Origin of the sequence: Brevundimonas diminuta (genome assembly GCF_039673845.1) — a bacterium.
Classification (GTDB): Bacteria; Pseudomonadota; Alphaproteobacteria; order Caulobacterales; family Caulobacteraceae; genus Brevundimonas; species Brevundimonas diminuta_E.
Map to the genome: position 1 here is coordinate 1 of NZ_JBDJMK010000006.1, position 56,549 is coordinate 56,549.

Genomic DNA, 56,549 nt, shown 5'->3' on the forward strand with positions numbered 1-56,549 from the left:
CAGGAACGGCATGTCGATCGGGCGTTCCGGTTGCGGGATGTAGGCGTCGACCGCCGCCATCAGCTCCAGGATGCGCTCTTCGCCGATGTGGGCGTCGCGGTCTTCGACGGCGGCCAGCGCCGAGCCCTTGACGACCGGGATGTCGTCGCCCGGGAACTGGTACGAGCTGAGCAGCTCGCGCACTTCCATTTCGACCAGCTCCAGCAGTTCCTCGTCGTCGACCATGTCGACCTTGTTCAGGAACACCACCAGGGCCGGAACGCCGACCTGACGCGACAGCAGGATGTGCTCGCGGGTCTGCGGCATCGGGCCGTCAGCGGCCGAGCACACCAGGATCGCGCCGTCCATCTGAGCCGCGCCCGTGATCATGTTCTTCACGTAGTCGGCGTGGCCCGGGCAGTCGACGTGCGCGTAGTGACGGTTCGCCGTCTCATACTCGACGTGCGACGTGTTGATGGTGATGCCGCGCGCTTTTTCTTCCGGCGCGTTGTCGATGTCGGCGTAGTTCATCGCCTTGTTGCCGCCGGCCTTCGCCAGCGTCATCGAGATCGCCGCCGTCAGCGTCGTCTTGCCGTGGTCAACGTGGCCGATCGTGCCGATGTTCACGTGCGGCTTGGTGCGTTCGAACTTTTCCTTGGCCATTCTCTAGCTCCTGGTGTCCCCAAACTGGGGTCCAAATGGGTTTGGGGATAGGTGGGGCGATTTGTGATCAAACCGCCCCGTTTTCAAGTGGGTCCGTCTGGAAAGACGGACTTAGGCGTACTTCTTGATCACTTCGTCGGCGACGTGTTGCGGCACCGATTCATAGTGGTCGTACTGCATGGTGAACTGGGCGCGGCCCTGCGACATGCCGCGCAGCGTGTTCACATAGCCGAACATGTTGGCCAGCGGCACGAAGGCGTTCACGACGACGGCGTTGCCGCGCATGTCCTGCCCCTGGATCATGCCGCGACGGCCGTTCAGGTCGCCGATGATCGAACCCAGATACTCTTCCGGGGTGACCACCTCGACGCCCATGATCGGCTCGAGCAGCTTCGGTCCGCCCTTTTCCTTCAGTTCGCGGAAAGCAGCCCGCGAAGCGATTTCGAAGGCCAGGACCGAGGAGTCCACGTCGTGGAAGGCGCCGTCGATCAGGGTCGCCTTGACGTCGATCACCGGGAAGCCGGCCAGCAGGCCGTTTTCCTTGGCCGACTTCAGGCCCTTTTCAACGCCCGGGATGTATTCCTTGGGCACCGCGCCGCCGACGATGGCCGACTCGAAGACGAAGTCCGTGCCGGGCTCGCCCGGCTCGAACACCAGCTTGACGCGGGCGAACTGGCCCGTACCGCCGGTCTGCTTCTTGTGGGTGTAGTCGATCTCGACCTTGCGGCTGATCGATTCACGATAGGCGACCTGCGGTGCGCCGATGGTGGCTTCGACCTTATAGGTACGCTTCAGGATGTCGATCTTGATGTCCAGGTGCAGCTCGCCCATGCCCTTCAGGATCGTCTGGCCCGACTCGTGGTCGGTCGAGACGGTGAAGGACGGATCTTCACCAGCCAGCTTGGCCAGGGCGACGCCCAGCTTCTCCTGGTCGGCCTTGGTCTTGGGCTCGACGGCGATCTCGATGACCGGCGCCGGGAATTCCATCTTCTCGAGGATGACCGGCGACTTCAGCGGGTCGCACAGGGTGTCGCCCGTGCGGGTCTCTTTCAGGCCGGCCAGGGCGACGATGTCGCCGGCGAAGGCTTCCTTGATGTCCTCGCGGTTGTTCGAGTGCATCAGCAGCATGCGGCCGACGCGCTCGCGCTTGTCACGCGAGGAGTTCAGCAGCGACTGGCCGGTTTCCATCTTGCCCGAGTAGACGCGGCAGAAGGTGATCGAGCCGACGAAGGGGTCGTCCATGATCTTGAACGCCAGGACCGACAGGGCTTCATCGTCCGAAGCCTGACGCGAGGTCGGCTCTTCGGTCTTGAAGTCGATGCCGGGGATGGCGGGGATGTCGACCGGCGACGGCAGGTAGTCGACGACGGCGTCCAGCAGCGGTTGCACGCCCTTGTTCTTGAAGGCCGAGCCGCACAGGATCGGATAGAAGGCGCCGGTGATGACGGCCTTGCGGATGCAGCGCTTCAGCACTTCGACCGAAGGCTCTTCGCCGCCCAGGTAGGATTCCATGGCCTCGTCGTCGATCTCGACGGCGTTGTCGACCAGGTACTGGCGGGCTTCGGTCGCGGCGTCCAGCAGGTCAGCCGGGATGTCGCGCACGTCGGCCGAGGCGCCGACCTGATCGGTTTCCCAGACCAGGGCCTTCATCTCGACCAGGTCGATCACGCCCTTCAGGTTCGCTTCCGAACCGATCGGCAGCTGGATCGGCACAGCCTTGGCGCCCAGACGGTCGCGGATCGACTCGACCGACTTTTCGAAGTCGGCGCCGATCTTGTCCATCTTGTTGACGAAGACGATGCGGGGAACGTTGTACTTGTCGGCCTGGCGCCAGACGGTTTCCGTCTGCGGCTCAACACCGGCGTTGCCGTCCAGCACCGTGACGGCGCCGTCGAGCACGCGCAGCGAACGCTCGACTTCAATGGTGAAGTCCACGTGGCCGGGGGTGTCGATGATGTTCAGGCGCTTTTCGCGCCAGAAGGCGGTCGTCGCGGCCGACGTGATGGTGATGCCGCGTTCCTGCTCCTGGTCCATCCAGTCCATGGTGGAGGCGCCATCGTGCGTCTCGCCCATTTTGTGGTTCTTGCCGGTGTAGAACAGGATCCGCTCGGTCGTCGTCGTCTTGCCCGCGTCGATGTGGGCCATGATGCCGAAGTTGCGGTAGTCTTCGATTTTATGTGTGCGGGGCATTGAAGTTGCCTTCCGGGAGCTTCGCGGACGCGGCGAGCGCCCTGGGGTGTCGGATATGACGGCGCGGGCAGTTCAACCTGAACGCCCGCGCCGGATCGTCTTGAATAGCCGCCGCCATTGGCGGTTTTAAGACGCTTACCAGCGGTAGTGGCTGAACGCGCGGTTGGCTTCGGCCATCTTGTGCGTGTCTTCGCGCTTCTTGACCGCGGTGCCGCGGTTGTTCGAGGCGTCCAGCAGCTCAGCAGCCAGCTTTTCCGTCATGGTGTTTTCGCCGCGGTTGCGCGCAGCGTTGACCAGCCAGCGGATGGCCAGGGCGCGACGACGGTCCGGACGGACCTCGACCGGCACCTGATAGGTGGCGCCGCCGACGCGACGCGAACGGACTTCGACCGACGGGGCGACGTTTTCCAGGGCGGCGTGGAAGGTCTCGACCGCAGTCTGCTCCTTCTTCTTGTCCGCCAGGATGTCGAAGGCGCCGTAAACGATGTTTTCGGCGACGGCCTTCTTACCTTCGTACATGACGTAGTTCATGAACTTGGTGACCACCAGGTCCCCGAACTTGGGATCCGGCAGAACTTCACGCTTCTGGGCGCGGTGACGACGCGACATGGGTTATTCCTTCTCGGGCCCGACTGACGCCGGGAAAATCTCTGAAACGTAGGCCGGGGCCGATTACTTCGGACGCTTGGCGCCGTAGTGCGAACGACGCTGCTTGCGGTCCTTGACGCCTTGCGTATCGAGCACGCCGCGCAGGATGTGGTAACGCACGCCGGGCAAGTCCTTCACGCGGCCGCCGCGGATCAGCACGACCGAGTGCTCCTGCAGGTTGTGGCCTTCGCCGGGGATGTAGCACACGGCTTCGACGCCGTTCTTGGCCAGACGGACCTTGGCGACCTTACGCAGAGCCGAGTTCGGCTTCTTCGGGGTCGTGGTGTACACGCGGGTGCAGACGCCGCGACGCTGGGGCGAACCCTCCAGGGCCGGGACCTTGTTGCGGACCGGCTTCGGCTTGCGGGGCTTGCGGATCAGCTGGTTGATCGTGGGCATTCGAATTCGTCTCTTTTCGATGTGGAGGCGTGTGTCTTTCGACCGGAGCGCCTCATGAGCCTTCTTTTGAACGGGACCGAAGCCCCGCCCGGGTGTTATCGAGCCGAGGTCACGACGCCCAAACAGAAAAACCGGAACGCGCGCTTCGGGCGTTCCGGCGGGACACAGCCCGTCCGTTCAATTGTCACGATCTCAGCGGACGGCGAACCGCCCACGTCTCGAAAGTGCGCGGCTTCTACGCGCGATCCGTTAACACGTCAAGGGATTCGCCTGTCGCCCCGTCAGGCCACGCCCTAATAACAGAGTTGCGCCTTCGCCCCGATATCGCCACGCTCGCCCCATCATCCTTGCCTCAGGGATGGGGAGGTCAAGGATGGCCGTCGCGGTTCTGACAAAGGCGAGCCCGCAGCGTCGCGCGCAAGGGCGCCGTCTGGCGCTGGCCGGCGGTTCGATCCTGATCCACGGCCTGCTGCTGGCGCCGCTGATGTATCTGACGGCGCGCCCCCCGGTTTACATCGCCGACACGGGCCCTGCCCCCCTCTATCTCGAGATCGAGCCGCGCCCGCTTCTGCCCGAGGAACGGCCGCGCCAGCCGACGCTCGCCGCCAGCACGCCGGCCCCTGCCCGCACGACCGGACAGGCCGCGCCGTCGACAGCGCCCGCGCCGGTGCAAAGCCTCCCGACGCCGCCCGCGCCGCGCATGGCGCGCCCGGCGCCCGATGACGCTTCCGCCGCCTCCGCCCAGACCATCGCCCCGTGGCGCGTCACGCCTGACAGCCAGGCGGCCGCCACGGCGCGCGCCCTGCGCACCTCGCCCGCCGGATGCCGGTCCTATGACAGCCTGACCCGCGCCGAACAGGCCCTGTGCGATGAACAGTTCAACGAACGCGCCGCTGCGGCGGCCGAACGCGGCCCCATTACCGGCACCGGCAACGCCGAACGCGACGGCCGCTTCGCTCGCGAAGGCGCGCGCGAATTGCAGCGCTATGAGGCCCAGCGACGTCCGCTCAGCGGCGGCGTGGGGGTGTTGGCGCCTCAGGACTGCCCCGGCTCCAACTTCGGCACAGGCTGCGCGGGCGCCCATCTGGATTCCTCGATGCAGATGGACTCCAGCCGCAACGTCCAGACCCGCCGCGACGGCCCGCCTGCTTCGGGCCGCCCTATGACGCCCGGCGCCGCCACGCCGCGCGAGCCCATGCGGCCACATTAGTTTTCCCTCTCCAGATGCGAGGGGGCTTGGGACAGGCGACCCGAAGGGCGGCGCGGAGCAGCCAAAGGGTGAGGGTTCACGGGTGAAGTCGGCCTAAGGCCGTCGCGCCACGGCTGACGCCGACTGACAGGACAAGCCCCTCTCCCTTTCGCGCCAGAACGATCGCTACGCTCTCGTGCGCTCAAGCCCTCTCCCGTCGGGAGAGGGAACAGTTGTGGGCCTCAAGCAGCGCGAAGCGCGATAGGCCCAAAAAAAGAGCGGCGCCTTTCGACGCCGCCCTCTTCAGTCTTTCAGGGTCTGAACCCGGATCAGTCGGCCGACTGTTCCAGTTCCAGCGCCAGATCCGCGGGAAGCGGCTCGACCGCGTCTTCGCGGGCCTGGGTCAGCTCAGCGTCACGCTCGTTGGCGATCTTCTGCAGGCTGCGCAGGTAGGAGCCCGTGCCCGCCGGGATCAGGCGACCCACGATCACGTTCTCCTTCAGGCCTTCCAGCGTGTCCTTCTTACCGTGGACCGAAGCCTCGGTGAGGACGCGGGTCGTCTCCTGGAACGAGGCCGCCGAGATGAAGCTGCGGGTCTGCAGCGACGCCTTGGTGATGCCCAGCAGGACCGGTTGCACGGTGGCGATACGGCCGCCGCGCTTCTCGACCTTGGCGTTCTCGATGTCGACTTCGATCCGGTCGACGTGGTCGCCCTTGATCAGCGTCGTCTCGGCCGAGTCGATGACTTCAACCTTCTGCAGCATCTGACGGACGATGACTTCGATGTGCTTGTCGTTGATCGGCACGCCCTGCAGTCGGTAGACCTCCTGCACTTCGTTCACCAGATACTCGGCCAGCGCCTCGACGCCCTGAATGCGCAGCAGGTCGTGCGGATCGGGGTTGCCGTCGATGATGTAGTCGCCCTTCTGGATCAGATCGCCGTCGTGGACGGAGATGTGCTTGCCCTTCGGGATCAGGAACTCGACCGCTTCGCCCTGGTTGCCGTCTGCATCGACTTCCGGGGTGATCTTGATGCGGCGCTTGTTCTTGTAGTCGCGACCGAATTCGACGCGGCCGTCCATCTCGGCGATGACCGCGCAGTCCTTCGGACGGCGGGCTTCGAACAGTTCGGCCACGCGCGGCAGACCGCCGGTGATGTCGCGGGTCTTGGCGCCTTCGGTCGGGATACGGGCGACGATATCGCCCGGCTTGACCTCGTCGCCGTTGGCCACCGACAGGATGGCCCCCACGGGCAGCAGGTAACGCGCGTCAGAACCGCTCGACAGCTTGGCGTAGCTGTCGCCCTGGGTGACGCCCATGGCCGGCCGCAGGTCCGCGCCGCGCGGGCTGGCGCGCCAGTCGGAGACGACGCGCTGGGCGATGCCCGTGGCCTCGTCCGTCTCTTCCTTGACCGACAGGCCGTCGACCAGATCCTCGAAGCGCACCACGCCGCCGACTTCCGTCAGAATCGGGGTGGTGTAGGGGTCCCACTCGGCCAGGCGCTGGTTCTTGGCCACCTCGCCGCCGTCCTTGACGCGCAGGCGCGCGCCGTAAGGCACCTTGTAGGATTCGCGGTCCTTGCCGTCGACGGTCACGGTGACCACCACGTTGCGGCTCATGGCCACCGGGTCGCCGTGAGCGGCGATAACGGTCGGGCCGACCACCTTGATGACGCCGGCGTTGGTCGCCTCGAAGAAGGAGGTTTCCGCCACCTGGGCCGTGCCGCCGATGTGGAAGGTCCGCATCGTCAGCTGGGTGCCCGGCTCGCCGATCGACTGGGCGGCGATGACGCCGACCGCTTCGCCGATGTTGACGTTGGTGCCGCGCGCCAGGTCACGGCCGTAGCACATGCCGCAGATGCCGGCGTCGGCTTCACACGTCAGGGCCGAACGGACCTTGATGGACTGGACGCCGACCTTGTCGATCAGCTCGACTTCCTCTTCCTGCAGATAGGTGTCCGCAGGGAACAGGACTTCGCCGCCCGGCTCCTTGATGTCCTCGGCCGCGTAACGGCCCAGCACGCGCTGGCCCAGCGAGACGAGCACGTCTCCGCCTTCGACCACGGCGCGCAGGGTGATGCCGCGCGTTGAGCCGCAGTCTTCCTCGGTGACGATGGAGTCCTGCGCCACGTCCACCAGACGACGGGTCAGGTAACCCGAGTTGGCGGTCTTCAGGGCGGTGTCGGCCAGACCCTTACGGGCGCCGTGGGTCGAGTTGAAGTATTCAAGGACGGTCAGGCCTTCCTTGAAGTTCGAGATGATCGGCGTCTCGATGATCTCGCCCGAGGGCTTGGCCATCAGGCCGCGCATGCCGCCCAACTGCTTCATCTGGGCCTGCGAGCCACGAGCGCCCGAGTTGGCCATCATGAAGACCGAGTTGATGTCCGGCTCCTGACCCTTGATCAGAACGCGCGGCTGGGCGATTTCGCCCATCATCTCATCGGCGATCTTGTCCGTGGCCTTGGCCCAGGCGTCGACGACCTTGTTGTACTTCTCGCCCTTGGTGATCAGGCCGTCAGCATATTGCTGCTCGTACTCTTCAACCTGGGTACGGGTTTCGTTGACCAGCTGTTCCTTCTTGGCCGGGATGACGATGTCGTCCTTGCCCACGGAAATGCCGGCCTTGGCGGCTTCGCGGAAGCCCATCTGCATCATCTGGTCGGCGAAGATGACCGTCGCCTTCTGACCGCAGTGACGGTAGACCTGATCGATCAGGTTGCCGATTTCCTTCTTGGTCAGGTTCTTGTCCAGAAGGTTGTAGCCGATATTCGGGTTGTGCGGCAGCAGCGCGCCCAGCTTCATCCGGCCCGGCGTGGTGTCGATTACCTTGGTCACGACTTCGCCTTCCGAGTTCATCTCGGTCCAGCGCGCCTTGATCTTGGTGTGCAGGGTCACGACACGGGCGTCCAGCGCCGCGTCGATCTCGCCCATATTGGCGAACAGCTTGCCTTCGCCCGGCTGACCTTCCTTGACCAGCGACAGGTAGTAGAGGCCGAGCACGATGTCCTGCGACGGCACGATGATCGGCTTGCCGTTGGCGGGCGACAGGATGTTGTTCGTCGACATCATCAGCACGCGCGCTTCCAGCTGGGCCTCGAGGCTCAGCGGGACGTGCACGGCCATCTGGTCGCCGTCGAAGTCAGCGTTGAACGCCGTACAGACCAGCGGGTGCAGGCGGATGGCCTTGCCCTCGATCAGCTTGGGCTCGAACGCCTGAATGCCCAGACGGTGAAGCGTCGGCGCGCGGTTCAGCAGAACCGGATGCTCGCGGATGACCTCGTCCAGGATGTCCCAGACGGCGGGCTGTTCGCGCTCGACCATGCGCTTGGACTGTTTGACGGTGCCCGACAGGCCCTTGGCGTCCAGACGCGCGTAGATGAACGGCTTGAACAGCTCCAGCGCCATCTTCTTGGGCAGGCCGCACTCGTGCAGCTTCAGCTCGGGGCCCACGGTGATGACCGAACGGCCCGAGTAGTCGACGCGCTTGCCCAGCAGGTTCTGACGGAAGCGGCCCTGCTTGCCCTTCAGCATGTCGGCCAGCGACTTCAGCGGACGCTTGTTCGCGCCGGTGATGACGCGACCGCGGCGGCCGTTGTCGAACAGGGCGTCGACGGATTCCTGCAGCATCCGCTTTTCGTTGCGGATGATGATGTCCGGCGCGCGCAGCTCGATCAGGCGCTTCAGGCGGTTGTTCCGGTTGATGACCCGGCGATACAGGTCGTTCAGGTCCGACGTCGCGAAGCGGCCGCCGTCCAGCGGCACCAGCGGACGCAGTTCCGGCGGGATGACCGGCACGATGGTCAGGATCATCCACTCGGGCTTGTTGCCCGACTCGATGAAGGCTTCCATCAGCTTCAGACGCTTGGAGGCCTTCTTGGCCTTCAGTTCCGACGGGCTGTCGGCCAGTTCGGCGCGGTGCTTCTCGGCCTCGGCGTTCAGGTCGATCGCCATCAGCAGGTTGCGGACCGCCTCGGCGCCGATCTCGGCGGTGAAGCCGTCGTCGCCGAACTCTTCCTGATAGTGATAGAATTCGTCTTCCGTCAGCAGCTGGTTCTGCTTCAGCGGGGTCAGGCCCGGCTCGGTGACGATGTAGTTTTCGAAGTAGAGGACGCGTTCAACGTCCTTCAGCGCCATGTCCAGCATCAGCGAGATGCGCGACGGCAGCGACTTCAGGAACCAGATGTGGGCGACCGGGGCGGCCAGGTCGATGTGACCCATGCGCTCGCGGCGGACACGGGCCAGGGTGACTTCAACGCCGCACTTCTCGCAGATGATGCCCTTATACTTCATGCGCTTGTACTTGCCGCACAGGCATTCATAGTCCTTGGTCGGGCCAAAGATACGGGCGCAGAACAGGCCGTCACGCTCAGGCTTGAACGTGCGGTAGTTGATGGTTTCCGGCTTCTTGATCTCGCCGAACGACCACGAACGGATCTTCTCCGGCGACGCCAGGGCGATCTTGATCTGGTCGAAGGTCGGGGTGACCGGGACCGGGTTGAAGATGTTCAGGACTTCCTGGTTCATCTTTATTCCTTCTGCGGGAATGCCCCGCGAAAATCATTCAGAGAGGAGAACAGGCGGACCGCCCTCCCCCGCCGAGGCGAGGAAGGGCGCTTGATCCGGTCAGCTGTTTTCCAGCTCCACGTTCAGACCCAGCGAGCGCATTTCCTTCACCAGCACGTTGAAGGACTCGGGGATGCCGGCCTCGAAGCTGTCGTCGCCGCGGACGATGGCCTCGTAGACCTTGGTCCGGCCGGCCACGTCGTCCGACTTCACCGTCAGCATTTCCTGCAGGGTGTAGGCGGCGCCGTAAGCTTCCAGAGCCCAGACCTCCATTTCCCCGAAGCGCTGACCGCCGAACTGCGCCTTACCGCCCAGCGGCTGCTGGGTGACGAGCGAGTACGGGCCGATCGAGCGGGCGTGGATCTTGTCGTCGACCAGGTGGTGCAGCTTCAGCATGTACACATAGCCGACCGTGACCGGACGCTTGAACTGCTCGCCCGTCTGGCCGTCGAACAGGATCGACTGACCCGAACGATCCAGATCCGCCGATTCCAGCAGGTCCTCGATGTCCGAGATACGCGCGCCGTCGAAGACCGGAGTCGCGAACGGAACGCCCTTGGACAGGTTCTGGGCCAGTTCGATCAGCTCTTCGTCGCTCTGCGGCAGCGGGGTGTCGGCACCGTAGATCTGGGTCAGACGCGACACCAGGGCGTCACGCATTCCGCCGTCCATCCACTGCTCGAGCAAGCCCTTGATCTGCTTGCCCAGGCCAGCGGCGGCCCAACCCAGGTGGGTTTCGAAGATCTGGCCGATGTTCATGCGCGACGGCACGCCCAGCGGGTTCAGAACGATATCGACGTGGGTGCCGTCGTCCAGGTGCGGCATGTCCTCGATCGGCAGGATCTTGGAGATGACGCCCTTGTTGCCGTGACGGCCGGCCATCTTGTCGCCCGGCTGAAGCTTGCGCTTCACGGCCACGAAGACCTTGACCATCTTCATGACGCCAGGCGGCATCTCGTCGCCGCGCTGCAGCTTCTCGACCTTGTCTTCGAAGCGACGATCGAGGGCCTTACGGGCGTCCTCGAACTGCTTCTTCATGGCCTCCAGCTCGCCCATCGCCTTCTCGTCGTCGAGGGCGACCTGCCACCACAGGCCCTTGGACACTTCGGCCAGCTTCTCTTCGGTGACCTCGCCGCGACCCATGCCCTTCGGGCCGGACACGGCGGTCTTGCCGAGCAGCAGCGGCTTCACGCGGCCATAGACGTTGCGCTCAAGGATCTTGAGCTCGTCGTCGCGGTCCTTGCCCAGACGCTCGATCTCGGCGCGTTCGATGGCCACGGCGCGCTCGTCCTTGTCGATGCCGTGACGGTTGAACACGCGCACGTCGACGATGGTGCCGGCGACGCCCGGCGGCAGACGCAGCGAGGTGTCGCGCACGTCCGAAGCCTTCTCGCCGAAGATGGCGCGCAGCAGCTTCTCTTCCGGGGTCATCGGGCTTTCGCCCTTCGGCGTCACCTTGCCGACCAGGATGTCGCCCGGCTGGACCTCAGCGCCGATGGCCACGATGCCCGCTTCGTCGAGGTTGCGCAGGGCTTCCTCGCCGACGTTCGGGATGTCGCGGGTGATTTCTTCCGGACCCAGCTTGGTGTCACGCGCCATCACTTCGAACTCTTCGAGGTGGATGGAGGTGAAGATGTCGTCGCGCACGATGCGCTCGGAGATCAGGATGGAGTCTTCGAAGTTGTAGCCGTTCCAGGGCATGTAGGCGACCAGGACGTTGCGGCCCAGAGCCAGTTCGCCCAGGTCCGTCGACGGACCGTCGGCGATCACGTCGCCGGTCTTCACTTCATCGCCCACGCGCACGATCGGGCGCTGGTTGATGCAGGTCGACTGGTTGGAGCGCTGGAACTTCGACAGGCGATAGATGTCGACGCCCGAACGACCGGCGTCCACGTCGCCCGTGGCGCGAACCACGATGCGGGTGCCGTCGATCTGTTCGACCACGCCGTCACGACGGGCGATCACGACAGCGCCAGAGTCCACGGCCACGACCGCTTCCATGCCGGTGCCGACCAGCGGCGCGTCCGACTGCACCAGAGGCACGGCCTGACGTTGCATGTTGGCGCCCATCAGCGCGCGGTTGGCGTCGTCGTTTTCCAGGAATGGGATCAGGGCGGCGGCGACCGAAACGACCTGTTTCGGCGACACGTCCATCATGTCGACCGTTTCCTTGGTCAGCAGCTGGGAGTCGCCGTTGATACGGCCCGGCACCAGCTCCTCGACGATCTCGCCGTCCTTCAGGTCGATGTTGGCCTGGGCGATGACATGCTTCGCCTCTTCCATGGCCGAGATGTAGACCACCTCGTCCGTCGCCTTGCCTTCAACCACGCGACGATACGGGCTTTCGATGAAGCCGTACTTGTTCACGCGGGCGTGGGTAGCCAGGGAGTTGATCAGACCGATGTTCGGGCCTTCCGGCGTTTCAATCGGGCAGATGCGGCCATAGTGCGTCGGGTGAACGTCGCGGACTTCAAAGCCCGCGCGCTCGCGCGTCAGACCGCCCGGGCCAAGCGCCGAAAGGCGACGCTTGTGGGTGATTTCCGACAGCGGGTTCGTCTGGTCCATGAACTGCGACAGCTGCGACGAGCCGAAGAACTCGCGAACCGCGGCGGCGGCCGGCTTGGCGTTGATCAGGTCGTGCGGCATGACCGTGTCGATATCGACCGAGGACATGCGCTCCTTGATGGCGCGCTCCATGCGCAGCAGGCCGACGCGGTACTGGTTTTCCAGCAACTCGCCCACCGAACGGACCCGGCGGTTGCCCAGGTTGTCGATGTCGTCGATCTCGCCGCGGCCGTCCTTCAGGCCGACCAGGATCTGCAGCACCTTCAGCACGTCGTCCTTCTGCAGGACGCGGATTTCGTCCGAAACCTCGGGGGTTTCCAGACGCATGTTCATCTTCACGCGACCCACGGCCGACAGGTCGTAGCGCTCGGCGTCGAAGAACAGGGAGTTGAACATGGCCTCGGCCGCTTCCGGCGTCGGCGGCTCGCCCGGGCGCATGACGCGATAGACGTCGAACAGCGCGTCCTCGCGGCCCGTGTTCTTGTCCACACGCAGGGTGTTGCGCATGTAGGCGCCGACCGTGACGTGGTCGATGTCCAGCACGTCGATGGTGGTGAAGCCGTTGGCCTCCAGCAGCTCGATCGCGGCGGCGTCCAGTTCGTCGCCCGCCTCGGCGTAGATTTCGCCGGTCTGGAAGTTGACGGCGTCGGAGGCCAGATACTTGGTCAGCAGGGCGTCAGCCGCCAGCGACAGCGACTTCAGGCCGCCGTCTGCCAGCTTCTTGGCGGCGCGGGCGCTGATCTTCTGGCCAGCGGGAGCAACCACTTCGCCGGTGTCGGCGTCGACCAGATCGAACTCCGGCTTCACGCCGCGCCAGCGTTCCGGCTTGTAGGGCGTGACCCAGCCTTCGCCGCGCTTCTCGTAGGGAACGGTCTCGTAGAAGGTCTTGAGGATCTCTTCCCCGTCCATGCCCAGGGCATAGAGGAAGGTCGAGGCCGGCAGCTTACGGCGGCGGTCGATGCGGACATAGACGATGTCCTTGGCGTCGAATTCAAAGTCCAGCCACGAGCCGCGATAAGGGATCACGCGGGCGGCGAACAGCAGCTTGCCCGAGGAGTGGGTCTTGCCCTTGTCGTGGTCGAAGAAGACGCCCGGCGAGCGGTGCATCTGCGAGACGATCACGCGCTCGGTGCCGTTGACGATGAAGGTGCCCTTGTCCGTCATGAGCGGGATGTCGCCCATGTAGACGTCCTGCTCCTTGATGTCCTTGACCGAACGGGCGCCCGTTTCTTCCTCGGTCTCGAACACGATCAGGCGCAGCTTGACCTTCAGCGGCGCGGCATAGGTCATGTCGCGCTGGATGCATTCCTCGACGTCGTACTTCGGGTCCTCGAACTCGTAGGAGACGTATTCCAGAACGGCGCGTTCGTTGAAGTCCTTGATCGGGAAGACCGACTTGAAGACCGCTTCAATGCCCTCGTCGTTGCGCAGGCCCGGGCGCGACTCGCGCTGCAGGAACTGCTCATAGGAAGCGCGCTGAACCTCGATCAGGTTCGGCATCTGCACGGCTTCGGGGATGCGCCCGAAGCTGTAGCGAATGCGCTTCTTGCCGGTGAACGACGTGGCGGCAGCGATCTTACCCAAGGCGAGACCGTCGGTGGACTTGGCCATTCTGTTTTCCCAATCGCGGCCCCTTGCGAGGCCCGCTCTCAATGCAGCAGCCACGGCGCGCCGATCGGCGATCCGTGACCGTAAATGTCTCTCGGCGCCCACCCTCGATCCGCGAGCGGATCAGGACGCCTGGATGTATCCGCCCCCTTGGGGAGGGGCGACGCCTTCGCACCGGTCGGAGGGCGACAAACCGGGCCTCGGCGCTTTCGCGCGGGATTCATGGAATCTGCGAACGCGCATATATACGCCCTTCTTCGGCGAAATAAAGGCCCCTCACGCAGGCAGTCGACAGTTTCGATCAGCGTGATAAGCCTAGCCTTATGAAGCACATCGCCCTGCCCGCCCTCGCCGCCCTGTCGCTGGCCGCCTGCGCCTCGACGCCCGATGTCGACTACCCCGGCCTGCGCGAACCGGTCGGCCCGGCGACGCAGGAGAACTGGGAGGTCGGTCAGGCCGCCTATCTGATGTGGAACGGGCTGCGCCCCGGCTGGACTTCGGCGCCGTCGGGCCTGCAATACCGCCGCATCGGCAAGGCCAACCCGGACGGCGCCCAGCCGGTCGCGACCGACATGGTCAAGGTCCATTATCGCGGCACCTTCATCGACGGGCGCGAGTTCGACAGCTCCTATTCGCGCAACGAACCGGCCACCTTCCCCCTGAACCGCGTCATCAAGGGCTGGACCGAGGGCGTGGCCCTGATGCGCGAAGGCGAAACCTATCAGTTCGTCATCCCCGCCGATCTGGCCTATGGCCCGCGCTGGATGGGCACGGACATCCCTGCGAATTCGGTCCTGCGCTTCACCGTCGAACTGCTGGAAGTGAATCCGCAGGGCTGACGCGCCGCTCGACATAGATTTGGGAGCTAACTCTAATCCCCGCTCATCCCGGCGTCCGCCGGGATGAGCGGGATGGAAACCTATAGCCTCTCCGCAGCATCGACACGGAATCGTCATCCGTCTTGACGCGGCCTGCGACACATTGTCGTCTGCGACGCCTTGTCGAGGTCGCCGGGGCGGCCGTCCTGTGAGATCGCCGTCATGAAGCACTTCCTTTTGGCCGTCAGCGCTGTCGCCCTTCTGCAATCGGCCGGAGGCGCCGCCCTGGCCCAGGTCGGCACGCCCGCCCTGCCCGTAGCCCTGACGCCGATCCCTGCAGCCAAGGACGTCGCCTATCCCGGCGTCATCAAACTGGACGTGGACGCCACCGACATCGACCGCCGCCTGATCCAGGTGCGCCAGACCATTCCGGTCAGCGGCCCGGGTCCGCTGATCCTGTTCTACCCGCAGTGGATTCCCGGCCATCACGGCCCGGTCGGCCCGGTCGCCAACGTCGGCGGCCTGACCTTCACCGCCAACGGCCAGCGGCTGGAATGGGTGCGCAACACCCTTCAGCCCTGGGCCTATCAGATCGAGGTGCCCGCCGGCGTCAGCCAGGTCGAGGCCGCCTTCCAGTGGCTGACGCCGATCGAGGGCAGTCAGGGCCGTGTCACCGTCACGCCCGAAATGGCCAACGTCCAGTGGGACAAGACCCTGCTCTATCCGGCGGGCTATTATTCGCGGCAGATCACCTTCCAGCCGACGCTGAAACTGCCGGTGGGCTGGAACTACGGCACGGGTCTGGACACCGTCAGCTTCGAGAACGGCGTGGCGACCTTCGCCCCCATCACGCTGGAGCATCTGGCCGACAGCCCGGTCTTTGCGGGCGCCCACTATCGCCAGTTCGACCTTGATCCGGGCGGCCGCTCGCCCGTGCGGCTGAACGTCATCGCCGACACCGCCAAGATGCTGGAGGCGAGCGACGAGCATATCCAGTTGCACCGCAATCTGGTCCAGCAGGCCGACCGCCTGTTCGGCGCGCGCCACTATGACCACTACGACTTCCTGCTCGCGGTGACGGACAAGCTGGGCGGCATCGGGCTGGAGCACCACCGCTCGTCCGAGAACAGCGCCGATGTGAAGTATTTCACCGACCGCGAGGCCACGCTGGCCGACCGCGACCTGCTGGGTCACGAATACACCCACAGCTGGAACGGCAAATGGCGCCGCCCCGCCGACCAGCTGACGCCCAATCTGAACGAGCCGCTGCAGAACTCCCTGATGTGGGTCTATGAGGGCCAGACGCAGTACTGGGGGCTGGTGCTGACCGCCCGCGCGGGCCTGATGAGCAAGCAGCAGGCGCTGGACGTACTGGCCATGACCGCCGCCAGTTTCCAGAACATCCCCGGCCGCCAGTGGCGCGCCATGCAGGACACCACCAACGACCCCATCATCAGCCAGCGCCGCCCCCAGCCGTGGAGCAGCTATCAGCGCAGCGAGGACTATTACCGCGAAGGCTCGCTGATCTGGCTGGACGCCGACACCCTGATCCGCGAACGCACGGGCGGGAAGAAGTCGCTGGATGACTTCGCCAGGGCCTTCTTCGGCGTCGAGGACGGCAACTGGGATCCGTCGCCCTTCACCTTCGACGATGTGACCACGACGCTGAACGGGGTGCAGCCCGAGAACTGGGCCGCCTTCCTGCGCGAGCGGCTGGACGCCGTGGGTCCGAACGCGCGCGGGCCGCTGGATGGCATCGAGCGCGGCGGCTATCGCCTCGTCTTCAAGGAAGAACCGTCCGGCTATATGGGCGCCCTGTATAAAGAGCTGGAGCGTAACGACTTCACCTATTCGCTCGGCTTCATGATGAACAAGTCGAACCGGATCACTTCCGTCCTGTGGGGCGGGCCGGCGTTCGAGCAGGGCCTGACCTCGGGCTGGGAAGTCGTCGCCGTCGGCGGCCGCGCGGCCTCGGCCGATGGGCTGAAAGAGGCCGTCACCGCCGCCAAGGGATCGTCTCAGCCGATCGAGTTGATCCTGAAGAACGGCGACGTCTTCAAGACGGTGCGCTTCGATTATCACGACGGCCTGCGCTATCCGCATCTGGAGCGGATCGAGGGCACGCCCGACCGGCTGGGCGACATCCTGTCCCCGCGACGGCGCTAAAGCCGCGCACCACGCCTCTCCCTCCCCTTCATGGGGAGGGTGGTCGCAGCGAAGCGAAGACCGGGTGGGGAGGGCCAGGCGATCCTGGCCTCGACAGAATCCTGACCCCCGCGCTTGAATAGCCTGGCCGCCCCCACCCGGCTTCGGCCTGACGGCCTCAGCCACCCTCCCCATGAAGGGGAGGGAGAAGGTCGCGCTGGGCCAGAAACGCCGCTACAGCTTCTGCATGACCCTGACCCAACGCCTGCCCGCCGCCGCCCTCGCCCTGTTGCTGACCTCCGCCGCGCCTGCGGCCTTCGCCAATGACTGGAACGGCCCGCAGGCGCCCGCCGCGCCGACGCCGCAGAACACGCCGCTGGCCCTGCCCCGCGCCCTGCCGCCGATCCCCGCGCCGACGGCTGCGACCTATCCCGGCGTCATCCGTCATGAAGTCGACGCCACCGACGTCGAGAAGAAGATCGTCCGCGTGCGCCAGACCATCCCGGTCACGCCCGGTCCTCTGGTCCTGCTCTATCCGAAATTCCTGCCCGGCAACCACGCCCCGACCGGCCCGATCCAGCTGATTTCCGGCGTGACGGTGCAAGGAAACGGCTCTGATGGCTCGGGGCGCATCGACTGGCTGCGCGACACCATCGACCCCTACGCCTTCCACCTCGACGTGCCGCAGGGCGTCAGCGAGATCACCGTCGACTTCCAGTGGCTGACCCAGCCGGACAACTCGACCTGGCGCGTGGTCATGACGCCCGAAATGGTCAATCTGCAGTGGGAGAAGGCCCTGCTCTATCCGGCGGGCTATCATTCGACCGGCATCACCTTCGCCACCTCGATCCGCCTGCCGCAGGGCTGGAAATACGCCGCCGCCCTGGACACAGAAAGCTTCATCGACGGACTGGCGACGTTTGCGCCGACCGACCTCTACACCCTGATCGACAGCCCCCTGTTCGGCGGCGCCCACTTCCAGCGCATCGCCATCGACCCGCGCCGAGGCGATGGCGAAGGCGCCGTCCACCTGAACATCGTCGCCGACGCGGCCAAGAATCTGGCCCCCACGCCCGAACAACTGGGCCTGTTCGAAAATCTGGTCGCCCAGACGGACCGGCTGTTCGGCGCCCGCCCCTATGACCGCTATGACTTCCTGCTGGCGGCCACATCCAAGCTGGGCGGCATCGGGCTGGAGCATCACCGCTCGTCCGAGAACTCGGTCCCGGCCGACTTCTTCACCAACTGGGGCAAGAGCATGGGCGCGCTCGGCCTTCTGCCGCATGAGTTCACCCACGCCTGGAACGGCAAGCGCCAGCGCCCGGCCGACGAACTGACCGCCAACCACAACGTCCCGACCCAGAACACCCTTCTGTGGGTCTATGAGGGCCAGACCCAATATTGGGGCGAGGTGTTGACCGCCCGGTCGGGACTGGCGTCCAAGGCCGACGCCCTGACCAATCTGGCCGGGATCGCCGCCTTCTATGAGAACCAGCCCGGTCGCGGCTGGCGCCCGCTTCAGGACGTGAACAACCACAACCTGCTCGGCTATCGCACCAGCAGTCCCTACCCCTCATGGACGCGCGGCACCGGCGACTATTACCGCGAGGCCCTGCTGATCTGGCTGGACGCCGACACCCTGATCCGCGAGGCGACGGGCGGGAAGAAGTCGCTGGACGACTTCGCCAAGGCCTTCTTCGGCGGCGACGACGGGTCATGGGCGCCGCGCGGTTATGTGTTCGAGGATGTGGTTAAGGCGCTGAACGCCGTCCATCCGCACGACTGGGCGAGCTTCCTGCGCACCCGTCTGGACGCCAGCGGACCGGACGCCAAGGCGCCGCTGGATGGTCTGACGCGCGGCGGCTATCGCCTGACCTATACCGACAGCCTGACCGCCGATGAAAAGCGCGTCCTGTCTGACTGGGCCACGGACTTCCAGTATTCGCTGGGCTTCACCCTGTCGGTGTCGAACCGGCTGACCGGCGTCCGCTGGGGCGGCCCGGCGTTCGAGGCCGACATCGGACCGGGCTGGGAACTGGTGGCCGTCAACGATGTCGCCGCCTCGGCCGAGAAGCTGCGCGACGCCGTCACCGCCGCCAAGGGAACCGACGCCCCGGTCCGCCTGCTGCTGAAAAACGGCGAGCGCTATCGCACCGTCGATTTCGACTATCACGACGGCCTGCGTTACCCGCGGCTGGAGCGGATCGCCGGAACGCCCGACCGACTGGGCGACATCTTCGCCCCGCGCCGCCGCTAGGGGGGCCGACGGCGCGCCGCGCACATGATGGCTTGGCGCAACAGGCCGGTGCGGTTTAACCTGTTCCGGACGGGCGCCGCTTCGGACCGCCCACATGAGAACTCGGCCCATGCCGGAGACCCCTGGCGCGCCCGGACGGCGCGACACGCGGTCCCTGCCTCGAAGGCCCCGCAGCAGCGGGCCTTTCGATCGGGAGGCGCCCCTCTATGGCGCCCTCGACCTGGGGACCAATAATTGCCGCCTGCTGATCGCGCGCCCGTCGCGCGACGGCTTTCGCGTGGTGGATTCCTTCAGCCGCATCGTGCGTCTGGGCGAGAGCCTGTCGCGCACCGGCCGTCTGGACGACCGGGCGATGGACCGGGCCTATGACGCCCTGGCTCTGTGCGCCGAACGTCTCGTGCGCAAGGGCGTCGACCCACAACGCCTCAGCGCCGTCGCCACCCAGGCCTGCCGCATGGCCGAGAACGGCCCCACCTTTGTCGAGCGGGTGCGGCGCGGCACCGGCCTGCGGCTGCGGATCATCGACCCGGCCGAAGAGGCCGCCCTGTCGGTCGCGGGCTGCCTCAACCTGTTCGACCCGCGCGCAGAGGCGGTGCTGGTGATCGACGTGGGCGGCGGCTCGACCGAACTGTCCTGGCTGATGAAGGGACCGCGCGGCTTCGACACCGTGGCGTGGATGTCGGCGCCGCTGGGCGTGGTCAGTCTGGCCGAACGTCACCCCGAACCGGAAGGCAGCCCGCCCGAGTGGTATGAGGCCATGGTCGCCGACTTCGGGGCCGCCATCGCCGTCGGCGGCCCCGAAGGCCCCGACTTCCTGGCCCGCGTCGGCGCCGGGCGCGGCCATATGGTCGGCACTTCAGGCGCCATCACCAGTCTGGCGGGCATCCATCTGGGGCTGAAACGCTATCAGCGCGATCTGGTCGATGGATTGTGGATGACGCGCGGCGACTGCGAGAAGGCCGCCGACCGCCTGATCGCGCTTGGCCCCGCCGGGCGGGCGGCGGAAAACTGCATCGGGCCGGACCGGGCCGATCTGGTGCTGGCGGGCGCCGCGATCCTTGAGGCGGTGCAGCGGGCATGGCCGTGCGAGCGGGTGCGCGTGGCCGACCGCGGCCTGCGCGAGGGCCTGCTGCTGCAGAAGATGCGCGAGGACCGCCAGCCGAAACCCCGCAAACGGCGCCGACGCAGGCGCGGCGGCGGCGGTGGCGAATAGACACAACCTTCTCCCTCCCCGTCCCGGGGAGGGAGAAAGTCGCGCTCAGTTCACCTCAGCTGGCAATTCGATGTCGCAGACCGAAAAATCCGCGCCCTTTTCCGCGCGCTTCCTCTCGACCAAATCGCGGAACGGGGCGCTGGAAGCGCTCAACACCCGCACAGACGGACGCTCCGCCTCGGGCAGATCACCCGCCACGCGCACGCGCGTCATGACGTCAGGATCGGCGACGATGCCATCGGGATTGGGGCTGAACTTCAGGGCGCGCACGACGTCCAGCCCCGCAACCCCCCTTCCCCAGACGGTGTATCGCTTGTCCAGCGCCGGATAGGGCTGGCGCATCAGGAAGAACTGGCTGTTGGCGCTGTCGGGCGCATCGTCACGCGCCATGCCCGCGACGCCGGGACAATACAGCCCCCACGCATGAACCTTGCCGTCCGCCGTCGTCGCCATCACGGCGTCGGGCTGGGTCTGGACCGGCAGCGACTGGATGAAGCCGATCCGCGCGCCGGCCGGCTCCGCAACGGCGGCAAAGGGCGTATGCGCGTCGCGGCGGAAGGTGAACTCGGCCTTCAGGTCCGGGTGCCAGCTCTGGCCATCACCGGTGCCCAGAGGATCGCCGGTCTGGGCCATGAAGCCGTCGATGACGCGGTGCCACTTCTGCCCGTCATAGAAGCCCGCCTTGGCCAGCAGACGGATGCGATCGACGTGTCCCGGCGCCGCCTCGGGCGTCATTTCGACGAGGATGCGGCCCTTGCTGGTGTCGATGACCAGCAGATTGTCCGGCGCCACGGCCCGCCAGTCCGCCTCTGCGAACAGGGGCGCGGCGGCGTCAGGCGCAGGCGTCTGCGCCCCGGCGGATGCAGCGAAGACGGCGCTCGCCCAAAAGGCTGCGCCGATAATCCGAAGTCCGTGCCTCATGCCCCGCCCCTCCCCGGCGTGAGCGACGCCCTCAGCCTCCCTGCACGGGCGGCTGGACGTCGCAGATGTTGAAGGTCCCGCCCTTTTCAGCGCGCGCGGCCTCGACGGCGGCGTTGAAGGGCGCCGAGCCGGGGTTGGCCACGCTGATCGTCGGGCGCTCGCCTTCAGGCATGGCCGAGGCCAGCCGCACGCGGGTCATGGCGTCGGCGTCGGGGCCGACGGCGCCGTCGTTGGCGTCATTACCCGCCTTCAGCGTCTTCAGCACTTCCAGCCCCTGAACCACGCGGCCGAAGACGGTGTAGCCGCCGTTCAGATTGTCGTTCTGGCCCATCATCAGGAAGAACTGGCTGTTGGCGCTGTCGGGCGAACCGGCGCGCGCCATGCCCGCCACGCCGGGGCAGAACAGCCCCTGGGCCGAGGTCTTGAAGTCCGCCGTCACGAACATCTGGGCGTCAGGCTGGGTCACGATGGGGATGGAGCCCATGATGCCGCGCAGGCCCGCGCCGCTGTTCTCGACCGGGGCGAAGCCGCTGTCGCGGCCGCGACGGAAGGTGAACTCGCCCTTCATGTCCGGCAGTTCGCTGCCGCCTGCGCCGGTGCCCTGGGGGTCGCCGGTCTGGGCCATGAAGTTCGGAATGACGCGGTGGAACTTCAGCCCGTCATAAAAGCCCTGATTGGTCAGGGTGCGGATGCGCTCGATGTGGTTCGGCGCCACGCGCGGCTCCAGCTCCACAAGGATGCGGCCCTTGGCCGTGTCGATCACCCACAGGTTCTCGGGCGACACCGTGCGCCAGTCTCCCGACTGGGCGACCGCTCCGCCGGCCAGCAGGGTCAGCCCCGCCGCCAGCGCCATCACAGACTTGATCTTCAAACCCGACCTCAATCCTTCTTGACCTTGGCCAACACGCTCGCGGCGACCGCGGGGCTGACGAAGCTGTCGATCCGGCCGTCCAGCCGGGCGATTTCCTTCACCAGTCGCGAGGCGATCGCCTGATGCCGCGGATCGGCCATCAGAAACACCGTCTCTATGTCGCTGTTGAGGCGCTGATTCATCGCCGTCATCTGGAACTCATACTCGAAATCGGCGACCGCGCGCAGACCGCGTATGATGACGCTGGCGTCCAGTTCCTCTGCAAAGTGCATCAGCAGGCTGGAAAACGGCCGCACCTCGATGTCGGCGTTGAAGCGCGCGACCTCGGCCTTGATCATCTCGACCCGTTCGGCGGTCGAGAACAGCGGGCCCTTGTCGTCGTTCTTGGCCACGCCGATGACCAGCCGGTCCACCAGCTTGACCGCCCGCCCGATGATATCGAGATGGCCGTTGGTGACCGGGTCGAAGGTGCCCGGATAAAGTCCGATACGCATGGCCAGCGGCCTCCCCATCGTTTGGGTTCGTTTAGCAGGTGCGAAATGAACGGCCTAGATTTTCTGACGCGGCTGTGATCGCCAAAGGTCGCCGATCTGCTGCACCGCACCCGCCGCGCCGGGGAAAACATGGCTGTCGACGGCTGCGATTTCGGCGGCAGGTGTGGCGCTGTTGCACACAAAAGCGCCGTCAAAGCGGGAAAGATCGGCCAGGGCGACGCCCTCGGTCCTTTGTGGCGACCCGGTGCGGGTCAGCGCATCGCGGATCAGGGCCTGCGCCACGCCGTCCAGCATGGGCGCATCCGGCCAGACCACCGCATCGCCCTGGATAAAGCCGATATTCCACAGCGAGCCTTCGGAAATCCGCCCCTCTACATCCGTGAACAGGGCGTCGTCATAGCCCGCCAACCGCGCCATGCGCCGCGCCCGGAGCAGGCCCATCGTGGCGACGTGCTTCAGATGCGGCGCCTCACGCCCATAGGTCTGACTTTGCAGGCGCAGGCCCTGCGGCAGGGGCGACGGCGGCGGCGAGACGCTGATCATCACCTGCGGCGCGCCGATCCAGTCCGGTTGGCGCAACGACAGTTCGCGGGAAAACAGGGTGATGCGCAGCCAGGCCTCGGTTCGACTACCCAGAGCCGCCCGCATCTGATCGCGCAGGCGATCTTCGACCACGGCCTCGCCGAACAGTTCGAGCGCCGAGGTTTTCAGGCGTTCCAGATGCCGGTCCAGCCCGCGCACGCCCCCCTGCTCCACGCCGAAGGAGGTCAGGGCGCCGTAGTTGATCAGGGCCTGATGACCCAGGTCCTCAATCCCGGCGGGACGGCCGTCGATCCAGAGTTCAGGAGCAACGGCCATTCAGGATCAGCCCTCGCCGCCCTCGACTGCCGGGGCGTCGCCCGCGTCGCCGTCTTCATCGTCGCCGCCGGAATCGGCCAGACGTTCGACCGAGACGACCTTCTCGTCCTTGCCGGTGCGGAAGATGGTCACGCCCTGGCTGGAGCGGCCGACGATGCGGACCTGTCCGACCGGAGTGCGGATCATCTGGCCGCCGTCGGTGACCAGCATCAGATCGTCCGTCTCCTCGACCGGGAAGGCGGCGGCCAGACGCGTGCCTGCGCGACCGCCCAGACCGTGGGCCGTCAGCCCCTGCCCGCCGCGGCCCGTGCGGCGATACTCATAGGCCGAGGACCGCTTGCCGAAGCCCGTTTCCGTGACCGTCAGGATGAACTGCTCGGCCGCGCCCAGTTCGGCGATGCGCTCCACGGACAGGGCGGCGTCGCCCGCATCCTCGTCGTCCGCCTCGACCGTGACGCCTTCGTCTTCTGCGTCAGCCCCGGCCAGCGCCTTACGCATGGCGTTGGCGTGTTTGACATAGGCGGCGCGTTCTTCCGGCGTGGCGTCCACACGGCCCAGAATGGCCATGGAGATGACCGTGTCGCCGTCCTGCAGGCGGATGCCCCGCACGCCGGTCGAATCGCGGCCCTTGAACACGCGCACATCGTCGGCCTTGAAGCGGATGGCCCGGCCCAGCGCGGTCGTCAGCAGCACATCGTCCTCGGCCGTGCACAGGCCGACGCCGACCATGGCGTCGCCGTCTTCCAGCTTCATGGCGATCTTGCCCGCGCGGTTCACCGTGGCGAAATCGCTGAGCTTGTTGCGGCGCACGTCGCCCGAGCGGGTGGCGAACATGATGTCGTAGTCGCCCCAGGTCGCCTCATCCTCAGGCAGAGGCAGCACGTTCATGATGCTGTCGCCCGGCTCGATCGGCAGCAGGTTGACGAAGGCCTTGCCGCGCGACTGCGGATTGCCCAGCGGCAGGCGCCAGGTCTTCAGCTTATAGGCCTTGCCGTTGGTGGCGAAGAACAGGACCGGCGTGTGGGTCGAGGCGCTGAAGACGCTGGTGACGACGTCCTCATCCTTCATCGACATGCCGCTGCGGCCCTTGCCGCCGCGATGCTGGGTCCGATAGGCGTTCAGCGCCACGCGCTTGACGTAGCCGGTGTGGGTGACGGTGACGACCATGTCCTCGCGCGGGATCAGGTCTTCGTCCTCCATCTCGGCGTCGCCCTCGCCGATCAGGGTGCGGCGCTCGACCCCGAACTGCTCCTTCACCAGCAGCAGGTCTTCGCGGATGATGGCCAGGACGTTGGCGCGGTCCGACAGGATGGTCAGATGGCCCTGAATGGTGTCGGCCAGGGTGCGCGCCTCGCCGAAGATGTCGTCGCGGCCCAGACCCGTCAGACGCGACAGCGTCAGGGCCAGGATGGCGCGGGCCTGTTCGTCGGTCAGGCGGATCTTGTCGCCTTCCACCAGCACGGTGCGCGGGTCGGCGATCAGCTCGACCAGGGCCATCATGTCCCCGACCGGCCAGGCCTTGGCCTGCAGCCGCTCGCGCGCCTCGGCCGGATCGGCCGAGCTGCGGATGATGTGGATCACCTCGTCGATGTTGGCGACGGCGACGGCCAGACCGACCAGGACGTGGCCGCGGTCGCGGGCCTTGGCCAGTTCGAACTTGACCCGGCGGACCACCACTTCCTCGCGGAAGTCGAGGAAGATCTGCAGCAGGGCGCGCAGGCCCATCTGTTCAGGACGGCCGTGGTTCAGCGCCAGCATGTTGACGCCGAACGAGGATTGCAGCGCCGTATAGCGATACAGCTGGTTCAGGATCACATCGCCCGAAGCGTCGCGCTTCAGCTCGATGACGATGCGCATGCCCAGACGGTCGGACTCGTCGCGAACGTCGGCGATGCCTTCCAGACGCTTCTCGCGCACCATTTCGGCGATGCGCTCGATCAGGGTCTGCTTGTTCACCTGATAGGGCAGTTCGGTGATGATGATGGCGTCGCGATCCTTGCGGATCTCTTCGATCGACGCCTTGCCGCGCACGATGACCGAGCCGCGTCCGTCGCGCAGGGCGTTGCGCGGCGCCGTGCGGCCCATGATCTCGCCGCCCGTGGGGAAGTCCGGCCCCGGCACGATGTCCAGCAGGGCGTCGTCCGACACGTCCGGATCGTCCAGCAGGGCGACCGAGGCGTCGATCACTTCGCGCAGATTGTGCGGCGGGATGTTGGTCGCCATGCCGACGGCGATGCCGCCCGCGCCGTTGACCAGCAGGTTCGGAATCCGCGCCGGCAGGACGACAGGCTCAAGTTCCTTCTCGTCGTAGTTCGGCTGGAAATCGACCGTGTCTTTTTCGATGTCGGTCAGCAGGGCCACGGCGGCCGGGGCCATCTTGGCCTCGGTGTAACGCATGGAGGCCGGCATATCGCCGTCGACCGAGCCGAAGTTGCCCTGACCGTCGACCAGCATCAGCCCCATGGAGAAGTCCTGGGCCATGCGGACCAGCGCCATATAGACCGAGGCGTCGCCATGCGGGTGGAACCGGCCCAGCACGTCGCCGACCACGCGGGCGCACTTGGAATAGGCGCGCTCGGGCGTCATGTTCAGGTCGTGCATCGAATACAGGATGCGACGATGCACCGGCTTCAGACCGTCGCGCGCGTCCGGCAGGGCCCGGCTGACGATCACGCTCATGGCGTAGTCGAGGTAGGAGCGCTTCAGCTCATCCTCGATGGTGATGGTCGAAATATCGCCCGGCGCCATGGGGGCGGCGTTTTGATAACTGTCGTCGGTCAAGGAAATCAGGCTTTAAATGGCCGGAATCGGAACGTGATCCGCTGTTCCGGTTTCTAGCATCCGGGGGCCGTGGTGGCAAAGAAACGCCGCTGAAATCCCCCTGTCGTCAAAGGAAGAAAGCCATGCGCCCGATCTCTTCGCCTCTGATCCTCTCCGGCCTGTCCGCCGCGCTGCTGATGGCGAGCGCCGCCTGCAGCCAGCAACCCGCCGAACACGCCGCCGCCCCGGACGCCGCCCACAACGCCGCTCACAACGCCGCCGCCCCGGCCGAGCGCGCGACGCCGGGCCAGACCTCTCAGGTCTCCATCGTCAACGGACAGGGCGCCGACATCGGCAAGGCGACCCTGACACAAGGCGCCACCGGCCTGCTGATCAAGGTCGAGGCCACCGGCCTGACGCCCGGCTGGCACGGCATCCATTTCCACGCCACGGGCCATTGCGAGGCGCCCTTCACCTCGGCCGGCGCCCACATCAACCACGGCGACCCGAAACAGCCGCACGGCCTGCTGAACGCCGAAGGCCCCGATGACGGCGACCTGCCCAACGTTTTCGCCGACGCCCGCGGCGCCGTGAACGCCGAGGTCTTCACCACCCGCGCCCGCCTGGCCGACAAGGGTCCGGGCCAGTGGCTGCTGGACGACGACGGCTCGGCCCTGGTGATCCACGCCAACGCCGACGACCATTCCAGCCAGCCGATCGGCGGCGCGGGCGACCGCGTAGCCTGCGCCGTCATCAAGGCGCCGTAAGCACCCTCAAACCTTGGCGGGAGCGCCGGCGCGCAGGCCGCGCTCCCCCAGGGCCACGGTGATGACGCCCAGCAGGGCGATCGCGACCCCGGTCATGATCTGGGGCGTCAGCACATCGCCCATGAACAGGCCGCCGATCATGATCGACACCAGCGGCGAGCCCAGCAGATAGGGCGTCACCCGCCCGGCCTCGCGCCGTTGGACCAGCCAGAACATCAGGCTGGTGGCGAACACCGACGACACCAGCCCCGCCCAGAACAGCGTGCCCCACACCAGCGGCGGCGCAGCCCTGGCCGCCTCCCACTGGCCCGTCTCGAACAGGGCCGAACCCATGGTCAGCACCGGAAAGGCCATCAGCGCCAGCAGCCCCTGCATCTTCAGCGGCGGGATCGAGGTGGTGCGGCGCGCGATCACCGTCGTCAGCGCCCATGCCGATGCGCCCAGCGCCCCGACCAGAATGGCCTTCCAGTCCTTCAGCGCGTGCGGGTCCAGCGTCATCCACGCGACGCCGAGGAAGGCGATCACCAGTCCGACCGTCGCCATTCTTGATATCCGCTCGCCCAGCAACAGGAAGGCGAACAGCGACGTCAGCGGAATCCACAACTGGGTCGACACCGTCACCGGGCTGACGTCATTGGCCAGCCAGAAGGCCAGATAGATCAGGCCATAATGAACCGGCCCGCCCACCACGGCGATGATCAGCAGGCTCTTCCAGTTCGGAAACGGCGGGCGCACGAACCACACCAGACAGGCGGCGGCGATGGCGAAGCGCAGCGCCCCGGTCATCAACGGCGGCAGGGCCTCGGTGGCGATCTTGGCGGCGGCGTTGTTCACCCCCCAGATGACCAGAACGGCCACGATGGCGGCGATCTCAAGCGGCGTCAGCGCGTGCGGGGAGGAAGAGGAGCTGGACACACTCCATGCTTGCCACAAGGCGCGACGTTTCGCCTCTCACGAAGCATGACCGCAGGTTACCCCCATCCATGCGCGCCCTCCGTCATCCCGGAAACGGCGCAGCCGTTATCCGGGACCGCTCCACACGCCCGGGTCGCGCCCCCGGCGGGCACGCTAACCACGCCGCGACGAACGGGTTATAGAGGCCGCCATGAAGACCCCTGCCCTGCTGTCCGCCCTCGCCATCCTGACCGCCTGCATCGCCGCTGCGCCCGCGATGGCCCAGCCAACGGTCGTCGTCTCGCCTCAACCTCTGCCGATCGACGACGCCCGGCCGCGCGTCTTCCTGGGCGGCAGCATCGACATGGGCGGCGCGCCCGACTGGCAGGCGGCGCTGACGCAGGCCCTGTCCGACATGGACGTGACCGTGCTGAACCCCCGCCGCCCCGACTGGAACCCCGCCTGGCGCCCCGAGGCGGACGAGCCTGAGTTCCTGCGGCAGGTCGAATGGGAGCTGGCCGCGCTGGAAAGCGCCGACGTCATCGTCATGTATTTCGCGCCCGGCACGCAGAGCCCGATCAGCCTGCTGGAAATGGGCCTGCACGCGCGCGGCGGAAAGCTGATCGTGCTGGCCCCCGACGGCTTCTGGCGCAAGGGCAACATCGACATCACCGCCCGCGCCTATGGCGTACGTCAGGTGCAGACGATGGACGAACTGACCGCCGCCGTCCGCCAGTCCCTGACCGAAGCCGCCGAGAAGGGCCGCTTCGCGCGTTAGAAGACCGGCTTGGCCACCATCAGCCAATAGATGCCGATCACGCCTGCAAAGGCGGGCCAGCCCAGGATGAACCAGCCCCGGAACAGGCGATAATAGGCGGCGGGCAACGCCTCGCCCGTATCCGCAGCCGTCTGAGCCAGACGCGCCATCTTCATCTGCATCCACACCACCGGCAGCCAGCAGACGCCGATCAGCACATAAAGCGCATAGGCCGCCAGCAGCCACGGCTCGGTCAGGGCGTATCCCTGCAGATGGATCAGGCCCAGTCCGCTGATCGGCTGAACCACCACGGCGCTGGCGGTGAAGACGAAGTCAGCCAGCACGACGATTCTGCCGACCGCCGCAATCGTCGCGACGTCGCGGCTCATGTGGGCGCGCAGCATGAAGAAGGCGATGCCCGCCCCCGTGCCGAACAGCACTGCCCCCGAGAGGATGTGGATGATCTTCAGGGTCAGATACAGCATCAGCGCCTCGCGTCCGTCGCCGCCACGAACAGGCACAGGGCCATCATCGGCAGCACCTTGAGCCACGGCCCCAGCGGGTCGATCCAGTAGTGCGGCAGGCTGAGCGTACCGGCGATCAGATAGCTGACCGTGGCCACACACATCAGGATCGCCACGCGCGCCGTCCACGGCCGCACGAACAGCGCCAGCCCCAGCACCACGTCCAGCAACGCGCCCCACCATGCGATCGGCCCCGCCCAGCGGCCGAAACCGCCTTCATGCAGAATGGAGACCGCCCCGTTCCAGCCCGGGCCGAAGCTGATCAGGCCGGTGATCAGCCAGAACAGGCCCAGTGTCAGGATGGAGACCGGCCGCACGAACCACAGCCGCGCGTGCCAGACGTCCTGAACCGAGGCTGGCGTTTCGGCCAGAAAGCGACGGAAGCCGCGCGCGCGGACGCCCAACCGCTCGGCCCAGCCGCTGTCGACGCCGGACACGTCGTGATCCATCTGGCGGATCGCCGTGCTGCGGATGGGCGACGACCAGCCCAGTCGTCCCAACACGTCGCCGATCATCAGCGCAGGCCCAGCCAGAACACGCGGAACGCGCACCACCGGCGCGGGCGAAAGGCCCAGCCACCCGCGATAAAGCCGCACCGTCTCGATCATGCTGACCGCTTCCGGCCCCGGCATGTCGAATGTCTCATGCACTGGCGCACCCGGCTTCAACGCCGCCACGACCACCTCGCCCAGATCGGACAGGGCGATGGGACGGAAAACCTGATCTCCGCCAACCACCGGGCTGAACAGGGGAAAGGCCGCCAGCGCCCGGATCAGGCCGGTCCCACCGAAGGCCGCCCGGTCCACCACCAGCGACGGGCGCAGGATCAGCCAGTCCAGAGCGGCGGCGCGGACCAGCCGTTCCGTCTCAGCCTTGGTGCGGGCATAGGCCGTGCCCGCCGCATCATCGGCGCCCACGGCGGAAATATGGATCAGGCGACGCACGCCCGCCTGCTCGCAAGCCTGAATGAGGGCGCGCGGCCCCTCGACATGGGCAAGCGCCGTGCTGTCGCCCGCACCGTCCTGCAACACCCCGACACAGTTCACCACGGCGTCGACGCCGTCCAGCAGCGGCGCCCAGGCTTCAGACGTCGTCAGATCGGCGAAATCGGCCCTGATCCAGTCGAAGGCAGGCGCGCGCCGCGCGGCTTCAGCGGGCCGCCGCGCCCCGGCTCGCACTGTCCAGCCCGCGACCGACAGGGCCGCCGCCAGATGCGAGCCGATGAAGCCGTTGGCCCCCAGGACCAGAACACGCCTGCTCATAATGACCTCATCCCAGAACCCGATCCGACATGTCCACGCCTTCGGGCGGCATGGCGCACCAGGCCTGACCGGGAAAACGCCGCCGATGCCGCGCGACGCAGGCATAGACCACGTCCCGCACCGGTCGGGGGATCAGCCGCGCCGCTGTCGCCAGTCGATAGGGAAACGGCAGGGACGCCGCCAGATGCAGCACCCCGTCCGAGCGGCCGATGGCGCGCCCGTCCTCGATCACCAGCATGGTCGAAGGGTCATCCGGCGACAGGCCGTAGTGCCGCAGCAAGGCCCGCCCCAGCTCGGACTGTGTCGGCGCCAGACGAAACCGGGACCCATGCTTCAACAGGGTGCGGGCGGAATGGGAGCACAGGGCGCAGTCGCCGTCGAACAGGACCAGCAGCCGGTCGTCCGGAAAGGACGGCACGGCCGGATCATCGCGATAACTGTAGGCCCCCTGCCCCACGCCGCGCCCTTTCGCGTCGGGCCTAGAACGGAATGTCGTCGTTCAGGTCGTAGCTTTCCTTGGGCCCCGAAGGCTTGTTGGCGCCGCCAGTCGAGAAGCCCGAGGAATAGTCGTCGTCGCGACCGCCGCCACCGCCGCCGTAGCCGCCGCGATCACCGCCGCCGCCCTGGCTGTCGCCGCGGCCGCCCAGCATGGTCAGCTGGCCGTTGAAGCGCTGGATGACGATCTCGGTCGTGTATTTCTCGACGCCCTGCTGGTCGGTCCATTTGCGGGTCTGCAGCGAACCTTCGACGTAAACGGTCGAGCCCTTCTTCAGATAGTTCTCGGCCACCTTGACGATGTTGTCGTTGAAGATGACGACCGAGTGCCACTCGGTCTTTTCCTTGCGCTCGCCGGTGGCCTTGTCGCGCCACGTCTCCGAGGTGGCGATGCGCAGGTTGGCGACGCGGTCGCCGTTGTTCAGCGAACGGATTTCCGGGTCGCGACCCAGATTGCCGACCAGAATGACCTTGTTGACGCTGCCCGCCATGACCGATGTCCTTTTATTCGTCCTGTCGCCTGCTCCTTAGTCGAAACAGACGAAATGTTCCAGTTTTGTTCACCCTATGGAGGGTGGATCAGTTGGGCGCCACGGCCACCGGGCTGCCGTCGATCCGGCGCTGGATGGCGCCCGGAATGGCCAGACGGCCGTCGCCCGTGCGCGCCAAGGCGAAGAATCGCTGGCCCGTCAGGGTCTTGCTGAACCGCACGCCCGCGCGGTCAATGAAGATGTACTGGCCCTGATAGGCGCCGGTCACTTCGGTCTTGCTGCCGCCCATGCGCAGGAAGTTCAGGCGCATTTCCTCAAGCCGCGCGGCGCAGAACTCGATCTGCGGCTGGTCGCGGGCGACCACGTTCAGGTGCGGCTTGCCGTCGACGATCTTGCCGACATGATAGCAGACGCCCTGATCCCGCGGCGCCTTGTCCTGCGCCTCGCCGCAGGAAGACAGCGCCATCGCGCCCAGCGCCAGCCCCGTCGCAGCCATCAGAAAACGCATCGTCGTCACAGCTCCGGGAACTGACAGTTGCGGTCCTGCTGGGCCAGGGTGCGGAAGCGGCTGTTGTCGGTGGACTGCTCCACCCGACGCGGCACCAGACGCAGCGTCGTATCGCCCCAGCGGCCATACTGGGCGTCGCCCGGGCTGACGCAGGTTCCGGAATAGAGCGCCTGAACACAGGCCCCCAGGCTCATGTCGCCCGACACCTGACGCCATTCGGAGCCGGTGTGGCGCAGGCAGGCCGTGCCCGACGCCGCAGGCGCAGGCCGCGCGCCTGCATCGGCCCCGGCCTGACCGGCGGCGGGCGCCTCGGCCATGGTCACGACCGGCGCCTCGGGCGGGGGCGCGAACGAGGCCGTCGGCGCCGCCACCAGCGAGCCGGTGGAATCCAGCCCCACATCCAGGGCGCTGGTCGCCACGCCGTTACGCTTGGCGCAGTCGGCCAGGGTGGCCAGGCCGACGAACTGTCCGTCAACGAAGCAGCGCAGTTCGCGCGTCGGCTCCAGCGTCGGCGCCTCGGCCACGTCGATGGTCAGACCGCCCTTGGACGCCGGGGGCGCCTCGGTCGGTTTGTCGCGTCCCCCGCTGAACACCAGGGCGGCCGCCACGGCGCCGACGACGGCCAGGCCGGCGCCGACGATCAGGACCATACGATTGTCTTTGGAAAGGGCCATGCCGCTCTCGATACTGAAGAAGGCCCCACTAACCCCGTCAGCCCTACAGCCGTCAACCGAAAGCGCCGTTCACCGGCTCCTAGCCTGTGAGTCGCGCCAGCGCCGCCTGATAGTTGGCCAGTTGCGTCTGCAGATAGGCGGGCGCCTTGCCGGTGACGGCGGGCTTGGACGCTTCGGGCGACAGGGCGCGATAGGCGTCGCGCATCGCCTTGATGGCCAGTTGCACCTGATCCTTGGACTTGCTCACCGATTCCGCCGTCGACAGATTGAGCAGCGGCGACAGGTCCACGCCGAAGGTCTTCTTCTTGTCCGCCGTCTTACCGATGAAGCCCGGCGTCAGGCCCAGCCCCGCCAGCGCGTCCCGCCCCGCTTCGCCCGGGATCAGCACGGCGCCCGCGCGGCCGTCGGCGCTGGTGATCGACAGCCGCTGGATCCCGCCGCCGGTCAGGCGGGTGTCGCCGTCCAGTCCGGTCAGATAGTCGCGGTCCGTCTTCAGCGTAACCTTCAGATGACGGCCGGACGCCAGTTCGATCTTGCGCGCCAGCGACTGCAGCGTGTCCTTCGCCTCGATTGTGACGGCCGTCTGGCGCCCCGTCGTCGGGTTCTGCACATAGAAGCGGTCGCCCGCGCGCAAGGCCGTGGCGTCCACCAGAGCCTTGGAATCGCTCTGGCTGATCTCGCCCTGCGGCAGGCCCAGACGGTCCAGCACGCTGGCGCCGCCCGATGAGACGGTCAGGGCCAGCGGGACAGCCTGCCCCTCGGCCGCCGTCCATGTCTGGCTCCATTCGACCTGACCGGTCTGCACGTCCAGCCGCGCCAGATAGCCGCGCGATGGGTCTTCCTTCTTCGCCCCGATCGGGCGGTCCGATACGCCGGTCAGCCAGACCTTGCCGTCATGCACCTTGACGTCGGCGGCGCTGTCGTCGCCCTCCCCGCCGTAATAGGTCAGGCGATCCGCGCCCGAGGCGGCCAGATCGGTCGACAACACGGCCACAAAGGCGTCCACGCCCCCGGCATGGGCGTTGGCGACCTGTCCGGCGTTCAGGCCCGCATTGCGCGTCGCGCCCGAGACGATCAGCCGCCCGTCGGCCACCGCCAGCCCGGCGATCTCGCCGCCCTGCGACGCGCCCAGATCACGCACCGACAGCAGTTCCGGCGCCCCGGTCGGCCCGATGCGGAAGTGACGCAGCACAAAGGCGCCGTTCTCGACCCCGGCCGTATAGAGATTGTCGCCGTCGACAGTCATGGCCTGAACATTGTCATCGCCCGCAGTGCCGAACTGCGCCGCGCCCGTCGCCGTCGCCTTGACCGGCGCCAGACTGTGAATCTGGCTCTCGCTGAAGGCCTGAACATAGCCGTCCCAGCCACCCACGGCGACGGCGCCCGGCATGGCCGATCTGGCCCGGCCCGCCACATAGACCCGCCCGTCGGCGCCGAAGGAGACGGCCGTCGCCTCGTCCTCGGCCTTGGCCCCGCGCCTCTGGGTCCACTGTTCACGGCCCTCGGCGTCAAACACGGTGACGAAGCTGTCCGCCGTCGTGGCCGAAGACCCGCTCTCGCCCGGAACCAGTGCGCCCACCACGGACCCGGCCACCGCCACCCGTCCGTCGGCGTCCACCGCAAGGGCGTAGCCGCTGGCCGTCGATGCGGCGCCCAGCGCCCGGCTGACCACCACATGCCCCGCCGAATCCAGCTTCATCAGGACGACGTCGGCCTGTCCCTTGATCGGCTGGGTCGCGGAACCCGCGCTGACGTCGGCCACGATCCACATTGAGCCGTCCGGCCCGGCGGCGCTGGCGCGCACCGTCTCGACCCCTTCGGGCAGAGTGAAGGCGCCGCTGCGCCCCTCGACCCAGAAGCCCTCGCCCGAACCCGCCACGGGATTGCCGTCGGGGTCGAACTTCAGCACCTCATGGCCGCCCTTGGTCCCGACGCCCTGCACCACCTGCACGGAATCGCGCGCCTCGGCCGGGACGAAGCTGACCGTCTCCAGCGAATCGCCGCTGACCGTCAGGCCCCAGCGCGTCGGCCCCGCAGGCAGGGTGATGGTCTTGTCGCCCGCCTTCACCGTGCGCGGTTCGGCCTCGATCATCTGGCGGTTGATGCGGGTCGAAACGCTCGCCGCCTCCAGCTTGCCGTTGATGTGCTGCAGCACGTTTTCCATCGTGCGCGGCGCGGCGCCCATCTCGGCCAGATCAATGTCGACGGTGCGCACGCCCGCCGTCGTCTTCACCTTGACGCCGAAACGCACGTCGCCCTGAAAAGCGGCCACTTCATCGGTCAGGGCGCCGTCATGGATCGGGCCGGTCAGATATTTCTGATTGTCGCGCGCCACCGCCGCGCTGGACTGGGTCTGCGAAGCCGACACCCCCTGCACGACCCGCACGCCCTCGAACTGGGCCGAGGCCAGAAAGCTCGTCAACTCCGCCACGCCCGCAGAAAAACGCCGATTGAGCTGTTCCGTCTCCAGCCGCGTCACGCCACGCTCGCCCGCGCGCGACGTCAACGCCTCCAGCATGGTCAGCCCCTGATAGAGGGCGAAAATCTTGCGGTAATCGCCGGACGACGCGCCTTTGACGTCCAGAACCGCATTGTCCTCATTGACGAATTTGCGCCCGCTCAAGGCCGAACGCAGCAGGTCGGACTGGCTGGGCTTCTCCTTGCCCGTCAGGGTCCAGGGCGCGGTCGGCTGGGTCTTGGGCTTGGGCGCAGGCGTCGCCGACGGCAGGGCGCCCATGCCGTTTCCGGCGCCGAAAAGACCGAGCAGATAGCTGTTGTTGATCGCCGCCACGCAAACCTCCGCCCGTCAGCTTCGCCCATCGCTGTAACGAACTGTTTAACAGCCGTCAGGAACAGCAGCCCGATCCTGCCGTTTCCGCCTCATCACAGCCGAAGGTGAGACGTTTCATGTCACGCGTGCGCTGGATACTGATGCAGTTGATCAGCCTCTACGGGCTGGTCCCACGACCGCCCCGTCATCGAACGAGCGGTCTGTCACACCGCCGGATCGGCCACCCCCCGATGGGTCAGCCGCCGGGCTGACGCCTCATCAGCCCTTGAACAGCGACAGGATGATGTTCGGCGCCTGGTTGGCGATCGACAGGGCCTGCGCGCCCAACTGCTGCTGCACCTGCAGGGCCTGCAGGCGAGCGCTTTCCCGCGCCATGTCCGCATCCACCAGATTGCCGACGCCGACCTCCAGCGAGTCCATCAGCTTGGTGACGAACAGGGTGTGCTTCTCGATCTGCTTGGACTGGGCGCCCAGTTCGGCCAGCTTGGCGTTGGCGTCGGTCAGAGCGGTTTCAACCGCCGTCAGCGCCGCCTTGGCATTTGTTTCGTCCGTCAGATCAAGGCCGGTCAGGCTCAGCCCGGTCAGCGTCAGATCCTGACGGTTCATGGTGATCGTTTCGGTGGCGTCCGCATTGGCCAGGAAGTCCAGCGGCGTCGTCGAAGCGGCGTTGAGAATGTTCTCGCCATCGAAAGTGGCGTTGTCGGCAAACGACTGCAGCGACTTCAGCAGGCTCTGGAACTCGTCGTCATAGGCCTTGCGGGTCGCTGTAGACGCCGACGGGTCAGCCGCCGCCGTCGCCTTCTGGCGCAGCTCAACCAGGATGTCGGAAATCTGCTGCCCAGCCGCCAGCGCCACATCGGCGACCGAGGTCGCACGGTTCAGGCTGGTCTTGACCGATTCCAGCGCACTCATATCCGCCCGCTGGTTCTGGGCGATGGCCCAGGTGGCGGCGTTGTCGCGGGCGCCCTGCACCTTCAGCCCTGTGTTCACCCGGCTCTGTGTCGACGCCAGCTTGGAGTTGGTGGCGTTCAGGTTCTGAAGCGCGATCAGCGCCGACGCATTGGTGATTACGCTGTTGGTCATGGCTTTCTCGCCTCAGATCCGATTCTGGCGAGGATTAATGACCGTGATTCCTGAGCGTATGGTTAACGCTGTCGCAACGCCTGTTAACGCCGCCCGGAGCTGCCGAGGGGCGTCATGTCGTCCACGGGACCAAAATCAGACCTGGGTCTTGATGATCTTTCCGGCGTCATAGGCCGGGCTGCGGCGCAGCTTCAGCACGTCTTCGCGTGGGAACTGGCGGATGACTTCGCCCGTCACGCGATCAAGGGTCTTATAGACATAGCCCGTCGCTTCACGCTCGATCGTCAGACGATAACGGCCTGCATCATCGGTCGAGGCCTGGTCTATCTTTACAGCCTGGACCGGTTCGACCGCCGCGCCCTGCGCTTCGCGGTTCAGCCAGGTTACGCTGGATACGCCTGTGACATTGTCCGCCATTTCCCTCTAACGCGAGCCCGCCGCGCCTCCCGTGTCAAACAATGCGTGAAAAGGGGCGAACCTCTCGGCCCGCCCCTTCCCGAACCGCATCGGATTAGCGGAACAGACCCAGCAGAACGTTGCTGGACTGGTTCGCGATCGACAGGGCCTGAATGCCCAGCTGCTGCTTGGTTTGCAGAGCCGTCAGACGGGCGCTTTCCTTGGCCAGGTCAGCGTCCACCAGGTTGCCGATACCGACTTCCAGGGCGTCCTGCATCTTCGAGGTGAAGGTGATCTGACGCTCCAGCGACTTGGACTGGGTGCCCAGGGTCGCCAGGTCAGCCGTAAAGGCCTTGATAGCAGCGTCGACGCCAGCGGCGTCAGCCGTCGCAGGCGCAACCGTCACCGCCGTTGCAAAGCCGACCTTATAGGTGCCGCCCGAAGCGTTGGTGATGACCTCGACTTCTTCGGTGAACAGGTTCTTGCCGTCGAACTTGGCGTCAGCCAGAGCGCTGGTGATTTCGGTCTGCAGGGCGTCATAGTCGGCCTTATAGGCATCATAGGATGCTTCACCCGCAGCGCCGCCTTCCATGGCGACGGCCAGCTTCTTCATTTCCGTCAGAGCAGCCACAATGGTGTCGCCGGCGGCGAGCGCCACATCGACCATCGACTGGCCGCGTTGTTGCGATTGCTTGACGGCGTCCAGGGCGCCCATGTCAGCGCGCTGGTTGGTGGCGATGGCGAAGATGGCGCCATTGTCCTTGGCGGTGGCGACGTTCAGGCCGGTGTTCACGCGGTTTTGCGTGGTGGCCAGCGAACGGTTAGTCGCGTTCAGGTTTTGAAGCGCAACGATAGCGCCAGCGTTCGTGTTGATGCTGTTAGCCATTTTGGCTGTCCTTTGTCTTCGACGATGTCCGACGCCATTTTGGCTGCCGGGAGCTTTCTGCTCGGGAACCTCAGCTGCAAGACACGGGCCAGGAGGCCAACCGCCGCCTCGACAGACAACAGCTTGTTTTTTCACCGTTAGATTCTGGAAACCATAGCCGCACGCCCGGCACAACCTGCCGCCAGACCGCCAAATCAGGCAAATTCTGCCGGGTCGCCCGGCAATATTCGCCTAGCGCGGCCTGCGCGCCCTCAGCCAGTCGTCGATCAGGAGGCGTTCAGCCTCCAGGGTTTCCACCGCCAGACGCCGGGCGGCGTCGCACATCGCCAACTGGGCGCCGCGCCGCACATAGGACGCCTCCAGATCCGCCGCTGTCGGATGGTCCGGCAGAACGGTCAGTTCGCACGGCCGCGTCGCCGCCTCAGTCAGAACCAGCCGGGGCGGCGCAACCGGCGACGGCGGGCGCGAGACGGCACAGTTCGCGGTCATGCTCCCGCAGACGACCAGCGCGATCAGGATCAAGGGGCGTGTCGGCGTCATCGGCAGTTCTCGCTCGGGTTTCGGCCGCGACGGTCGCGGCCGTCACGGCCTGTGCATTGCGGTGAAAGGCGTCGAGGCTCTCGACCTGTCGGGCGCGCGCGGCGGCCTCCAGTGCGCGGGCGTCCGCCTCAGCTTCAGCCCGGTTCAGGCGCTGTTCGGCCGCCTCCAGCCGCCGCGTCTGAAGCTGGAACGGATCCCAGCGCAGACCCAGCCCCCGCCCCAGAAGCCACAGCGCCGCAACCGCCACGACCGCCGTCGCCAGCCAGCCCCACGGCGTCAGCACGCGCAGATATCGCCCCGTCATGGATAGGCCCTCCGGTCCAGTTCGAAGTGCGGCCCGTCGCGCAGGCGCGGCCAGTCTCCGCCCCAGATCAGCGGAATTCCTGCGGCGGCCGCCGCTGCCTTGAAGGCCCCGGCGATGCGCGGATACAGCGGCCAGTCCCAGCGCACGCCGCCATCGACCCAGGCGGCGACATCCACCGCATGCCCCGTCAGATGGCGCGAGTTCAGCGTCCGGCTGGCCCCGGCCCGCACCAGCCCCGCCTGACGCGCAGGCGTGCGCAGCCCCTCCGTGATCATGAAGTCCACCGGCGTCAGCAGGATCGCCGCCTCGACCACGGCGACCAGATCGGGATGGACGCCCTTCAGCCGCTCTCGCGAGCGTTGCGACAGACGGAAGCTCATGCCTTACCGCCCGCGCGCAGCCGCGCCAGATTGACAATCTGCTGGGCGCTGGGCGCCACCAGATACAGCAGCAGCATCAGGGCGATCAGCCCCATCAGCCCCTCGGCGATGCGCGGCAGATCCGTCGCCGCAGCCCGCGTCACCGCCAGTCGCAACAGCAGCCACAAGGCCAGACTGGCGGCATAGACATACAGGCGTCGCCACAGCCAGCGCCCCTCGGCCAGTTCGACGGACGCGCCGCCCGGCCTGTTCTCAGGTTGAGGGGTCATCGTTCATCCTCCGGATCATGGGGCGCGGCGCTGCTACGCCAGTCGCTGCCCAGTTGGTCGAAACAGTCGTCGGCCGACAGACGCTCGGGCGCGGCCCAGGCCTCCTCGTCCAGCAGCGGTTCGGGATCGCCGAACGACAGGGCGTCCTCAGCGTCGATGATGCGGTGCAGGCGTCGGATCATGGCGCTCACCCCACCGCCGTCAGCCAGACCACGCCGGCCGCGCCTGCGCCGCCCGATCCGCCCGCGTTGCGGCCGCCTCCGCCGCCGCCGCCTCCACCGCCGTAAAGACCGCCAGCGCCGCCTGCATGACCGCTGGTCGAAGCGTTTGCACCGCCCCCGGCTCCGCCGCCGCCCGCCCAGTGCAAGGTCGGGCGTGGAGCCATCTGTCCCGAAGCCCCCGCCGTCGCTCCGCCCAGTCCGCCCAACGCCCTCGACATCAACATTGCGCCGTCGCCTCCGGAGCCGCCATGCTGGGCGTTATTGGTCGCATTGATCCCGCCGCCGCCGCCGCCGCCGCCCGGCCCATCCGGGCGTGCCGCCGCCTGTCCTGACGCCGCCTGCGCCGAGGTCGCCGACGCGCCTCCAGCATTGGCGGGCGGCAGGCCCCCGCCGCCCGTACCGCCGAGGCCTGACGCCGTTGAGCCGCCCGCCCCGCCTTGACCGCCTTCTCCTGTCAGCAAGGCGACGCCGCCCAGTCGGATGATACTGGTTTCACCTTGAGCGCCCGCAGCGCCTGCGCCGACGCCCCCGGCGCCGCCCGCCCCGACCGTAACAGCCAACCCGGCGAGCAAGCTTTCAGCCGAGCAACGCATTGTCATGACGCCGCCAGCGCCGCCGCCCCCGCCGCCGTGTCGAACGGTTCCGGACGCGCCTATGCCCCCCGCGCCGCCGCCTCCGCCGCCGCCCACGCAGACCACCTCGATCCAGCGCGCCCACAGCGGCGGCGTCCAGCTTCCAGAGGCTGTCAGCACCGTCGTCTCGCGCCGTGTCGCGCCCTGACCGAACCATGCGCGGCCGGTGTTGCGGTCGATCCGCAGCGCCTCATGCCAGGCGCCGCCGTCGGGGCTGACCTTCAGTCGCAGGTCGTCGTCGCCGACCAGCCCCAGTTCGGCCCGCCCGCCCCAGCCGCTCTGGAACAGCAGGGACAGGACATCGCCCGCCCCCTGTTTGTTGAAGGTGAAGCGCAGGTCGCCGTCGCCGCCGCTCTCGCTTTCCAGCGCGGTCCACAGCGCCTTGTTGGCCCGCACGGCGACGACGTTCATCGCATCCGCCGTCGTATTCACGCCCAGACGGGTGATCTGCTGAATCTCTTCAGGCAGGCCGAAGGACAGGGGCGTCCAGACGCCTTCGCGTCGGACCAGTATCTCCTCGCTATCCAGCACCACAGCCAGCAGACCGTCCGGCGCTGGGACCACGACCCAGCCGCCCCGCTCATGCCGCAACAGACTGCCCCCCGCATGCGTCGCCCAGTCCGCGCCCGTCGCTGCCTCCGGCAGGATGTAGAGCGCGCCTTCAACCGGATCGGCGGGCTGGTCGCTCGTCGTGCGGCTGACCACCGCCGTCTGGATCAGGGCGTCCAGACGGGTCAGGGCCTCGTTCAGGGTCACATGTTTCTGCAGCTGTCCGGCCGCCAGATAAGGCAGGCCCAGCCGCGCGCTGGCGTCATCGCTCATGGCGGTCTCCAAAGGTTGAAACCGCAGTCTGCTCAGCCTCCGCACCCCGGCGCGCCGATCAGCCCCCGCCTGCGCCAAAACCGGGAATTTTCAGGGATTGGCGGCGTCAGACGCGCTATCGACCCCCGCCCCGCCCGCGCATCTGCGCGCATGACGCCACGCTCGACAGGCCCCGCGCCGACGCGCTAACCGACGCCTTCCGCCCGCTTTCCCTCAAAGGTCGCAGCATGACCCTGACACAGGCCCTGATGCGTCTGGCCGCGCTCGCCCTGCTGGCGCCGCCCGGCCTCGTCGCCGTCTCGGCGCTCAGCCGTATCGGCCACCGCCTGCCCGACCTGTTGACCCAGTTCACCGCGCCCGCCCTGATCGCGACGGTCGTGCTGTGCGGCCTCTTTCTGCTGTTGCGCCTGTGGGACATGGCGGCGCTGGGCGCGGGCGTGGCGGGGCTGCTGCTTCTGGCCGTCTGGCCGCAATGGACGCCGGATCGAGGCCGCCCGGCCGAGCCGGAAACTCTGACCGTCTACGTCGCCAATCTATGGGCGCGGAACAAAGACGTGGCGGCCATCGCCCGCTCCATCGAACAGGCCGACGCCGATGTGGTCATGCTGATCGAACTGGGCGACGCCCCCGCCGCGCAACTGGACGCCATCCTGAGCGGCTATCCGCATCGCGTCGCCACCCCGCGCAAGGACCGACCCAGCGGCGCCGCCCGCTCTGTGATCGCCTCGCGCCTGCCGCTGCATCGCGTGCGCGACGCCGATGGTCAGGGTCTGGCCGCACTGGTCGCACAGGCCGAGACGCCGCTGGGGCCGGTCAACCTGATCGCCGTCCACATGACGCGGCCCTGGCCCTTCCAGCACCCCTACGGCCAGATCAGTCAAGCGCAGCGCCTCGCCGGACTACGCGCCGGACTGGAAGGCCCGGTCGTCGTCGCGGGCGACTTCAACAGCGTCTCCAGCGGCCGCATCGGCCGTCAGATCAAGAACGAAACCCGCCTGATCCCCGCCCCCGCATGGCCGGGCACCTGGCCCTCGGCTCTGCCCGCCTTCCTCGGCATCACCATCGACCACGTCTGGCGCTCGCCCGATCTGGCGCTAGTCGAGAGACGGCTGGGCCAGAAGACGGGTTCGGACCACCGCCCGGTGATCGTGCGCCTCAGCCGGGCCGAGCCATAAGGGCCTTCAGACGCGCCTCGTGCCCGTGGTCGGGGAAGTCGTCGGCGATCCAGCTCTGTTCGAACGCCTTGAGCAGCCGCCCCGTCTGCGGCCCCGGCTGTAAGCCCAGCCGCGCCAGATCCCTGCCCCCCACCGGCAGCTTCGGCGGCGTCCAGTCCGCCGCCAACGCCAATAGACGCCGCACCGCTCCGGCGTCCGCGCTCGCCGCCCACGCGCGATAAAGCCGATCCTCCACCGCCTGACGCCCGGCGCGCCAGAGGACGGCGCGCGCCTCGGCGTCGCTCATGTCCGGGTCGATCCTATTGGCGACCGCCTCGACCAGCCGGTCCCGCTGGGCGTTCGACAGTCGCAGCTTCAGCGCCGCAGCACGCGCAGCCTCCGCGTCATCCGGCAACAGGGCCGACAGACGCAGCACCGGGTCAGCACTGACCTCAACCATCGCCTCGAACAGCGTCAGGCTTTCCGGCGGCGGCGCCAGCCGCCCCAAAACGCCCGCCTGATCCATCAGCCGCACAGCCGCGCGCGGATCAGGCGCGCCCAGCAGCTTGAGCAGTTCCTTCGACACCCGTTCTGCCGACAGTTGCTTCACGCCCTCGGCCAGGGCCGCGCAGGCTTCCACCGCCGCCGCATCCGGCGCGCCACGTCCATACCAGGCGAAGAAGCGATAGAAGCGCAGGATGCGCAGATAGTCCTCGCGGATGCGCTGTTCCGGCTCGCCGACGAAGACGATCCGCCCAGCCAGAGCATCCTCATACCCCGCACCTGTCGGGTCGAGGATCAACCCGTCCGCATCGGCATAGAGGGCGTTCAGCCTGAAATCCCGCCGCGCCGCATCCTCGGCCCAGTCGTCGGTGAAGGCGACCGTGGCGCGGCGCCCGTCGGTCGACACATCCCGCCGCAGGGTGGTGATCTCGAACGGCTGACGCTCTGAGATGGCCGTCACCGTGCCGTGCTCCATGCCGGTCGGCACGCTCTTCAGGCCCGCCGCCTTCAGCGCCTTCACCACCGCCTCGGGCGTCAAGACGGTGGCGATGTCCACATCGTCGATCGGCGCGCCCAGCACGGCGTTGCGCACACATCCGCCCACGAAACGGGCGCAGTCCGTCCCGCCCGCCGCCGCCAGCGCGGCCATAACCGCCTGCGTCGCGCTGGCCGTCAGCCATTCCTGCCCTGATAGGACGCGGCTCATTCCACGCTCTCGGTCGCGTCGGCCTCGGCGGCCTGATGCGGCGCGGCTTCCTCGCCATAGAGCCGGTTGAACAGCCCCTTCAGAATGCCCGCCGTCACGCCCCAGATGTAGCGCTCGCGATAGGGCATGGCCCAGAACCAGCGGCGCGGGCCGTTCTCCTGATCATAATAGTCGCGGCGATGGTTCACCGGGTCCATCAGGAAGTCCCACGGCGCCTCGAACACCTCGGCCACCTCGGCGGGCGACGGGGTGACATCGGGCGGCGCCGTCAGCCAGCCCACCACCGGCGTCACCAGAAAGCCGGTGCCCGTCTCATAGGGATCGCCCAGCCCCAGCGGTTCGACCACGGCGGGGTCCAGCGCGATCTCTTCCCACGCCTCGCGCAGGGCGGCGTCCAGCGCCGTCTCGCCGGGATCAAGCCGTCCGCCCGCAAAGGCGATCTGCCCCGTATGGCTGGCCAAACTGTCAGATCGCCGCGTCAGCAGGACGCTGGGCCCATCCTCACGCGCTATAATAGGAATCAGCACCGCCGCGGGCCTCAGCTTGACCTTCGGGCGACTGAAATCGGGGTTCAGGTCATAGTCGGACCGCACAGCCACACGCTGCGGCGACCACGCCGACACCGGGTCCAGCCTCTGTTGCAGCCGCGCCTTCAGGCCGGAACAGGTCAAAGCCCCGCCCCTTCCGGTCCCAGCGGAAACATCACCCCGCCCGAAACCACCGCCAGCCGCCCCTTGGCCTCCTGCGCCCGCTCCACCAGTTCATAGAAGACCGGCCGCGCGATCCGCGCCCACAGATCGCCCCGCACATGGACGCGAGGCGCAGGCTCGCCGGTCGCCGCATCCGTCTCGACGATGATGGCGTGGTCGGGACCGGCGGCGGCCTCGTCGCCCTGATCCGTGGTGAAGACCAGCGCCTCATCCTCTTCGCGCACCGCCACGGCGCGGAACGGCAGGTCTTCGACCGCGATCTTCAGCTTCTCGACCGGCGTGACCAGATGATAGCCGTCCGGGTCCTTCCTCAGCACCGTCGAGAACAGCCGCACCAGTTCGGCCCGCCCGATGGGCGAGCCTTCATGCATCCACACGCCGTCGGCGCGGATCAGGATGTCGATCTCGCCGCAATGGTCTGGATGCCACAGATGAACGGGAGGCAGCCCCCGGCCCGGCGCCTGACGGGCAGCCTCGGCCACGCCTGTCAGACCCGAGGATGTCGGTGGGTTCGTCATATTCAAACTATGGGATGCGTCGCCCCGCAAAGGAAGGCCGCGTCCGGCTCAGACGTCGGGGTGAACCGCTCCGACCGGCGCCGCTGCGGTGAAGGGCAGCCACATCACCCGGCGCTGATCCACCGGCCCCGGCAGCAGGGCGTCCGGCGCCGCCTCAAACCCGAAGCGCGAGAAATAGGGCGGATCGCCGACCAGCAGGACCCCGTCCAGCCCCAGCGCCTTCGCCTCTGCAATGCAGGCCCGGACCAGTTCGCCGCCCAGTCCGGTGCTGCGGCTGGACTTGTCCACGGCGATCGGCCCCAGAAAGACCGACCGCGCCTCGCCCGTCATGATCGACCACAGCCGCACCGACCCGATCAGACGCCCGCCTTCATACAGGCAGAAACCCGCCGCCAGCGGCGCCCGCTCGCGCAGCCGCTCGGCCGTCTTGGCGAAGCGGCCGGGGCCGAAGGCCGCGATGACCAGGGCGTCGACGGCCGCCGAATCCGCCGTCGTCTCACGCGTGATCGCCCCCGCCATCTGCGGGTCGTCTGAAAGGGCGGAGGCGGGCGCGGGGTTCATGCGCGGCCCGTAGTCCCCCGCGCCCCTCGAATCAATCGCGATTTCGCGACATCAGCCCTGTTTCGAGAAATCCGGCGCGCGCTTCTGGCTGAAGGCCATGAAGGCCTCCATCGCCTCGGGGCTGCGCATCTGCGAGCCAAACGCCTTGGCTTCCAGCTGCATCACCGTCCACAGCTTCTCGGTGTTCCGCATCAGGGCCTTGGTCTTGCGGATGGAGTTGGGCGCGCGCGCCGCCAGCGCGGCCGCCAGATCGGCCGCCGTCGCGTCGACCTGATCGGCCGGAACCGCGCGGTTGGCCAGGCCCCAGGACAGCGCCGTCCTGCCGTCGATCGCCTCGCCCAGGGCGAACAGTTCAAACGCCCGCTGATGCCCCAGAACGGCCGGCAGCAGCAGCGAAGACGCCGCCTCCGGCGCCAGCGCCAGATTGACGAAGGGCACCGACAGCAGGGCGTCCTCGGCCACCACAACCATGTCGCAGTGCAGAAGCAACGTCAGGCCGATGCCCACCGCCCGGCCGCGCGCCGCCGCCACGGCGGGCTTGTCCAGTTCGGCCAGCGCCTTCAGGAAGCGGAACACGCCCATTTCGACCAGATCGCCCTCAGTCTGGCCGATGGCGATGAAGTCGGCGATGTCATTGCCCGCCGAGAAGGAATCACCCTCGCTGCGGAACAGGATGACGCGCACGGCGTCGTCGGCCTTGGCCTTCTCCGTCGCGTCGGCCAGCGCCGCATACATGGCCTGCGTGATCGCGTTCTTCTTGTCAGCGCGGTCGAAGACGACCGTCAGGACGCCGTCTTCCAGATGGGTCCGGATATGTTCGCTCATTGGCCTGTCTCCAAAAGGCTCCACCAGTCCACGCCTTCTCCGTCCCGCTCGCGGCGGATCCGTCCCTGGCGTTCGAGATAGTTGAGGTGCGCCAGCGCCTCGCCGGTCGCCATGCCCAGCACGGCGTCGCCCACCGGCCGCGCGAACAGGGCGCCAAACACGTCCACGGCCCGGCACCGCGTCCGCAGCGTCTTCTCCAGCCGTTTCAGCGCCACCTCATGCCCGCGGATCAGCGCCTCCAGCCGCAGGGTCACGCCATAAAACGGCTCTCCATGCGACGGCAGCACCAGCAGATCGTCCGGCAGCCGGTCCTTCAGCGCCGCCAGCGACCGCAGCCAGTCGCCCAGCGGATCCGCCTGCGGCTCCGTCGGCCAGATCGAGACGTTGGACGAAATGCGCGGCAGAATCTGATCGCCCGCGATGAAGACGCCGTCCTTCTCGCGCCACAGGCAGACGTGTTCGGGGCTATGCCCCTCGCCAACCACCACGCGCCAGTCATCGCCGCCGATGCTCAGGACATCGTCCTCCTGCACCCGGCGATAGTCGCGCGGAAAGTCCTGAACCATGCGGCCGAAACCGCCATAGCCGTCGCGCCAGCGCGCCACCTGTTCGTCCGACCAGCCCGCCGCTCGATAAAAGGCCTCGCCCCCCGGCGGCGGCCCCATCGCCTCATCGCCGATCAGCATCCGCGCCGTCACATATTCCGTCCGCGACATCAGCAGCGGCGCGCCGAACCGCTCGCACAGCCAGCCCGCCAGCCCGATGTGGTCCGGGTGCATATGGGTGCAGATGACGCGCGTCACCGGCCGCCCGCCCAGCACCTCCGCCAGCGCCGTCGTCCAGCCCTCGCGCGATACCTCCGTCGCCAGCCCGGCGTCGATAACGGCCCAACCCTCGCCATCCTCGATGGCGTAGAGATTGATGTGGTTCAGCGCCATCGGCAGCGGCAGGCGCAGCCACAGCACGCCGCGCGCGACCGCGATCGCCTCGCCCGCCGCAGGCACGGCCTCGAAGGGATAAGTCAGGCCGCGTTCCGTCCGGGAACCTGTCAGGGTATCGCCATCCGCCAAGGTCCGTCTCCAATCAAAACTGTCGTGCAGATAAGCGGAACATGAGGCGATCGTCCAGCATCTAAGGCGCACTTGCGCTTGACCACAGCCGAAGACGCCGCCAAGGCTGCGTTATCCTTTTTGAGGCCCGGAGCAGTTTTGTGACCTTCCCTACCCGTAGCCGCATGGTCGTCGTAGCAGCCGCCCTGGCGCTCATGACCCTCACGCCTTCGTTGAGCGTCGCCCAAATCCAATCAGGCGCAGCTCCGCTGGGCCCTGGCGGCAATGAACAGGATCCGCTGAACGAACAGCGCGCCGGAGAGCGCGCTTCTGCGGGCCGTCTGGGCCGACGTCAACAACAACGCCAACCCCGCGCCGCTCAGGCCCCCACGCCCGAGCAGGTCCAGGCCGCCGCCCAGGGCGTTCTGACCGCCACCAACACCAACTGCCAGATCACCGAATCGAAGCTGCTGGGTCAGTCCGCCAGCAAGGAGTCGCTCTACGAAGTCTCCTGCGCGACCGGCCCCGGCTACCTGCTGCTGACCTCGACCCCGCCGCAGGCCACCGACTGTCTGGTGCTGGCCGCCTCGGCCGAGCAGACGCGCGCCCGTGATCCGGAAGCCGACGTCGGCTCGCAGTGCACCCTGCCCGCCAACGACAACGCCATGGCCGTCTTCACCGCCTTCGCACAGGAAGCCGGCCTGAAATGCACCGTCGATCAGGGCGCGGTCATCGGCGCCAAGCCGGGCGGCGCCGTGGTCTATGAGATCGGTTGCGCGGGCGTCGACGGCGCCCAGATCAACAAGGGCGCCTCGGGCTGGGAAGTCGCCTCGTGCATGGAGCTGGTCTCGGCCAACTCGACCTGCCGCTTCACCACCCCGGCCGAGCAGGCCGCGACGCTGAAGGGCTGGCTGGCTGGTTCGGAAGCCGCCGCCTGCGACGTGACCCAGGCCCGCTACATGGGCAAGAACGCCAACGGCTCCTTCTATGAAGCCGTCTGCAACGGCGCCGAGGGCATGATCGTCCGCTTCGACACGGCCCAGGCCGTCCAGCAGGTCTACGCCTGCTCGGTCGCCCAACAGGTCGGCGGCGGCTGCAAGCTGTCCTCGACCGAGCCGAACAGCTGATCCCGCTTTCAGCCTGAGGTTTCAGACGCCGCCGGAGCGATCCGGCGGCGTCTTTGTTTTGCGCGCCCCTCTTCCCGAACGAGGCGGCTCACCTTAGCCTTGCGTCCCATGCGCATCGCCACCTGGAACGTGAACTCGGTCAACGCCCGCCTGCCGACGGTGCTGGAGTGGATTCAGGCCGCCAACCCCGACGTCGCCTGCTTCCAGGAGATCAAATGCGTGGACGAGAAATTCCCGCGCGAGGCCTTCGAAGACCTGGGCTACAACGTCGAGACGCACGGCCAGAAGAGCTACAACGGCGTCGCCCTGCTCTCGAAATACCCGATGTCGGACGTGCGACGCGGCCTGCCCGGCGACGATACGGACGAACAGGCCCGCTACCTGGAGGCCCTGATCGAGGCCCCCCGCCCGATCCGCGTCGCCTCCATCTACCTGCCCAACGGCAATCCGCTGGGCACCGAAAAATTCCCCTATAAGCTGGCCTGGTTCCAGCGCCTCCAGAACCACGCGCGCGAACTGCTGGCGCTGGAAGAGCCGCTGGCCCTGTGCGGCGACTACAACGTCATCCCCGAGGCCGAGGACGCCAGGAACCCCGCCGCCTGGACCGACGACGCCCTGTTCCAGCCCGAAAGCCGCGAGGCCTTCCGCGCGCTGAAATGGCTGGGTCTGGCCGATTCTCACGAACTGGGCCGCGAACCGGCCGGAACCTTCACCTTCTGGGACTATCAGGCGGGCGCCTGGCAGCGGGACCACGGCATCCGCATCGACTTCGCCCTGCTGTCGCCCCAGGCCGCCGACCGCTTCCGCGCCATCGAAACGCACCGCGACGCCCGCGACATGGAAAAGCCCAGCGATCACGTCCCCGTCGTGGTCGATCTGGATCTGGAGGCCTGATCCATGGGCGACACGTTCAGGGCCATTCTGCTGATCGCCCTGATCGCCGCCTTCCTGACCACCGGCGTGTTGCTGTTTTCCTGGTGGATGGAGTCCGAGCGGCGACTGCGGCGGGCGATGAAGAAGGCGCTGGGGGCCCCGGCCGACACCGTGGCCCTGTCCGCCCATGAAGGCCGCGCCGCCGGGCTGGACCTCGACGGCGGCCAGCTCGTCGTGCTGTGGAACCGCGGCGCCATGGGGCTGGTCTACGCCTTCGAGGAAGTACTCGGCGCCGAGATCATCGTCGACGGCCACGTCGTCGCCCGCGTCCTGCGCGGCCAGTTGCGCAAGGAGATCGATCTGGACGCGCCCGACGCAGAACTGGTCGTGCTGCGGCTGATCTTCAGCGACCCGCACAACGCCGAGTTTGAGCTGGCCCTGTGGAACGGCACGCGCAACGCCCCCGCCTCAGAGGCCGAAAAGACCAGCGGCGCCCGTTCCCCGGGCGAGGGCCTGCGGCTGGGGCGCCGCTGGTTGTCGCACGTAGAAGCCCTGATGCAACGCTGATCGCCCTTCACGGCTTGAGTCCGGGCGGCTAGAACCCCTCGTCCTGCTTTTGCTTCTTTCTTCAGGAGCCCCCGTGGCCCGCCTTTTCGACGCCTACATCATCGCCAACTGGACCGCCGCCGAGGGCAAGAAGCTGGGCGAACAGACCCTGTGGATCGGCATCGCCAAGCGCGACGTGCGCTTCCGCCTCTATGCCGAGACGCACAACGTCGCCACGCGCGCCGAGGGCGAAAAGCTGATCACCGACCTGCTGGCCGAACACCGCAAGCGCGGCGACCGCGTCCTGGTGGGCTTCGACTTCGACTTCGGCTTCCCGACTGGAACCGCCGCGCGGCTGAAGCTGGACGGCCGTCCGTGGGACGCCATGGGCAAGTTCCTGACCGCCAACATCGTCGACAAGGCCGACAATTCGAACAACCGCTATCAGGTCGCGGCCAAGATGAACCGCCTGATGACGGACGAGCCCTGGCCCTTCTGGGGCGCGCCCGCCAGCCAGGCCCAGCGCTGGCTGACCACGACCAAGCCGCCCGAAGGCGCCGGCGCCGACATCCCCGAGTTCCGCGCCACCGAACTGGCCGCGCGCAAGGACAAGCTGCCGCCCAAGAGCGTATGGCAGATGCACGGCGCGGGCGCGATCGGCGGCCTGACCCTGGTCGGCGTGCCCATGCTGCGTCGCCTGCTGGACACTCTGGGCGCCTCGGCGGCCGTCTGGCCGTTCGGCACCGGCTGGCGCGAACTGACCGAGGCCGACATCGAGCCGCTGTCGGCCGTCGTCGTCGAAGTCTGGCCCGCCCTCTATGAAGCCAAGCGCGGCGTGAACGCCGAGGGCGTCAAGGAATACAAGACCCAGGCCCAGGTCCGCGCCGCCGCCGAAGCCTTCGCCCGCATGGACGACGCCGGCGACCTGCAAAAAGCCTTCGCCCCGCCCGCCAGCGCGGACGACGCCCTGATCGCCCAGGTCGAGGGTGAAGAAGGCTGGATACTGGGGGTGTGATGCCCCCTCTCCAACCGCTCATCCCGGCGAAGGCCGAGATCCTGATTGTAAGACTGGCGGCCTTATCGTGAAGGCGCAATCCCGCCCTCTTGGCTAGCGGCGACGCTAAGTCATCTGGATCCCGGCCTTCGCCGGGATGAGCGGAAATGGGTCGTTAGGTCAGGTAATCGGCCAGCATGTCGCGCCAGGTCGGATTGCGCTCTTCAATCAAACGCAGCTTCCATGATCGCCGCCATTCCTTGATCGCGCGCTCGCGGCGGAATGCGCTTTCTCGCGTCTCATGCCATTCGGCCCAGACCAAAGTCTTGCAGCCGTAGTCGCGCGTAAATCCGGGCAGCAGACCTTCAGCGTGTTCATGAATGCGACGCCCAAGATTATCAGTATGGCCGGTGTAAATCGCACCGTTGCGTCGATTGGCGACGATATAGACCCAGAATCCCTCCGTGCCGTCGTCGCGCATGCCGCCCCTCCTTCGCTGATCCCGGCGAAGGCCGGGATCCAGATCACAAGACGCTTACCTGGGTTCCACGGGCGCAATCCCGCTTGCACAGTCCACCGCCCCGTCACGCCATCTGAATCCCAACCTGCGGGATGAGCGGCTATCAGGTCAGCCGATCAGCACCCGCGCCGCCGCGCGCGCTTCATCTGTGATCTCAGCGCCGGACAGCATCCGCGCGATCTCTTCCTGACGCGGGCCTTCCTCCAGCACGTCGATGGAGGTGCGGGTATGGCCCTCGACGTCGGCCTTGCGGACCTTCCAGTGGGCGTGGCCGCGCGCCGCGACCTGCGGGCTGTGGGTCACGACCAGCACCTGCGCGCCGCGTGACAGGCGTTGCAGGCGTCCGCCCACGGCCTCGGCCACGGCGCCGCCGACGCCCTGGTCCACCTCGTCGAAGATCATGACCGGCTGGCGCTGGTCCTCGCGACTGGCCAGCGCCGCCTTCATCGCCAGGGCGAAGCGCGCCAATTCCCCGCCCGAAGCCACCGTATCCAGCGGGCCGAAGGCGGTACCGGCGTTGGTCGCCACCTCGAACCGCACCGTCTCGACGCCCAGCGGGCCGCGACGCCCCTCGACCGGCTCCAGCGTCACGCGGAAACGAGCGCGCTCCAGTTTTAACGGGCCAAGCTCGTCCATGACGGCGGCGACCAGCCGGTCCCCCGCCGCCTCGCGCGCCGAGGTCAGCAGCAGGGCCGCCACATCATAGGCCTCGATCGCGGCGGCGACGTCGCGACGGGCCTTGGTCAGGGCTTCCTCGCCGTCCTCGATCAGGCGCAGTTGCTCACGCAGACGCACGCGCAGCGCCGGCAGGGCTTCGACCGTCGTGTTCAGCTTGCGAGCGGCGGCGCGCAGGGCGAACAGCCGCTCCTCCGCCTTGTCTAGACGGCCCGGCTCGAAGTCGAAGGCGTCGGCGGCGGCGTCGACGCAGGCCACGGCCTCGGTCGCCTCGACCAGGGCGCGGTCCACCGCTTCGGCCGCCAGCGCCAGTTTGACGATGATGGGGTTGTCGCCCTCGGCGCCCGCCTGCACCGCCCGCTGGCGCGCGTGCTCCACCGCGCGCAGGGCCGAGGCCAGACGCTGGCTCAGCTTGTCCCCGCCCAGCAGATTGCGCGCATCGGCCAGATCGGCCACCGCCTTCTCCGCGGCGCCAAGGATGGCCCGCTCGCCCGCCAGTTCCGTTTCTTCGTCCGGCCTGGGGTCCAGAGCGTCGAGATCGGCCAGATTCAGCGCGATCTCCTCGGCCCTGGCCGCAGCCTCGGCGGCCGACGCCTCCAGCTCATCCAGATGCGCCTGCGCCGCCTTCAGCCGCTCGGCCGCCCCGGCCACGCCCGACAGTTGCGGCTGCAATCCGCCGTAGTTGTCCAACAGCGCCCGGTGCGTTTTCCAGTCCAGCAGGCCGACCGTCTCATGCTGGCCATGCACCTCGACCAGCAAGGCGCCGATCTCGCGCAGGGCCGTCACCCCGGCGGGCTGGTCGTTGACATAGGCGCGGCTGCGGCCGTCGGCCGAGACCACCCGGCGCAGGATCAGCTCCTCGCCCGGCGCGACTTCAAACCCGCGCTCGGACAGCAGGGCGATCAGGGTTTCGTCATCCGGCGCCGTGAAGACGGCCGTGGCCGAGGCCTGTTTGGCGCCATTCCGCACCAGTCCGGCGTCTGAACGCGCGCCCAGCGCCAGTCCCAGCGCGTCGAGGATGATGGACTTGCCCGCCCCCGTCTCGCCGGTCAGCACGGTCAGCCCGTCCTCGACCTCAAGGTCCAGGGCGTCGACAAGGACGATGTCGCGGATCGACAGGGTGGTCAGCATGGGCGATCTGATTCGATGTTTCGCCACACCTTAGCCGGAAACAGAAGGGGAACGCAGCGTCTTATTCGCCCCCTTCCATCCAGCATTTGGATCAGCCGCCGGGGATCAGGCGCTTCAGCCAGGATTCGCGCTTGGCCTCGGGCTCAATCCCCGGGTTCTCGCCGCGCTCGCGCAGCAGGGCGTAGGCCTCGGCATACCAGGCGCTGCCCGGATAGTTGTGGCCCAGAACGGCGGCGTTGCGGGTCGCCTCTTCAGGCAGGCCCAGGCTCAGATTGACCTCGACCAGACGATACAGGGCCTCGGGCACGTGCGAGGTGCGCTGGAAGTCCTGATTGTTCACCACGGTCTTGTAGCGGTTCAGCGCCCCCAGCGGCTGGTTGGCTCGCTGATAATAGCGGCCGACGGTCATTTCCTTGCCCGCCAGCTGGTCGTTGACCATGTCGATCTTGACCCGCGCGTCGGTGGCGTAGGTCGAGCCCGGATAGCGACGCACCACATCGCGCAGACCCGCCAGCGCGGCCTCGGCATAGCCCTGGTCCCGGCCCACATCGACGATCTGCTCAAAGTTGCAGACGGCCTTCATGTAAAAGGCGTAGCCGGCCGACGGATTGCCGGGGAACAGGGCGATGAAGCGGTCGGCCGCCGCGATCGCGTCCTGATAGTTGTTGTTCTGATAGAAGGCGTAGACCTGCATCAGGATCGCCCGACGCGCCCATTCCGAATAGGGGTGCTGACGCTCCACCTCCTGGAAATAGTCGACGGCGTCCATCCAGCGCTTGGACTGCAGGCGCTGATAGCCGGTGTTGTAGAGGGCCTCGACCGGGCGCTCCTCATAGGCCAGCTTCTGGCGCGGCTTGTTGCCCGCGCAGGCGGACAGGGACAGGGCCGCGACGGCGACCGTCAAAAGGGTCAGGCCGGTACGAGACTTCGAAGCGGGCAAGGGCGACCTCATCAAGATGCCTTCGGGACGCGGACACGCATGGACGCGCCCTCGTTAGCAGGATGCGTCCTCTATAACAGCGCCTGCGCCCAAGCCAATCAGGTGAAATCGCAGATACGGCCGGAACACGGCTGGACGCCGCCCCGTTCGCCGCCTAGAGAGCGCGTCCAGAAACGCATCCGCGAGTATTGGCGGGGCGATGACGGCGAAAGGATGACCGGTCAATGAAGCTGCTCGCAGGCAATTCGAACCGGAGTTTGGCCCAGGCCATTGCGGCCCACCTGGACATGCCGCTGACCAAGGCCCAGGTGAAACGCTTCGCCGACAATGAGGTGTTCGCCGTCGTCGAGGAAAACGTCCGCGGCGAGGATGTCTTCATCATCCAGTCGACCTCCTATCCGGCCAACGACAACCTGATGGAAATGCTGATCATGACCGACGCGCTGGTGCGCGCCTCGGCCCGTCGCATCACGGCCGTCATGCCCTACTTCGGATACGCCCGTCAGGACCGCAAGACCGGCGGCCGCACGCCGATCTCGGCCAAGCTGGTCGCCAATCTGATCACCCGCGCGGGCGCCGACCGCGTCCTGACGATGGACCTGCACGCGGGCCAGATTCAGGGCTTTTTCGACATTCCCACCGACAATCTGGTGGCCACGCCAGTGCTGGCGCAGGACATCAAGGATCACTATCCGAAGGGCGATGATCTGATGATCGTCTCGCCCGACGTCGGCGGCGTGGTGCGCGCCCGCTCGCTGGCCAGCCGCCTGAACGCGGACCTCGCCATCGTCGACAAGCGCCGCCCCAAGGCGGGCGAAAGCGAAGTCATGAACATCATCGGCGACGTCGAAGGTCGCCGCTGCATCCTGTTCGACGACATCGTTGATTCGGGCGGCACCCTGGTCAACGCCGCCAAGGCGCTGATCGACCGCGGCGCGACCGAGGTTTCGGCCTACATCAGCCACGGCGTCCTGTCCGGCCCGGCCGTCGACCGCGTCACCAACGGCCCGCTGAAGGAGCTGGTGATCACCGACTCCATCGAACAGCCTGACGAAGTTTTGAACTGCCCGAAGATTCGCCGCGTCTCCGTCGCGCCGCTGATGGGCGAGGCGATCCGGCGCATCGCCAACGAAGAGTCTGTCTCAAAACTCTTCGATTAAGGTTCGGCTAACCATTTTCTCGACGATATAAGGACTACGATGCGGAGGCGCGCCATGCTGCGCGTCGCCGCGCTTTGTGCGTATCGCTTTTATCAAGGGAAGATCGCCGATGCCCCAGGCCTTCTTGCGCCGCGGCCTCTCTGTCGCCGCTGTCGCCGCTGCTGCTGTCCTGGCCAGCTGTTCGACGCCTGAACCGGAAGCGCCGCCGCCTCCCCCGCCGCCTCCGCCGCCCGTTCTGGCCCTGAACCAGAGCGTCGCCGAGGCCGCCTCCGTCTATGTCGCCTTCGTGCGCGAGGTGAATTCGATTCGCGCCGACTTCCCCGACGCCGAATCCATTCAGGCCGCCGTTCGCAAGGGCGCGGCGGTCGAGGCCGCCCAGCTGTCGCGCGGCATGATCGCCTATGGCGCCATCCTGGCCCTGCAGTCGCCTGAATATGTCGCCGGGGTGCGCCAGTTCGCCGCCGATCCCGAACAGCGTCAGCAGATGGTGGCTCGCATCGTCGCTGACCCGGCCTATGCCGCCACCCTGCCCGGCGCCGACGCCGCGGCGGGCCTGATCGCCAACACCATGGGTCAGGACGCCGCCTCCATGCTGGCGCTGGCCGACGCGGTCGAAAACGACGCCTACACCATCCAGGGCCGCCAGGACCCGCGCCGTCGCTGGGCCACCCAGCCGGTCGCCGACCGCGATGGCCGTCTGGAAGGCGCCAAGAGCCTATCCGCCTCGCCGCGCCTGCCCTCGGCCGAGGACAGCGCCCGCCTGTTCGCCGCCGCGCACAACGGCACGGGCCTGAACCTGACCGCCGCCCAGCGCGGCGCGCCCTTCACCCCCGCCGTGGTCAACTCCCTGGCCATTGCGGCCCTGGCGGCGCTGGGCGCGGCCGGTGAAGAAGCCAAGGCCAACACCGACGCCCTGACGTCCGAATCAAACAACGAATTCTGCCTGAACATGTCCAAGCTGATGCTGTTCCAGTGTCTGGCGGCGGCCAAGCCGAACTATGAGGACATCTTCTGCGCCGGACGCCACATCGTGCGCGACATGTCCCAGTGCACGGCCCAGTATACCGGCCCCATGCCCGCCATCACCGTGACGCTGCCCGCGCCCACGCCGATGGCTCAGGCGGAAAACCATTCTTCGGCGGCGGTCGCCCCCAACGGCTGAGGCTGAATATCGCTGCGGGCCGAGCCGGGGCGGTTGCGTCCGCCCCGTGTTCCGTGTAATAGCCCGCGCTCTTGAATTCGAAGGGTTCATGACCCCGCCGCGCGGGACCCGGTTCCGCGCAGGCGTTTACTTGTATTGAAGGCGAGCCCGATGGCCGAGATCATTCTGAACGTTGATGTCCGCGAGAACGTGGGCACCGGCGGCGCCCGCGCCGCGCGTCGCGAAGGCGCTGTCCCCGGCGTGCTGTACGGCGGCGACAAGGCCCCGGTGGCCATCTCCGTGAACGAGCGTGAGTTCCGCAAGTCGCTGTACACCGGCAAGCTGATCGGTCACCTGGTGACCCTGAAGCACGGCAAGGAATCGCAGCCGGTCATCGCCAAGGACATCCAGTTCGATCCGGTCACCGACCGTCCGCTGCACTTCGACCTGATGCGCGTCGGCGCCAAGGAAGAGATCAAGATCGAAATCCCGGTCGCCTTCGTCAACGCCGACGAAGCCCCCTACACCCGTCAGGGCGGCATGCTGGAAGTCGTGCGCCACACGGTCGAGATCCTGGTC

The 56,549-nt window shown here is 67.3% G+C and carries 52 protein-coding genes (1 of these 52 running past the window's edge); 15 read left to right on the forward strand and 37 right to left on the reverse strand.

Annotation, left to right across the window (positions count from 1 at the left end; genetic code table 11):
* The 4 genes from ABE454_RS07640 to rpsL form a co-directional block, all read right to left on the reverse strand.
* Positions 1-642 (reverse strand): GTP-binding protein (locus ABE454_RS07640; RefSeq protein ID WP_346530648.1); only part of this gene is annotated, 642 nt, incomplete at its 3' end.
* A gap of 111 nt (positions 643-753) precedes the next feature.
* The gene (fusA, locus tag ABE454_RS07645) at positions 754-2,832 is read right to left on the reverse strand and encodes an elongation factor G (RefSeq protein WP_346530649.1); all 2,079 of its coding nucleotides are present in this window, start codon (positions 2,830-2,832) and stop codon (positions 754-756) included.
* 135 nt (positions 2,833-2,967) lie between these two features.
* The gene (gene rpsG, locus ABE454_RS07650) at positions 2,968-3,441 is read right to left on the reverse strand and encodes a 30S ribosomal protein S7 (RefSeq protein WP_003165507.1); all 474 of its coding nucleotides are present in this window, start codon (positions 3,439-3,441) and stop codon (positions 2,968-2,970) included.
* Positions 3,442-3,504: 63 nt separating this feature from the next.
* Positions 3,505-3,879 carry a 30S ribosomal protein S12 gene (rpsL, locus tag ABE454_RS07655; protein ID WP_003165508.1) on the reverse strand — a complete coding sequence of 125 codons (375 nt, stop codon included), beginning with the start codon at positions 3,877-3,879 and terminating at the stop codon, positions 3,505-3,507.
* A 373-nt stretch (positions 3,880-4,252) separates the two neighbouring features.
* Here rpsL and ABE454_RS07660 point away from each other — a divergent pair, with 373 nt between their 5' ends.
* Positions 4,253-5,089: a hypothetical protein gene (locus tag ABE454_RS07660; protein ID WP_346530650.1), complete on the forward strand. Its 837-nt coding sequence runs from the start codon at positions 4,253-4,255 to the stop codon at positions 5,087-5,089.
* Positions 5,090-5,397: 308 nt separating this feature from the next.
* Here ABE454_RS07660 and rpoC read toward each other — a convergent pair whose 3' ends face one another.
* Entirely contained in the window at positions 5,398-9,591 is a 4,194-nt protein-coding gene (gene rpoC, locus ABE454_RS07665; protein ID WP_346530651.1) for a DNA-directed RNA polymerase subunit beta', read from the reverse strand.
* Between the two features lie 99 nt (positions 9,592-9,690).
* Complete coding sequence (gene rpoB, locus ABE454_RS07670; protein WP_346530653.1) at positions 9,691-13,806, reverse strand: DNA-directed RNA polymerase subunit beta; 4,116 nt, start codon at positions 13,804-13,806, stop codon at positions 9,691-9,693.
* Positions 13,807-14,126: 320 nt separating this feature from the next.
* Here rpoB and ABE454_RS07675 point away from each other — a divergent pair, with 320 nt between their 5' ends.
* The 4 genes from ABE454_RS07675 to ABE454_RS07690 all read left to right on the forward strand — a co-directional run bounded on the left by ABE454_RS07675 (position 14,127) and on the right by ABE454_RS07690 (position 20,236).
* Complete coding sequence (locus tag ABE454_RS07675) at positions 14,127-14,642, forward strand: FKBP-type peptidyl-prolyl cis-trans isomerase (RefSeq protein WP_346530655.1); 516 nt, start codon at positions 14,127-14,129, stop codon at positions 14,640-14,642.
* 201 nt (positions 14,643-14,843) lie between these two features.
* The gene (locus ABE454_RS07680) at positions 14,844-16,787 is read left to right on the forward strand and encodes a M61 family metallopeptidase (RefSeq protein ID WP_346530656.1); all 1,944 of its coding nucleotides are present in this window, start codon (positions 14,844-14,846) and stop codon (positions 16,785-16,787) included.
* Between the two features lie 226 nt (positions 16,788-17,013).
* Positions 17,014-19,023 carry a M61 family metallopeptidase gene (locus ABE454_RS07685; protein WP_346530904.1) on the forward strand — a complete coding sequence of 670 codons (2,010 nt, stop codon included), beginning with the start codon at positions 17,014-17,016 and terminating at the stop codon, positions 19,021-19,023.
* A gap of 109 nt (positions 19,024-19,132) precedes the next feature.
* Positions 19,133-20,236 (forward strand): Ppx/GppA phosphatase family protein, encoded by a 1,104-nt coding sequence (locus ABE454_RS07690; RefSeq protein ID WP_346530657.1) that lies wholly within the window; start codon positions 19,133-19,135, stop codon positions 20,234-20,236.
* A gap of 45 nt (positions 20,237-20,281) precedes the next feature.
* Here ABE454_RS07690 and ABE454_RS07695 read toward each other — a convergent pair whose 3' ends face one another.
* Genes ABE454_RS07695 through gyrA form a run of 5 tightly spaced genes read right to left on the reverse strand, consistent with a single transcriptional unit; the run spans position 20,282 to position 26,128 of the window.
* Positions 20,282-21,157 (reverse strand): peptidylprolyl isomerase, encoded by an 876-nt coding sequence (locus ABE454_RS07695; RefSeq protein ID WP_346530658.1) that lies wholly within the window; start codon positions 21,155-21,157, stop codon positions 20,282-20,284.
* 31 nt (positions 21,158-21,188) lie between these two features.
* The gene (locus tag ABE454_RS07700) at positions 21,189-22,028 is read right to left on the reverse strand and encodes a peptidylprolyl isomerase (protein ID WP_346530660.1); all 840 of its coding nucleotides are present in this window, start codon (positions 22,026-22,028) and stop codon (positions 21,189-21,191) included.
* 8 nt (positions 22,029-22,036) lie between these two features.
* A complete protein-coding gene (coaD, locus tag ABE454_RS07705) occupies positions 22,037-22,522 on the reverse strand; it encodes a pantetheine-phosphate adenylyltransferase (RefSeq protein WP_346530661.1) in 486 nt (161 codons plus the stop codon).
* A gap of 54 nt (positions 22,523-22,576) precedes the next feature.
* A complete protein-coding gene (locus ABE454_RS07710; RefSeq protein ID WP_346530663.1) occupies positions 22,577-23,380 on the reverse strand; it encodes an aminotransferase class IV in 804 nt (267 codons plus the stop codon).
* Positions 23,381-23,386: 6 nt separating this feature from the next.
* Positions 23,387-26,128 carry a DNA gyrase subunit A gene (gene gyrA / locus ABE454_RS07715; protein ID WP_346530905.1) on the reverse strand — a complete coding sequence of 914 codons (2,742 nt, stop codon included), beginning with the start codon at positions 26,126-26,128 and terminating at the stop codon, positions 23,387-23,389.
* A gap of 155 nt (positions 26,129-26,283) precedes the next feature.
* On the opposite strand from gyrA, the gene ABE454_RS07720 reads away from it, so the two are divergent.
* On the forward strand, positions 26,284-26,907 hold the full coding sequence (locus tag ABE454_RS07720; RefSeq protein WP_346530664.1) for a superoxide dismutase family protein: 624 nt from the start codon (positions 26,284-26,286) through the stop codon (positions 26,905-26,907).
* Between the two features lie 6 nt (positions 26,908-26,913).
* Here the strand turns inward: ABE454_RS07720 and ABE454_RS07725 are convergent, their stop codons facing one another.
* Entirely contained in the window at positions 26,914-27,822 is a 909-nt protein-coding gene (locus tag ABE454_RS07725; protein WP_346530666.1) for a DMT family transporter, read from the reverse strand.
* A gap of 190 nt (positions 27,823-28,012) precedes the next feature.
* On the opposite strand from ABE454_RS07725, the gene ABE454_RS07730 reads away from it, so the two are divergent.
* Entirely contained in the window at positions 28,013-28,579 is a 567-nt protein-coding gene (locus ABE454_RS07730; RefSeq protein WP_346530667.1) for a nucleoside 2-deoxyribosyltransferase domain-containing protein, read from the forward strand.
* Here the strand turns inward: ABE454_RS07730 and ABE454_RS07735 are convergent.
* The 16 genes from ABE454_RS07735 to ABE454_RS07810 all read right to left on the reverse strand — a co-directional run bounded on the left by ABE454_RS07735 (position 28,576) and on the right by ABE454_RS07810 (position 40,836).
* Positions 28,576-29,079 (reverse strand): DUF2269 family protein, encoded by a 504-nt coding sequence (locus ABE454_RS07735; RefSeq protein ID WP_346530669.1) that lies wholly within the window; start codon positions 29,077-29,079, stop codon positions 28,576-28,578. The two genes, ABE454_RS07730 and ABE454_RS07735, sit on opposite strands and share 4 nt — an antisense overlap.
* The gene (locus tag ABE454_RS07740) at positions 29,043-30,344 is read right to left on the reverse strand and encodes an SDR family oxidoreductase (RefSeq protein ID WP_346530670.1); all 1,302 of its coding nucleotides are present in this window, start codon (positions 30,342-30,344) and stop codon (positions 29,043-29,045) included. The genes ABE454_RS07735 and ABE454_RS07740 overlap by 37 nt, the downstream gene beginning before the upstream one ends.
* Before the next feature lie 7 nt (positions 30,345-30,351).
* Positions 30,352-30,801 carry a thiol-disulfide oxidoreductase DCC family protein gene (locus tag ABE454_RS07745; RefSeq protein ID WP_346530672.1) on the reverse strand — a complete coding sequence of 150 codons (450 nt, stop codon included), beginning with the start codon at positions 30,799-30,801 and terminating at the stop codon, positions 30,352-30,354.
* Between the two features lie 22 nt (positions 30,802-30,823).
* The gene (gene ssb / locus ABE454_RS07750; protein ID WP_346530673.1) at positions 30,824-31,330 is read right to left on the reverse strand and encodes a single-stranded DNA-binding protein; all 507 of its coding nucleotides are present in this window, start codon (positions 31,328-31,330) and stop codon (positions 30,824-30,826) included.
* Between the two features lie 88 nt (positions 31,331-31,418).
* A complete protein-coding gene (locus tag ABE454_RS07755) occupies positions 31,419-31,838 on the reverse strand; it encodes a hypothetical protein (protein WP_346530675.1) in 420 nt (139 codons plus the stop codon).
* Positions 31,839-31,843: 5 nt separating this feature from the next.
* Complete coding sequence (locus tag ABE454_RS07760; protein ID WP_346530676.1) at positions 31,844-32,512, reverse strand: hypothetical protein; 669 nt, start codon at positions 32,510-32,512, stop codon at positions 31,844-31,846.
* 79 nt (positions 32,513-32,591) lie between these two features.
* Positions 32,592-35,303, reverse strand: coding sequence for a transcriptional regulator (locus ABE454_RS07765; RefSeq protein WP_346530678.1), 2,712 nt, complete (start codon positions 35,301-35,303; stop codon positions 32,592-32,594).
* Positions 35,304-35,561: 258 nt separating this feature from the next.
* Positions 35,562-36,386 carry a flagellin gene (locus tag ABE454_RS07770; RefSeq protein ID WP_346530679.1) on the reverse strand — a complete coding sequence of 275 codons (825 nt, stop codon included), beginning with the start codon at positions 36,384-36,386 and terminating at the stop codon, positions 35,562-35,564.
* A gap of 135 nt (positions 36,387-36,521) precedes the next feature.
* Positions 36,522-36,803: a hypothetical protein gene (locus ABE454_RS07775; RefSeq protein ID WP_346530680.1), complete on the reverse strand. Its 282-nt coding sequence runs from the start codon at positions 36,801-36,803 to the stop codon at positions 36,522-36,524.
* Positions 36,804-36,897: 94 nt separating this feature from the next.
* Positions 36,898-37,668, reverse strand: a complete 771-nt coding sequence (locus tag ABE454_RS07780) for a flagellin (RefSeq protein WP_346530682.1) — start codon at positions 37,666-37,668, stop codon at positions 36,898-36,900.
* Between the two features lie 231 nt (positions 37,669-37,899).
* Complete coding sequence (locus ABE454_RS07785) at positions 37,900-38,157, reverse strand: hypothetical protein (protein ID WP_346530683.1); 258 nt, start codon at positions 38,155-38,157, stop codon at positions 37,900-37,902.
* Complete coding sequence (locus ABE454_RS07790) at positions 38,090-38,512, reverse strand: hypothetical protein (RefSeq protein ID WP_346530685.1); 423 nt, start codon at positions 38,510-38,512, stop codon at positions 38,090-38,092. The genes ABE454_RS07785 and ABE454_RS07790 overlap by 68 nt, the downstream gene beginning before the upstream one ends.
* Positions 38,509-38,892: a M15 family metallopeptidase gene (locus ABE454_RS07795; RefSeq protein WP_346530686.1), complete on the reverse strand. Its 384-nt coding sequence runs from the start codon at positions 38,890-38,892 to the stop codon at positions 38,509-38,511. Before ABE454_RS07795 ends, ABE454_RS07790 begins: the two co-directional genes overlap by 4 nt.
* Positions 38,889-39,161, reverse strand: coding sequence for a hypothetical protein (locus ABE454_RS07800; protein WP_346530688.1), 273 nt, complete (start codon positions 39,159-39,161; stop codon positions 38,889-38,891). Before ABE454_RS07800 ends, ABE454_RS07795 begins: the two co-directional genes overlap by 4 nt.
* A complete protein-coding gene (locus ABE454_RS07805) occupies positions 39,158-39,343 on the reverse strand; it encodes a hypothetical protein (RefSeq protein WP_346530689.1) in 186 nt (61 codons plus the stop codon). The genes ABE454_RS07800 and ABE454_RS07805 overlap by 4 nt, the downstream gene beginning before the upstream one ends.
* 5 nt (positions 39,344-39,348) lie before the next feature.
* On the reverse strand, positions 39,349-40,836 hold the full coding sequence (locus tag ABE454_RS07810; protein WP_346530690.1) for a DUF2793 domain-containing protein: 1,488 nt from the start codon (positions 40,834-40,836) through the stop codon (positions 39,349-39,351).
* A gap of 227 nt (positions 40,837-41,063) precedes the next feature.
* On the opposite strand from ABE454_RS07810, the gene ABE454_RS07815 reads away from it, so the two are divergent.
* Positions 41,064-42,011, forward strand: a complete 948-nt coding sequence (locus ABE454_RS07815) for an endonuclease/exonuclease/phosphatase family protein (RefSeq protein ID WP_346530692.1) — start codon at positions 41,064-41,066, stop codon at positions 42,009-42,011.
* On the opposite strand, the gene ABE454_RS07820 is transcribed toward ABE454_RS07815, so the two are convergent.
* The 6 genes from ABE454_RS07820 to ABE454_RS07845 are packed head-to-tail and all read right to left on the reverse strand — an operon-like array spanning position 41,992 to position 46,884.
* On the reverse strand, positions 41,992-43,200 hold the full coding sequence (locus tag ABE454_RS07820) for a CCA tRNA nucleotidyltransferase (RefSeq protein ID WP_346530693.1): 1,209 nt from the start codon (positions 43,198-43,200) through the stop codon (positions 41,992-41,994). The two genes, ABE454_RS07815 and ABE454_RS07820, sit on opposite strands and share 20 nt — an antisense overlap.
* The gene (locus ABE454_RS07825; protein WP_346530694.1) at positions 43,197-43,871 is read right to left on the reverse strand and encodes a CoA pyrophosphatase; all 675 of its coding nucleotides are present in this window, start codon (positions 43,869-43,871) and stop codon (positions 43,197-43,199) included. The genes ABE454_RS07820 and ABE454_RS07825 overlap by 4 nt, the downstream gene beginning before the upstream one ends.
* Positions 43,868-44,428, reverse strand: a complete 561-nt coding sequence (locus ABE454_RS07830; protein WP_346530695.1) for a DUF1285 domain-containing protein — start codon at positions 44,426-44,428, stop codon at positions 43,868-43,870. Before ABE454_RS07830 ends, ABE454_RS07825 begins: the two co-directional genes overlap by 4 nt.
* Positions 44,429-44,476: 48 nt before the next feature.
* Complete coding sequence (locus ABE454_RS07835; protein ID WP_346530696.1) at positions 44,477-44,989, reverse strand: GNAT family N-acetyltransferase; 513 nt, start codon at positions 44,987-44,989, stop codon at positions 44,477-44,479.
* A 51-nt stretch (positions 44,990-45,040) separates the two neighbouring features.
* Positions 45,041-45,814: an enoyl-CoA hydratase-related protein gene (locus ABE454_RS07840; protein ID WP_346530697.1), complete on the reverse strand. Its 774-nt coding sequence runs from the start codon at positions 45,812-45,814 to the stop codon at positions 45,041-45,043.
* Positions 45,811-46,884 (reverse strand): MBL fold metallo-hydrolase, encoded by a 1,074-nt coding sequence (locus ABE454_RS07845; protein WP_346530698.1) that lies wholly within the window; start codon positions 46,882-46,884, stop codon positions 45,811-45,813. Before ABE454_RS07845 ends, ABE454_RS07840 begins: the two co-directional genes overlap by 4 nt.
* A gap of 194 nt (positions 46,885-47,078) precedes the next feature.
* Here ABE454_RS07845 and ABE454_RS07850 point away from each other — a divergent pair, with 194 nt between their 5' ends.
* From ABE454_RS07850 to ABE454_RS07865, 4 genes are all read left to right on the forward strand, one after another.
* Positions 47,079-47,990, forward strand: a complete 912-nt coding sequence (locus tag ABE454_RS07850; RefSeq protein ID WP_346530699.1) for a hypothetical protein — start codon at positions 47,079-47,081, stop codon at positions 47,988-47,990.
* 108 nt (positions 47,991-48,098) lie between these two features.
* Positions 48,099-48,884 carry an exodeoxyribonuclease III gene (gene xth / locus ABE454_RS07855; protein ID WP_346530701.1) on the forward strand — a complete coding sequence of 262 codons (786 nt, stop codon included), beginning with the start codon at positions 48,099-48,101 and terminating at the stop codon, positions 48,882-48,884.
* 3 nt (positions 48,885-48,887) lie between these two features.
* On the forward strand, positions 48,888-49,430 hold the full coding sequence (locus tag ABE454_RS07860) for a hypothetical protein (protein WP_346530702.1): 543 nt from the start codon (positions 48,888-48,890) through the stop codon (positions 49,428-49,430).
* Between the two features lie 73 nt (positions 49,431-49,503).
* The gene (locus tag ABE454_RS07865; RefSeq protein WP_346530703.1) at positions 49,504-50,424 is read left to right on the forward strand and encodes a cobalamin biosynthesis protein CbiG; all 921 of its coding nucleotides are present in this window, start codon (positions 49,504-49,506) and stop codon (positions 50,422-50,424) included.
* Positions 50,425-50,578: 154 nt separating this feature from the next.
* Here ABE454_RS07865 and ABE454_RS07870 read toward each other — a convergent pair whose 3' ends face one another.
* From ABE454_RS07870 to ABE454_RS07880, 3 genes are all read right to left on the reverse strand, one after another.
* A complete protein-coding gene (locus ABE454_RS07870) occupies positions 50,579-50,884 on the reverse strand; it encodes a GIY-YIG nuclease family protein (protein ID WP_346530704.1) in 306 nt (101 codons plus the stop codon).
* 147 nt (positions 50,885-51,031) lie between these two features.
* Entirely contained in the window at positions 51,032-52,729 is a 1,698-nt protein-coding gene (gene recN / locus ABE454_RS07875) for a DNA repair protein RecN (protein ID WP_346530706.1), read from the reverse strand.
* 91 nt (positions 52,730-52,820) lie between these two features.
* A complete protein-coding gene (locus ABE454_RS07880) occupies positions 52,821-53,681 on the reverse strand; it encodes an outer membrane protein assembly factor BamD (RefSeq protein ID WP_346530707.1) in 861 nt (286 codons plus the stop codon).
* Between the two features lie 212 nt (positions 53,682-53,893).
* Between ABE454_RS07880 and ABE454_RS07885 the strand changes: the two genes are divergently transcribed.
* The 3 genes from ABE454_RS07885 to ABE454_RS07895 form a co-directional block, all read left to right on the forward strand.
* Positions 53,894-54,829 (forward strand): ribose-phosphate pyrophosphokinase, encoded by a 936-nt coding sequence (locus ABE454_RS07885; protein ID WP_346530709.1) that lies wholly within the window; start codon positions 53,894-53,896, stop codon positions 54,827-54,829.
* 109 nt (positions 54,830-54,938) lie between these two features.
* On the forward strand, positions 54,939-55,991 hold the full coding sequence (locus ABE454_RS07890) for a hypothetical protein (protein ID WP_346530711.1): 1,053 nt from the start codon (positions 54,939-54,941) through the stop codon (positions 55,989-55,991).
* A gap of 150 nt (positions 55,992-56,141) precedes the next feature.
* A protein-coding gene (locus ABE454_RS07895) for a 50S ribosomal protein L25/general stress protein Ctc (RefSeq protein ID WP_346530712.1) crosses the window boundary here: on the forward strand, positions 56,142-56,549 show its 5' portion. 207 nt of this gene lie beyond the right edge of the window; the window shows 408 of its 615 coding nt (coding positions 1-408); the start codon lies at positions 56,142-56,144; the stop codon falls past the right edge of the window.

Bases quoted from the DNA above. Each gene is read 5' to 3' on its own strand.
- ABE454_RS07800 (WP_346530688.1), bottom strand. From the start codon at position 39,161: ATGACCCCTCAACCTGAGAACAGGCCGGGCGGCGCGTCCGTCGAACTG.
- gyrA (WP_346530905.1), bottom strand. From the start codon at position 26,128: ATGGCGCCGGGCGATATTTCGACCATCACCATCGAGGATGAGCTGAAG.
- ssb (WP_346530673.1), bottom strand. From the start codon at position 31,330: ATGGCGGGCAGCGTCAACAAGGTCATTCTGGTCGGCAATCTGGGTCGC.
- ABE454_RS07710 (WP_346530663.1), bottom strand. From the start codon at position 23,380: ATGGCCGTTGCTCCTGAACTCTGGATCGACGGCCGTCCCGCCGGGATT.
- coaD (WP_346530661.1), bottom strand. From the start codon at position 22,522: ATGCGTATCGGACTTTATCCGGGCACCTTCGACCCGGTCACCAACGGC.
- ABE454_RS07885 (WP_346530709.1), top strand. From the start codon at position 53,894: ATGAAGCTGCTCGCAGGCAATTCGAACCGGAGTTTGGCCCAGGCCATT.
- ABE454_RS07780 (WP_346530682.1), bottom strand. From the start codon at position 37,668: ATGGCTAACAGCATCAACACGAACGCTGGCGCTATCGTTGCGCTTCAA.
- ABE454_RS07815 (WP_346530692.1), top strand. From the start codon at position 41,064: ATGACCCTGACACAGGCCCTGATGCGTCTGGCCGCGCTCGCCCTGCTG.
- ABE454_RS07880 (WP_346530707.1), bottom strand. From the start codon at position 53,681: ATGAGGTCGCCCTTGCCCGCTTCGAAGTCTCGTACCGGCCTGACCCTT.
- ABE454_RS07685 (WP_346530904.1), top strand. From the start codon at position 17,014: ATGACCCTGACCCAACGCCTGCCCGCCGCCGCCCTCGCCCTGTTGCTG.
- ABE454_RS07870 (WP_346530704.1), bottom strand. From the start codon at position 50,884: ATGCGCGACGACGGCACGGAGGGATTCTGGGTCTATATCGTCGCCAAT.
- ABE454_RS07820 (WP_346530693.1), bottom strand. From the start codon at position 43,200: ATGAGCCGCGTCCTATCAGGGCAGGAATGGCTGACGGCCAGCGCGACG.
- ABE454_RS07695 (WP_346530658.1), bottom strand. From the start codon at position 21,157: ATGAGGCACGGACTTCGGATTATCGGCGCAGCCTTTTGGGCGAGCGCC.
- ABE454_RS07740 (WP_346530670.1), bottom strand. From the start codon at position 30,344: ATGAGCAGGCGTGTTCTGGTCCTGGGGGCCAACGGCTTCATCGGCTCG.
- ABE454_RS07690 (WP_346530657.1), top strand. From the start codon at position 19,133: ATGCCGGAGACCCCTGGCGCGCCCGGACGGCGCGACACGCGGTCCCTG.
- ABE454_RS07830 (WP_346530695.1), bottom strand. From the start codon at position 44,428: ATGACGAACCCACCGACATCCTCGGGTCTGACAGGCGTGGCCGAGGCT.
- ABE454_RS07720 (WP_346530664.1), top strand. From the start codon at position 26,284: ATGCGCCCGATCTCTTCGCCTCTGATCCTCTCCGGCCTGTCCGCCGCG.
- ABE454_RS07795 (WP_346530686.1), bottom strand. From the start codon at position 38,892: ATGAGCTTCCGTCTGTCGCAACGCTCGCGAGAGCGGCTGAAGGGCGTC.
- xth (WP_346530701.1), top strand. From the start codon at position 48,099: ATGCGCATCGCCACCTGGAACGTGAACTCGGTCAACGCCCGCCTGCCG.
- ABE454_RS07835 (WP_346530696.1), bottom strand. From the start codon at position 44,989: ATGAACCCCGCGCCCGCCTCCGCCCTTTCAGACGACCCGCAGATGGCG.
- ABE454_RS07840 (WP_346530697.1), bottom strand. From the start codon at position 45,814: ATGAGCGAACATATCCGGACCCATCTGGAAGACGGCGTCCTGACGGTC.
- ABE454_RS07755 (WP_346530675.1), bottom strand. From the start codon at position 31,838: ATGCGTTTTCTGATGGCTGCGACGGGGCTGGCGCTGGGCGCGATGGCG.
- ABE454_RS07760 (WP_346530676.1), bottom strand. From the start codon at position 32,512: ATGGCCCTTTCCAAAGACAATCGTATGGTCCTGATCGTCGGCGCCGGC.
- rpsG (WP_003165507.1), bottom strand. From the start codon at position 3,441: ATGTCGCGTCGTCACCGCGCCCAGAAGCGTGAAGTTCTGCCGGATCCC.
- ABE454_RS07850 (WP_346530699.1), top strand. From the start codon at position 47,079: ATGACCCTCACGCCTTCGTTGAGCGTCGCCCAAATCCAATCAGGCGCA.
- ABE454_RS07680 (WP_346530656.1), top strand. From the start codon at position 14,844: ATGAAGCACTTCCTTTTGGCCGTCAGCGCTGTCGCCCTTCTGCAATCG.
- fusA (WP_346530649.1), bottom strand. From the start codon at position 2,832: ATGCCCCGCACACATAAAATCGAAGACTACCGCAACTTCGGCATCATG.
- ABE454_RS07730 (WP_346530667.1), top strand. From the start codon at position 28,013: ATGAAGACCCCTGCCCTGCTGTCCGCCCTCGCCATCCTGACCGCCTGC.
- ABE454_RS07790 (WP_346530685.1), bottom strand. From the start codon at position 38,512: ATGACGGGGCGATATCTGCGCGTGCTGACGCCGTGGGGCTGGCTGGCG.
- rpsL (WP_003165508.1), bottom strand. From the start codon at position 3,879: ATGCCCACGATCAACCAGCTGATCCGCAAGCCCCGCAAGCCGAAGCCG.
- ABE454_RS07890 (WP_346530711.1), top strand. From the start codon at position 54,939: ATGCCCCAGGCCTTCTTGCGCCGCGGCCTCTCTGTCGCCGCTGTCGCC.
- recN (WP_346530706.1), bottom strand. From the start codon at position 52,729: ATGCTGACCACCCTGTCGATCCGCGACATCGTCCTTGTCGACGCCCTG.
- ABE454_RS07810 (WP_346530690.1), bottom strand. From the start codon at position 40,836: ATGAGCGATGACGCCAGCGCGCGGCTGGGCCTGCCTTATCTGGCGGCC.
- ABE454_RS07860 (WP_346530702.1), top strand. From the start codon at position 48,888: ATGGGCGACACGTTCAGGGCCATTCTGCTGATCGCCCTGATCGCCGCC.
- ABE454_RS07805 (WP_346530689.1), bottom strand. From the start codon at position 39,343: ATGATCCGACGCCTGCACCGCATCATCGACGCTGAGGACGCCCTGTCG.
- ABE454_RS07675 (WP_346530655.1), top strand. From the start codon at position 14,127: ATGAAGCACATCGCCCTGCCCGCCCTCGCCGCCCTGTCGCTGGCCGCC.
- ABE454_RS07775 (WP_346530680.1), bottom strand. From the start codon at position 36,803: ATGGCGGACAATGTCACAGGCGTATCCAGCGTAACCTGGCTGAACCGC.
- rpoB (WP_346530653.1), bottom strand. From the start codon at position 13,806: ATGGCCAAGTCCACCGACGGTCTCGCCTTGGGTAAGATCGCTGCCGCC.
- rpoC (WP_346530651.1), bottom strand. From the start codon at position 9,591: ATGAACCAGGAAGTCCTGAACATCTTCAACCCGGTCCCGGTCACCCCG.
- ABE454_RS07660 (WP_346530650.1), top strand. From the start codon at position 4,253: ATGGCCGTCGCGGTTCTGACAAAGGCGAGCCCGCAGCGTCGCGCGCAA.
- ABE454_RS07785 (WP_346530683.1), bottom strand. From the start codon at position 38,157: ATGACCGCGAACTGTGCCGTCTCGCGCCCGCCGTCGCCGGTTGCGCCG.
- ABE454_RS07770 (WP_346530679.1), bottom strand. From the start codon at position 36,386: ATGACCAACAGCGTAATCACCAATGCGTCGGCGCTGATCGCGCTTCAG.